We start from the raw sequence: 55568 nt of genomic DNA, 5'->3' as shown, positions 1-55568 counted from the left end.
GCTGACAAGGTGCCAAGTGCCACCAGTGAATTCATGTCAGGCGCCAGGCGCTTCAGGGCTGGCAGGCCCTTGCTCAAGAAACGTCGGCCAGGGAAAAACAGCACCAGCGATGTCAGCACAAACTGGATCATCCAGTTCGCAGTCTGGCCAATATTCTGCATGATCCAGTGATGGAACGATGGAATCAGGTGCGCGCCCATCTCCAGCACAAACACGGGCAGAGTCAGCACCGCGGCAATGATCAGATCGCGCTTCAGCAAGGACATTTCCTGTTGATGCCGCTCGTCGCTCGATGTGTCGGACTGTTCACTTAGCGGCGTGGCTTCATAACCGGAATCAGCCACGATACGAACGACCTGTTCGTCACTCGCGCTACCCAGCAGCGCCTCGACGTGGGCGGACTCGGTAGCCAGATTGACATTGGCGGAGATAACGCCGGGAATCGCCTTCAGGGCTTTCTCCACGCGCCCCACGCAGGATGCGCAACTCATGCCGCTGATGCTGTATTCGCGGGTTTCCATGCGCGCCGGATAACCAGCGGTTTGCAGTGCATCGCTCAGGGTGCTGACCTCCGTGCCGTCGCTTATAGTCACATCAGCGCGCTCATTCGCCAGGTTTACATTGGCGGACTCCACCCCCGGAGTGTTGCGCAATGCCTGTTCAGCACGTCCCACGCAGGACGCACAACTTAAGCCTTCGATGCTGATTTGCAGTTGTTCCGACATACTGTTTCGCTTTCCAGTGACAATAATTTATAGTTTGAGCCAGGACAGGGTGGCAAGGTCAAGCGTTTGCTGTCAATGCAGCCGGCTAGTTGCCATCACTTTATCAGAGATCAGGATCGAGGGTAGACATCATGCGTTATCTGATTGCCATCATACTGCCACCGCTGGCGGTCTTTCTGTGCGGTAAGCCGTTTCAGGGCATTCTGAATATCTTTCTGACCCTGGCTTTCTGGATACCCGGCATGATCCACGCGCTGTTTGTGGTGCACAGCCATCTGGATGACAAGCGTGCCGACCGTATCGTCAAGGCCATCAACAGCCGGGAGAGAGACCGATGAAAGCCCTGAAAGCGCTGTCGCTGCTTTGCCTGATGGCGCTGACGGCCTGCTCATCCGCCTATTACGGCACCATGGAGCGCCTGGGTGTCCCCAAGCGCGATATCCTGGTCAGTCGCATCGGGGAAGCGCAGACCGCTCAGGAAGAGGGGCAACAGCAATTCAAGGACGCACTGGAGCAGTTTCGCAGCGTGGTTGAGTTTGACGGCGGCGAGCTGCAGCAGGTCTACAACCGGCTGGAGACCGAGTTCGAAAACAGCGAACGGGCTGCAACACGGATCCGCGACCGCATTGCAGCGGTTGAAGATGTGGCTGAAGCGCTGTTTGATGAATGGCAGGATGAGCTGGAGTTATACAGCAATCCCGAACTTCGCAGCGACAGTGAGCGACAACTTCAAGCGACCCGCGATCGTTACGGCCGGCTGATGCAGGCCATGAACCGAGCCGAATCCACACTGGATCCGGTACTGGATAACCTGCGCGACAATGTGCTGTACCTGAAGCACAACCTGAACGCCCGCGCCATCTCCTCCCTGCGCGGCGAGCTGGACACCATCAATACCGATGTCGACAACCTGATCAATGCCATGCAGGCGGCCATCGCCGAATCTGACCGCTTTATTGCGGATATGCAGAGCTAGGGATCAGTAAGCCTCGCGGTCGGTTTTAGCCAGCCAGGCATCAAAGGGTGAGGCGGCCTGCGGCAGATCCAGATGGGTCAGCAGGCCCTGTGCCGGTGCCACCGGCCGTGCCTGACCGTAAAGCTGCATGGCGATGTCAGTATCCGCAAAACCCGCACGAATGGCCTGCGCATGCGGGGCCGCAAACACAATTCGCGGAATGTGGGCCCACAATGCAGCCGCCAGACACATGGGGCAGGGCTCACAACTGGCGTACAGCACACAATCCTGCAGATGCGGACGCCCCAGCCGGGCGCCGGCCTGGCGGATAGCCTCAACCTCGGCATGTGCCGACGCATCGTGATTAACGGTGACCCGATTGCTGGCGCGGGCAATCACCTCACCTTCACAGACAATCACCGCCCCAAACGGCCCGCCGGCGCTTTGCACGGAGTCAACCGCCAGGTTAATGGCCTCGGCCAGAAAGCTTGTGTCTTGCGACTTACTCATGACTGGACCATTACGCTGCTACGGAGCAGGTCGCAACAATGGGCGCGCCGCGAGTGACAATATCCACCGGCTCCAGCGCATCCAGCATGGTGTCGCGCACAATCGTCACCACGCGGCCAACACGCAAAATGCCGTCGATGTCCTGCTGGCTGTTAATGGTCATGGTTGATCTCCTCTTGAGGCGGTCAGGATAGCTGCCCATCAGAAAATTTGCCAATATTGCACGTTGGTCGTTATAACACGGGCTATGACCAAGCTCGCGGAGCTCCCTATGGACAAGGACAAATGCTATCCACAAACCTGCCCCTGCGACAGTGGCAAACGCTACGCCGCTTGCTGCGGCCCACTGCACACCGGCAAACACCACGCCCGCACCGCAAAGCAACTGATGCGCTCGCGCTACAGTGCTTTTGCGATTGGTGGCCTGGGTGACTACCTGCTGCAGACCTGGCATCCGGATACCCGGCCCGCCGTCAGTGCGCAGGATATGGGTGCGTCAGATACCGATTGGGTGAAGCTGGAGGTGCTGGATAGCAGTCAATCGGGTGATAGCGCCATGGTGGAGTTCAAGGCATATTGGTGTGACGATGATGGGCAGGTTCAGGTGCATCATGAGCGGTCGCGGTTTATTCGGGTTGGGGGGCGATGGTATTACGTCGATGCAGTCTCGACTTTTGGTGCGTGACAAGACAAACTGGCGATAATTAAACGATAAGAGAAGGACACCGCCGTATGATACACACTGCAAGACTGATGACTGCCGCCATTGCTGCCAGTACTGTTCTGGTGACTGGCTGTAGCGTTAATTCCAGCGTGCAAACTTATACGCCTGGCCTGGCGGTGCAAATGAAGGACATGCAGTACTGGACACATAAGCTGGCGCTTTCCATTGAGGCGGGTAATCTTGAATTGATCGATTTCTACCATCACGAATTGGAGGAAGCGGTTGAGGATCTGATTGACTCTGTTGAGTCCTATGATGGCTTCCCGATTGCCGAATTGACAGAATCAATGCTCGAGCCTGCACTGGAAACGCTGGAAGACAGACTGGATGAAGAAAACTTGCAGGGCATGCGAACTGCATTTGCCGGCGTGGTGCAATCATGCAATAGCTGCCATCAGGTGACCGAGCATGGCTTTATCCGCATCGGTGATGGATTCGGCAACAATCCGTTTAACCAGATCTTTACTCGCTGATCAGCATTTGAATGCTGCCAGATACTGCGGATCGATTGCCTCCGTCTGTCGGCGCGGGGCAATCCAGGCAATACCCTGCATTCTGACCGCTTCGCCATAAGCCCAGCGCGCCACTTCCAGCGAGCTGCCGATGTCGGCGACAAAACCGTGGCTGGCCAATGACTCACCTAATTCATGACCGCAGCGATCGTTTCGCTCCAGCCACCGTTCCAGATGTTTTTTTGCTGCCAGCATGTCGCGTTTGTCATTATTGCAGCCGCGATGCGCCACTACAAAATTATGAGCCGTGTCGCGTGGATATCGCGACCAGGGGATAAAGTGATCCACCTCGACAGCGTCGTGAAGTTTCTTCTGACAATAGAAGCAGCGTCCGTTCTGGCGCAGTGTTAAATCCTCTGCAACTTTTGTGAGTTGTGCCCGTGGCGTGCCAAACATAAAGGCTTCAAGATCATCCTTCTTGCCGAGCAAGGATGCGTTACGACTGTTGCTGCGAATATGCTCAATCCAACCCGCTTTCGCCAGTTGCTGAATCAAGGGACTGAAGCGGCGTAAGTGATGGCTGACGCCGCGTTTCAAAACAAGCGTTTTGTTCAGGCATGGGTAGTCATATAGAAAGCGATCATTCTGGCCGCCGATGATCTGCAAGTGACGAAGTGGCATGTTGTGAACAATGCCACGCACGCTGGTGACCGTTTTTCGCCAATCGCGGTGGCCCGGCGCCCTGGCAGGGTTACCATTCACATCATGGTAAATATCCCGAATACGATTGATGACCGCCGCCTGCTTGCCCAGATTCTGAATCAGTAAGCCGTGTTTATTATCCTCTGTAGCGCGCCCAAATGTGCTCGCCTGACGCCAGTACAGCAGCATGAATCGCTCCGCCACAATATCGAGCGGCAAAGCCAGCTGCGCGTCATCATCCGTGCCGCGCTCGATTGCCAGTTCGGTCAGTGTCAGCATCAAGGCAAACTTGTAGGTGGCAGTGAATTCGCCTTCATCAAACAGACGCTGAATTTTTTCCAGAAAGGCGAGCTGAGCTTTAGCGGATAGCGTGCTCATGGTTTCGACCAGTAGTCGGCTTTGCCGGGGATAATCCAGCGCACGCCGCCACGCGGGTCCGGCATGTCCCCCCGATAGCGGGGGATCAGATGGATATGGCAGTGCCCGATTGTCTGACCTGCTGCGGGCCCATCGTTGATGCCGATGTTATAGCTGTCAGGCGCAAACTGACCGTCAAGCTTCGCCTTCACTTGCTCAATCAGATCAAACAGATCGTCCCGCTCCGTCTTCGACAACTCAAAGAAGGAGCCGACATGTCGCCGGGGGATGATCAGCGCATGGCCGGGCGAAATGGGGTAATTGTCGAAAATAGAAAAACCGCTGGTATTGCTGGCCAGAAGCTCACGTTCGCCCAGGGCGCAGAAGGGACAGGGTTTGCTTGTTGGGAGTGTTGTCATGGCTGAATATTGGGTACTATCGGGGCAGAGGTCAAGACGACGTGCAATGAGACTTAGCGCAGTTCCGATTTGTCGGAGTGACGTCGAGGCGGCAGAGGCTATGCTGCTGACTAGCGCTTGGCTGAGCTAAGTAATCGTAACCCACACCCCGAAAACAGCCAATGGATCTGCGGTGCTTGGGTAATTGAAGGTGTAAAGCAAATCATGTCTCCTGTGACAGCATTCTTATTTCAGAATTGGAGGCGACAACCGCCAAGTACGCTTTTGCCCTAGATATTGCTACATATGCGAACTCACGGCGCGCTATCTCGTCTCCCAACACCAACAATATCACCGCTGGGCGTTCAAGCCCTTTAAATCTTAAAACAGTGTCAACCACAACTGAATCACTTAACAGATTGTCCGCATCAGTGAAGTTTATGCCCGAACCTTCAGTAAGCGCTAAGAATTCGTTCTTTGCATTTTGGGAATTTACAAGAATTGCTATTTCGCTTGGTTTGGCATCTTCATTAATTATTAGACGCCTCAATTCCTTTTTAGCCAGCACAAGCTTGTTCTGATGATTTTCTGCTATGATCCAATTGACATCCAGCCCGTCAGGGCCGTCAGCGGTAATCATTGGCCCAAAGTAATGCAGCATTGCTGCGTTGTGAATGTTCTTGGTGTTTCTTAGATTTCTGGTTAATCGTATAGGGATGGCGCTAAGGTCTTGCAAAGACGAGTCTCCATCCCCGTAAACTTGTTGATTGCTATCCATAAAAACTCGTAGTCTACCGTTCTTGTTGATGCAGGCTTCAATCGCAATCCACCACGTATTTTTAAAATCCTGGCCTTCATCTACAACGATTGAATCCCACTTCAATGAAGGGTTTAAATGTACAGCTTCGTAAAGTGAGTTAGGCAAGGCATCGTTATACAGTGCTTTTTTTTCTTGTACAGAGTTGATTTGAATACCGGCTTGATGGGCTGCAAATCCACACAATTCATGGAAGCTCAAAACGAAAAGGTTGTTAATTTCCGCTGTCTTGGTTTTGACATATCTGGCTAATGATCGTCCATGGCATACGAAGAGGGTTTTATAGCCAAGTTGTGCTGATCCGATGGCCTCTTGGATAGCAAGTACGGTCTTTCCTGTGCCAGCTCCACCTTTAATAAGAGCACGAGGCAAGTCCTGAATCATCTCTAGAATGTGATATTGTGAGGGTTCTAAAGTTGAAAATTCAGCAGCTGCCTCTGATAACGCAGCACCGACTCGGAAGCTGAGTCTAAATGGGTGCGCCAGTGCATTTGTCAAAGCTGCCACGCCGTCGTGCCCTAAGGGTTTGCAGTCCGACGGTGTTTGCCCTTCCCTCAATCGTTGGCGAATCCAAGTCAAGAACCCACGGTTAAATTGTTTTGCGCAACAAAATATTGCGGCAGGCTTGTCTGACCCTAGATTCGTCAAGGGAGACGCAACGCTCGGAAATATTACTCCATGAGCGGCATAGATTTTTCTCTTAGGCCAGTGGCGGGAGCTGTTTAGTCTTGACAGCATTTCATGCTTTGCGCTTCGTGCCTGTGCAACAGGGTCTTTGATCTTATGTATAAATCCATAATGATCTGTGCTGCGCCACAGTCCGTCAGCAGGATCAAAAGAGATTTCTTTTCCACCTTTCACCTCTATAGCTAGTATGCCTAGAAGTGGATGAGCTACGAGAAAGTCACACTCTCCATCCTTCTCATTTCCCAGCCTGTCCGTTCCCAGCCAAGGACTCGAGTAAAAGACATGGAAGCTGTCGTCGAGAACATCGGCTAGGCGGTTGTAAACCCGAACCTCTGCCTTCCGACGTGGGTCATCTAAGATCGACCGGGGTAGCTTTCGTGGCCAAATTACTGCCATCAGCTTCTCCGAAGCATCTCTTCGAAGTAGCCGAGGCCCGAGTTCGTGCCGTCGCCGGTGAGGAGTGCACGGTCGAGGAAGCTGTTGAACGCTTCACACGCTGTCTCCGGGGCAAGACAGCAGGAGTGGCACACCGAATGGGAATAGCTTTTCTCTGCTCCCATCATGTCAGTGATGCAGAGCGGGTCCGAAGAGCACCATTCGATCGCATCGATTGCACGTTGGAGAATGCCTGCAATGCGCCCCGACTTCCCTTGACGTTCAAGCCCTCCAAGCGTTCCATCCGAGTCGGTGGTCGCGGTATAGATGAGAAGTCCCGCCATCTGCTCCTCGCCAGTACCGGCGTAGATCCTCTCTTGGAGAGATGCCGACGAGTATCCGCATTCAAGCGTGAGTTGACGCATGAGAGCATGCGCAAGGGTGTGGCAGAGCATGTAACGCGGGCTGATCGTCTGAGGTGGCTTACCGTCTTCTCCGTACCGTTCCTTCCAGTCGGCTTGGTGCCGCGTCTCGCACTGGGAAACACGCGCCATGACGTCTGGCCGGTTTTCCCAGCTCGACAAGCGGTCCTCGTTCAGGGCGAGAAAAATGCCTTCGCCGCGGACCTCGATGGCTGGCAGCCATTCAAGCGGCTCCTTGGAGAGACGAGCGACCTCTGGTGAGTCCGGATCGCCTGGTGGATTGATACGGGTGAAGCCTTTAATGGCTCGCACCTCTCTTAACCGGACAGCCCTCACGACCCGAGAAATCCATGGGACAATCTCGGTGGCGACGGACTCCCGGCGTGTTTCGAAGTCGATGTCGAGCGTTCTGCTGCGACCGGGTTCCGTGACGAACTGCCGATACTCTGCCGGTCTCAGATCATCAGTCCGCAGCTGTCCGTAAGACGTGAGACGGGCGCGGATCGCCTCCGCCAGCTGACCTGGCGACAGCTCTCGCTCCTTTAGTATACTCTCCAATTTGCTGCGCACGAATGGATTGCTTAGACCATGATGAATGTAGTTCTCCAGTGTTGAAAGATCATCGAGGTCTGTCAGATCGCTCCACAAGTCGCCCAAATCTTCCTGCAGGGTATCCGACCAAGGTGGAATGCTCAGAGCGGACTCCGTAACGGCGAAATACAGGTTCGACGCCCCTCTTTGAACTGCGTATTGCTCCTTGCCACAGCTTTCATCGCCATCGGCCAGCCATGGTCGATAGCCGTGGCATTTGGGGCCGCGTTCCCACGTCTTCTTGGAAAAGACGCCATCCATTGATCGGCGCGCACCACACTTCGGGCAGCTGAGGATAAGACCGGCAAGCCCCGGCCTCTCTGACCTCAGGACAAGTCCCGGGTGGCGATCCGGATTTTCCCGCTTCGCCACTAAACATTCAGGTCTGTGGCCGACCCACCAATCCCACGGAAACTCGTCAACATGCCCATGCTTGCAAGCCATGACGAAGCGGACTGGGATGACAAAGACCTTGCTGTCGCCATGTGTCGTTTCGGTGCACGTCGGGCAGTAACGATAGGCCTTACCCGGGTCATTCTTCCATCGGCGCTCAGGCTTGATCATATCGCAGCTGGGGCATTGCAGCCATTTCGGGAAGCGCACGGCAACAAGCCGTCGGGTATCCGGATCGCCTTCCATTCCCCGTTCGAGCGCAACTGGGGGCGTTCTGAATCCCTTGACGCCAAGCTTCTTCTGGAGGCGCGTCTCGCGGATGAGCTGCGGGTGCGCCAGCCCTGCCGGAGGAAAGGATCGATCCCATTCCTCGAGCCCCGCAGCTATGCCAGAGACGGCTCCGCCACCTGCCCTGAAGTCCACGACGGAACCTGGACCAAAGGTAGAAACGACTGCGCTTCGCCTCAGTTCCTGCAACTCATTCTTCATGCGTATCGTCCTTTGCTCTCAGTATTGGGGCCATCCTGAAGGGGGTTCCGGCCTCGACGGTCCGCATGGAGTTGAGGGTAGGCCATGCGGCGCCAGCATCACGTCCGGATGCTCGACGTGCGGCAGCGCGTTCGGCGCTTTGCAAAAGGGATTTACCCCCCTTGTAGTCACTCCAGTAGACCGTCGGCGATCTTGCTCTCCATGTGTCGAGGCGCCGTTCTAGTTCATCCCGCACAGCTGTCTCTTCGGGATCGATGCGCTTTGCCCGCTCGACAATGAGGTCGATGAGATCCATCGCCGCGTCTTCCGCCTCGTCTTCCATTCGAGGGGAGTCGAGCATGGCCGGAACCAGATGGCGTACTGCCGCTACAAAAGAGGCATGTAGCGCCCTGTCGCGAGCACGCGAAGCGAAAGGTGTGACGCTTGTGGCCTCAACGTCCCTGTACAATGTGCGATGCCAGCTGCAAAACGTCTCGAAATGCGAGCGGTCCCTTGCCTTGGCGTTGTTGAGGACCGAAACTACAAGGCCGCTCACGTCACCACGCCCGACGCGGCTCGTCGACTGGATGTACTCTGCGATCGTCTTTGGTTGCCCGTTGACAAGCATCAGCCCGAGTCGGGAGATGTCGACGCCGACACTAACCATGTTAGTCGCAAGCACTGCATCGACTGCACCAGGAGCCCCAACCTTGATATCGAGAAGGTCGAGCATCTCGCGGATCTCCTCCTGTGTCCGGCGAGAGGTAAGTTCTTCGACGTTGCTAAGAGGGCGCTTCTCTTCTGACCGAACATTCGCGTAGAGCGCTATACTGTCGGTGACGTCATCCTGCATCAGAACAAGGGCGCCGCCGAGCTCCCGAAGAGAGTTGAAGTAGCCGACAAGCGTCCAGTAGGCGTCCCTACGGACATCGTCGCTGAACGCTCCGAAGGCAGTCTGCAGCAGGGAGCCAGCCACTGCCTGAAGGGTGAACTTTGCGGATCGCCCGGCCGTCGTGACCCCGAGATATCTCCGTCCTTTGGCGCTGGGGCGACGGTCGCGCACCGCAAACCCTGAATCGTCATGGTCGATCGCCGGCGGCGGAAACTGGAACGCCCCGCGATCAAAAAGCGCCAGAACCTGTTCCGGCGCCCTGCGGATTGTAGCAGTCGAGCCGATGACCTTGGCGCGATGTCCGCGCGCGGCAAACATCAGGTCGAAAGCGGACTCATAGACGCCAGCAATTGTCCCGAGCGGGCCGGAAATGAGATGAAGCTCGTCCTGGATGATTAGGTCAGGAGGGGACCCTTCCGAGACGGCAAACAGGCTGTTGGTTCGCTTTTCACGAACCACCTGAGCGAACTTGTCTGCCGTTCCAATGATCAGCGTCGGACGATTGTCGTAGACATCCTCGTCCACGGTATGGACAGGGAGCAGCCCGTAGATCGCGCATTCGGGGTTCTCGCATGAAACCTCCACAGGCGATGTCGAGCTTGCTATCGACCAGTTCAGCTTCGATTCGCAGGCAGGGCAACGTGCGAGTTGCTTTGGCGAAGCTACCTCCTGCGAGCGCTGGACGATGGAAGCGTAAGCGGCTTTCCGTTTGTTGGGGGTAGCATCACTGCCAACCCACAGGCCGATCGAAAAAGGCTCTCTGCCCTTAAGGGGAAGTCCCTTGGGAGCGGCCACCCGACCAGAGCGGATGGCCTCAAGGGCCACGATCATTGCGGCGGACCGCGCAAACTGTTGGGTTGTAAGAAGACGAAGCGTATAGCGCATTAGGGCGCAAACGCCGCTGTGGTCGTCCGCATTGTCTGAGAGGCGTCGGTAGACGGCGATGCACGCGATCAGCGCCAGGTAAGCCTCGGTCTTGCCGCCACCCGTCGGGAACCAGAGCAGATCCATGACTCCTCGGTGCTCGTGATCCCGGAGCACCGACGACGGAGCGCTCAGAAGCAGAAAACCCAGCTGGAACGGGCGCCAGCGGAGGGAGCCGTGACGACCCTTCGACTTGTCCCACGAGTGCTGCAGGTGCATGGCGAAGTTTGCCAGCTGGAACGCTCTCCGTAGCCTCGGGTTGGTGTCGAGTTCATCAACTGAGGCTCGCATGCGATCCAGGGCTTTGTCGCACTGGATGAGATGCGCATGGGCAACATGCCTCAGGGTTGGGGCGACGTCCCCGGTATCTTCCAGCCGCTTCTTCTGTGTCTCGATCCACCGAGCATAGGCGTCACAGAAGGTGACAAGTCCGTTCTTAAGGGTTGTCGAGTCAGCGGAGGCCAGCGCCTCGGCCAGAAGAGGGTCGAATGTCCCTTGTTCATTTCCCAGCTCTGCGAAATATGGATGACCATTGGGATCCACTCCCTCGACAATGGTCGATGGCAGCCATGTCGTCGCAACCCACCGAGCATGGGGTTGTGAGCCTGCCGAAGCCTCTGCCTCTTCCCACTCGGCCGAACAGACGTGGCCGACGGCAAACTCCGCGACGTTCCTGTAAAGGAGCGTTCCGCTCTCCTCGTCGCCGACCGCGCAGGTTTCGGTCGGCTCTACCGGAGCTGCGCGTCTTGGAGGCTTTGGGACCAGCAGAGTTCCCTCGCAGGGCTCGATGCGGAGCGAAGTCTGAAAGAGAGAGGCCGCCTCGATCTCGTTTCGGTCCTGCTCTGGAACCACCGAATTGACCAGAGCGAGAGTAGCCAAGACGGTATCCTTAGCCTTGATGCATCTGACGCTGAGAGAAACTACAGGAAGACCATTTCCATGCTCGGCAAGCTGGATCTCGCGCGTCGGACCGGGCGTTAGTTCAACGGCCGCAATTTCCACACTGTGGGGTTGCCGAACCCATACTTCGCCATCGTCGCGTTTCTCTGTCCGATAGGTTCCAAAGCTGCAGACGAAGCGTACCTTCGCGATACCCTCCGCCTTTGTGCTGAAGGATATGCCAGCGACGGAAGGCTTCTGAACTGATCCGGTCCGAACGGCATCGCTTTCGCCATCGCTTTCCTCCGCAGCGCTCGCTCCTGCTGTGCCGAGGCGATCATCATCCTCGCCCGACATGGCGGTGCGCTGAGGCCAGAGGATGCCAGTCAGGTAGACATCAGAAGGCCGAGCTGTGAGTGTTTCGTCTTCGGCCCGGGGGCCGACAAGGTCCTCGGCAAGCCTGAGTGCGACGATGTCTCTGTCCGCTGATTTATCCTGCATGGGAGCTAATTCCGATGAAAAAAGAAGAATGGAGGGAAGGCCGCAATTCTAGGTGCGAGGACGAAGCCTGAGGAGGCATAAGGCTCGTTTAGCGTATTGAGGTCGCTGTCATCGGGAGCCAGCACGATAGTGGCGCTACCCTGACCGCGGACATGGTTCACCTTGCTTGGCGGATTGTGACTGTGCTTCTGGTTCTTGTTCTCAAGTATCTTCCAAAGGTCGAAATTTAGATTGCGTGACATGACGCCGACAAATGGACCATCGTCGCCAACGCGTATTCTGTAGCGCCAATCGAGTGCACGATCCGCTTCCAGCTTGTAGGTCGTGACGACATCTGCATTTTTTGCGAGCAGGGCCTGACCGGCTTTTGCATCGGTCGCACTGAACTCGCTGCGGCCGACGAGTCCACGAGCGGCTATGTCCCCGTCGCGACCGACTTCGACCATCGTGGATTTGCCGTTCCTCACGGACCGATGAACCCGGCCTGATGCGAGGGTCGACGCTCGGAAAGCGTTACTCTCACCGACGATCAGGGATGTGCGAGCACGTGTTGCGCCGACAAAGAGTACTCTCGCTTCCTCGGCCTCGTCCTCGGCGCTCTCGAATTCTGCGCCGTTCGGAAGAAGCAACACGACGTTGCTTGCCTCGCGGCCCTTACTGGCATGAATCGTCCCGACGATCGGTCCTTGAAGACCATACTCGGGGAGGGTCAGTTCCACCGGAGGGCGCGCCTGACCCAACCGTCGTCTCAGCCTCTGCATGTCTACCGAGCCATCCTTTCGCCCTGCAACGCGCACAAGGTGCTGCCATGCTTCGCGTGGTCCGTATTGCGGTGTAGCATTGTTTTCGATACGTGTGGCCCAGAGATCGAGGAAATGCCGCTCGGCCAGATGGGGCTCGACAAAATCCGAGAAGCATATTGCGAGCCATGCCGGGAGCGTCGCTCCGTATCCTGACAGGCGCAGCCGATGGGGGAGGTCACAAAACTGGGAGGCCATCAGCACTTCGCCGCGAGTTCTGAAGAGCAGAAGATCGTCTCTGGTGAAGTCAGCGACCTTCATCTGGGTCCACTTCAAACCCTTTTTGTCCGCATACTCCCGGATCCGCTCTGCAGTCTCGGCGTGGAAGCCGTCGCGATGCCTGTTTTTGTCGAGGACGTCCTTCCGCAGATCCGAGAAGATCTTTTGCAGCCCGGGTGATGACGTGCGATAAATCTCCTTCAGGATTAGTGTGTCGAAGCCCATGGATTTATCTGAGCGAAGCCTGTCGAGCAGAGATTTACCGGTTTTGACTGCTCCGTCTTTCCGATGTCCGATACTATCGTCGGAGAACCCATAAATAGCTTGGGCCTCGTCAGCGAAGACTGTCACCCCGCAGTCTGAAGGCAATTTCTTTACCAGTTCCTCGATCAGGTCTGCCCGCTGTCCTACGAGGTCTTGCGCCTCATCGATGACAATATGCTCAATCTGCGACAATTCATCGGCGACATCCTCATCCGATTTCACGAGACCAATGACCCGGGCGATGTTATCCTCATAGGAGCCGGTCAGTCTCGCATTCGGATCGTGTCCGGAGTGGATGGACCATGCGTGTGAGTCGATCGTCGCTATCCTTATAGCGAAGGAGGCATCGCCGGCGTAGGAATGCAGCCGTGCGCGAATTTCAGCCACAGCAGTTCTCGTGAAGCTAATCAACCAAGTATTGCTTGGCTCCACGTCACATTCGTTGATTAAGTGCGCTAGCCTAGCGCATGCGATTGCAGTTTTTCCCGTTCCAGGTCCTGCTGAAACTATTATTCGTAAGTTGCTTGCTTTGCTAATAATCTCGAGTTGATCTTTGTCCCAAACGTGTGAACTGGTCATTCTGCATGCTTCCTGCAAGTGTCCAATAGATCAGTGGCAACCTCTGTTTCGAAAACCCCTCAGTAACTTACTTACGAAGTAACTATTTGATCTAAGATATAAACAATCAGCTAGCGGGAGTCACTTGTTCGACAGTTGTAAGTCCATTCATCAAGAAAGCTCTCCGGATAATCGGATAAAGTTAGAAATCACTAATATACCAACTTCTTACCACTGTACTTGCAGGTAACGCTTCGATGATCTTTAATAACTCGTCGAGAGTCAAGGTCATATTGTCGCACATCGAAGTTGTACGCTAGGAGCAGGGAATGTTCGAAAATTTGACAGATGTATTTAGCGCCGTCGCCGTAAAGTACCTGACAGCAGTCGACGCTGATCCGGGGACTTCGAACCAGCATGAGATCGGTGGACTTGTGAAGGCTGGGATGGCCGAAGCTATGGGATACCCCACCAATGGAGATAAGTTCGTATTCCCCGCAACCATGGTTTATATCGATGATTATTCTGATGAACCAATTGTGTGTGAAGACATTGTCACTTGGTACGACAGTCGATACAGTCAGCAGCATCGTCGGCCAGAATACAGGCTGTATTACCGATCGAACGATGTTTCCGAAGAGTTTCAGCAGGGTGATTTTTGTCTCATAGCATTTACGAAAGATCGGTCCCTCCTAATGATCTTCTGTCGTCCGGATACGGTAGTGGAGCGCCAGTTACAAGCATTGTTTGGTGCCAGCCAGACTAAAATTGACGACTCTCTTAAGCGTGTACCTATCGAGAGACTTGAGGTTGTTTCCCCAATACGCTTGATGCTGGCCAGGTATGGCTTCGAGTTAACAGTCACCGACAAAGATGATAGTAAGCGCCTTCAGATGATCCGCGATGAGTTTGGAGATACGTTCCCCTCAACGAAAGTATTCTCTGCCTTTGCCAGGGGATTTGTCACAGACGTCGAGTTAGTCAAAGATCCTGATTTGGCATTGGTCAGGTGGATGGAAGAAGAAGAAAAGATGTTTCGTTTGCTGGAGCGCCATATCGTTCAGGAAAGGCTGACTACTGGATTTGGCGAAAATGGCGATGACATCGATGAATTCATCAGGTTCTCCTTGAGCGTACAGAATCGCCGCAAGTCGAGAGTGGGGCATGCTTTCGAGAATCATATAGAAGAGTTATTGAGACACAATGGAATAAGATTTCAGCGTGGAGTTCACACAGAAGGGAGCCAAAAACCGGACTTCCTCTTCCCGGGTAAAAATGAGTATCACAGCCCTTCGTTTCCGGCAGAGCGATTAAGGATGCTTGCAGCCAAGACGACATGCAAAGAGCGTTGGCGCCAAATACTATCAGAGGCGAGCAGAATTCCCCGGAAACATCTGATTACGCTAGAGCCATCAATATCAAATGAACAAACTGCACAAATGATAGAGCATAACGTTCAACTGGTCGTTCCTTGGCCAGTACGCGCGACCTACGCGTCCGGACAGATAGAACACATAAACACATTCAAGGACTTTATTCGTGAGATTCAGGGAATCTATTCATGATGAACGGTCATTTCATCTATAACTCGTGCCAATGTCTGTTCGGGTGCTGACTTTATCTCACACTCCCAAGCGACGATCACATTCCACCCAGCGCATTCTAACTCCCTGGATTTCTGGAGATCTCTCTCAATGGTCTTTTGAAATTTGGGAAGCCAGAATTCAGTTCGGGATTTGGGGATATATGCGAATGGGCAGCCTTCATGTCGGTGCCAGAAACACCCATTTACGAAAATGACGGTGCGGTATTTGGGAAGCACGATATCCGGCTTACCCGGTAAATCGTGCGCATGAAGTCGGAAGCGAAAGCCGGATCGGTGCAGAAGGGTCCTTAACCGGCGCTCGGGGCTGGTGTTTTTGGCCTTGATGCGGCTCATATTCCAGCTTCGCTTTTCAGGCGTAAGGGTATCGATTATTAGCTCCGGAAAGTATTATCATGACTACTGTATAAAAAAACAGTTTTAATGGTTGTGCTTGGTAATCCTTTAGGGCATTATGTCCGCAAAAATACCCAGATAAGGATCCCCTCAATGAACAATCTCGAATCTCTTGAGTTACTCCAAAAAGCCCGTACAGTCTACAGTCAGAGGGAAATTGCGTCACTGTTGGGTGTGGATGCACGGACAGTGCGTCGCTGGGAAGCTAAGGAATGTGAGCCGCCAACCTACATTACGGATGCAATTCGGCAGCGCATTTTGCAATTTCAAAGCAATCGAAAACATTCTGACGGCTCATTTAAGTTTATTGATCTGTTTGCAGGCATAGGTGGTATTCGCCTCGGGTTCGAGAGGCAGGGTGGTCATTGTGTGTTTACCAGCGAATGGAATAACTTCGCTCAGAAAACCTATCTGGCTAACTTCCCCGAGACAGCTGATCACTCGTTTGCAGGGGACATCACTCAGGTCCATGTAGATGATATCCCGGATCATGACGTGCTGCTGGCAGGTTTTCCTTGTCAGCCTTTCAGCATTGCCGGGGTTTCCAAAAAAAATGCGCTGGGAAGACCGCACGGTTTTGAATGTGCAACACAAGGTACGTTGTTCTTTGACGTGGCGCGTATTATCGCCGCTAAACGTCCGAAAGCGTTCTTGCTGGAAAATGTAAAGAATCTGCTCTCTCATGATAAAGGTAATACCTTTCAGGTAATTCTTCAGACTTTACACGATGAGCTTGGCTACGAAGTTCATTACAAAGTAATTGATGGCCAGCATTTTGTTCCTCAGCATCGTGAGCGAATCATAATTGTCGGGTTTAGAGAGGGAACAAACTTTTCGTGGGAGGATCTGCAGCTACCGAAGGCGGATAGCGCTCCCCGGATGAAGAATATTCTGCATCCACAGGACGGAAGTGAATCGCCAGAACTTCCTTACACTGAAGGCACTAAAGCTAAGGTTAACGAAAAATATACGCTTACTCCGAAACTCTGGGACTATCTGCAGGCATACGCTGCAAAGCACAAGGCTGCTGGAAACGGATTTGGATTCGGCCTGGTTACAGGCGATTCGGTCTCTCGGACTTTGTCTGCAAGATATTACAAAGATGGCTCAGAGATTCTGGTTTCTCAAGGTACCAGAAAGCGCCCTCGCAGATTGACTCCAAGGGAGTGCGCGAGACTAATGGGATATCCAGATTCGTTTAAGATAACAGTTAGTGATACTCAAGCATACAAACAGTTTGGTAACAGCGTGATCGTACCTGTCATGGAGGAAGTTGCCAGAATTATGGTTCCGCGAATCCATGCCATAACCAAATCAGAACATGAAGATTCGTTTCAGATTGGACTGGCTATGTAGGAATTGGCGGGGGTGGGGTTAAAGATGTACGACATAAAACTCATCAAAACACCAGAAGATCACGCTCGAGCTCTGGCGTGCCTGAGCGAGTTATGAAGCTGGAGGCGGCCGTGGCTAAAAACATCAGCATTTCCCTTGGCGCTCATTTTGATGAGTTTATTGCTCAGCAAATCCAGAGCGGGCGTTATGGTTCCGCCAGCGAGGTTGTGCGCACCGGGCTCCGGATGCTTGAAGAGGCAGAAATCCGCCGCCAGCATTTGCGTCGGTTGCTGTCGGAAGGGGAAAAGAGCGGATTTGTCGATTACGACTATAATTCTCTTATGGACGAACTGGACAAAGAATCGCATTGATGCACACGGTTAAGCCGACCCAAAAGGCAGGAATGGCCTGATTGGTATTCCCTGCTAAATTTCATTCGTAGTAGCCAACACAAACACCTCATACCCAAACACCCCCTTCGCCCGCTCCGCCAGCGCCACCTCCCGCGCGATATCCCGCAGCGCCGCCGAGTCAGGCATCACATCGCGCAGTTCCGCAACCCTTGCCTTTAGCGGCCGGTAATAATTGTCCCAGCCCGCCTCGCTCAGGGTGAAATGCGCCAGCACCTGATGACCCAGCGTGGCGATTTGTTCCAGCCGGGTCGGCACGCTCTGCATGTCCGGATACTCCCGCTGCCAGTATGCCCTGGCATCATCGCTGGCTTGATCGCTCAGCCACACCATGTCGCTGAAGACCAGCGTGCCCTGGGCGCTGAGCAGGGGCTGCCAGGCTTGCAGGGCGGCTTCTATACCCTTGATGTAAGCCGAACCCTCGGCCCAGATCAGATCAAAACTGCCTGGTTCAAAGGGCAGTGCGTCCATGCTGGCGCAGCAGGCGGTGACACGCTGGCTCAGGCCCAGGTCGACAACAGACGGGCCAGCGCGCCGGCTTCGGTATCAATGGCGGTGATGTGTGCCTGCGTGTGTTGCGCCAGCAGCAGGGTGGCGAGCCCTTTGCCGCAGCCAATGTCGGCGATGCGCTGTGGTTTGCCCGGCACCTGCTGCAGCGCCCGCAGGGTGTCGGCATCGCTGCCGGGGCCCCAGCGTTCCAGGGTTTGGAAGGCCGTCATGAAGTCGGCCATGTAGGTGGTTTGGTCGGTCATGGTGTCTCGGCCCGAAACAGCCGTAAATAGGCATCGAATACATACAGCCGATTGCGATGCTGACCCGTGATTTCAACAAGCACGCCATGGCTGACCAGGTCGGCCACCAGGGCGGCGGCGGTGTTGGTTGAGGTGCCAATGGTCTCGGCGGCCCACTTGATGTCGATAACCGGTTGGCCGTAGAGGTGGCGCATCAGGGTGTGTGCATTGCCCTGGCGGCGGGCACCAAAGTGCGGAAGGACATCTCGCTCTATTCCTTGTTTCAGGTCTATGATGGCGCGGAACACCCTGGCAGCGGCGCGCGCGGTTTCCTGGATGCCGAACAGGAAAAACACCAGCCATTCACGCAGGTGATTACCGTGGCGTACAGCCATCAGATGGTCAACATAGGCGGTTTTGTTGCGCTCGAAGTAGTCCGACAAATACAGCGCCGGTTTGTGCAACAGCCTCTCGGCTGCCAGGTACAAAGCAATCATCAGTCGGCCCAGTCGGCCGTTACCGTCCAGGAACGGGTGGATGGTCTCGAACTGGTAATGAGCGATACCAATGCGCAGCAATGGGTGCAAAAAGAAGTCTTGTGCGTTCAAAAACTTCTCCAAATCCCCCATCAGCTGGGGCACGTGCTCGTGATGTGGTGGCACAAAGGCAGCGTGATTCAGGCTGACGCCAATCCAGTTCTGACTGCTGCGAAACTCTCCCGGCAATGTGTGTTCCCCGCGCACGCCCTGCATCAGAATGGCATGGGTTTGCTTCAGCAGCCTGACGGACAGCGGCAATCTGTCCAGAGATTCGATGGCGAACCTGAGAGCTTGAATGTAATTCTGGACGTCGGTCCAGTCGTCCCGCTCGTCTGGCTTCAGATCATCGGCGTCTTTAAAGGCATCCTCGATGTTGGTCTGAGTGCCTTCAATCCGGCTGGACTGGGTAGCCTCTTTTGCGACATAGGTGCGGATGAAGAAGTCGATGCCGGGAATCAGCTGGCTGAAGGCGTTCAGTTCGCCCAGCGCACGATCGGCTTTCCCCAGCAGATCCATTAGCTCGGGGTCGGCAATCACCCACTCATGGCAGATGTGTTCAGGTAAAAAAGCCTTGTATTCGTAGCGTTGCTCGTAGCGCCCTGCATTGAAATTAGAGATATTCATATGTCAGAAACTCGCGAGTTTTTGATATAGCGCCTCATCCTATTTCAATTTGGCGTGGAATCGCAAGTCTTATGTCAACTTAAGATTAGTTTCTGACATAACGACATTCCGTATGTCAGAAACCGGCAAAGTTTTTATTCGTCCAATTGTAAGTTTTGGGTCATTCTGACAACAAACCACGCACCACATGCCCGGTGTAATAGAGCGGAGCCACGATGTTGTGTTGCTCCAACATCGACGAGCCCTGCGTGCCGGTTAGCTTGATGGTTTTGTGCGGTGCGCACTTGTCGATATAGGACTGCAGCGACTTTGCCCGTGTGCGTTTACCGCTTTTGACCTCTATCGGTACGATGCGTCCGGCATCATCCGCGACGATAAATTCCATCTCGGCGCGGGCGTCAAACCACGCAAAGGTGGGGTCCTGCCCCAGCGCGACCAGCTCCTGCTGCACAAAATTCTCGGCCACAAAACCCTTGTATTCGTAGCCCTGTTGTTTGATGGCTTTGTAGCTCATTCCCAGCATGTGGTTCAGCAGGCCAGTATCAAACAGGTAGAGTTTGAATCGATTGTCTTTTTTGTACGCAGCCAGCGGGTAGCGCGGAGTGCCTTCAACGGGATAGTTCTTCAGCACCAGACGGCATTTCTCCAGCCAGGTGATGGCACTTTCCAGCTCGCCGTAGCGAGATTTACGCTCGTAAATGCCCTTAAAGCGGAAGCGCTGCACGGAGTCGTCCAGTACCGCGGACAGTTGCGCGGGCACGTTGCGAAACACGGCTTCAATCAGGCTGGCGTCAGTTTTGCCTGCGTATTTGCCAAAGTCGCGCAGGTAGCCGGCCACCAGATCGCTGTGGATCTGTGTGACGGTCTGCACCCGCTCCAGGATGCTGGATTCTTTCAGTTGAAACCAGGTATGAACGGCCTCTGGCATGCCGCCCGTGAAGTAGTAATCAGTCAGGGCGTCAAACAGGCGCGTGTGGGCAGCGGCGGAGTTGGCTTGCTGTTCGAAGGCTGTCAGCAGTGGGGCATCACCAGAGGCCATCAGAAATTCGTGGAAGGTGAGAGGGCGCAAATTGTATTGCTCGACCTTGCCAACCGGAAACGCTGTCAGCAGGCCGATGTTGGATCCACTGGCGGCGACAAAGAAATGCGGCGCTTTTTCGGCGAAGTATTTCAGGGCGGTCACGGCGCGCGGGCATTCACCGATCTCATCCAGGATCAGCAGGTCGCTGGCGGGGTCAAACGGCTGGCCACTGAGCAGCTCCAGACTGGTGATTACATCCTGCGGTGTCAGTGAGCCGCTGAATGCCTCAGCCATCTCCGGGGACTCCAGAAAATCGATGTGCAACACGCGCCGGAATGTCTGACCCAGCAGGGAGGTCAACAGGTAGGTTTTACCCGTTTGACGGGCGCCGTCAATCAGCAGCGGTTTGCGGGTCGGCTGTGCTTTCCAGGTCAGCAGTTGCTGGGTCAGTGAGCGCTGCATTGGGCATCCTGATGGGTGTTGGTAGAGGGCCATTACACTTTAATGCGCATAAAAATGCAATATTTAACATTTTTATGCGCATTAAAGTGTGGTGATGCCATCGGCACATCAGAAAGACATGTCGATATTTTGCATAAATTTCGACACGAAAGGATTGGCCAGCCCGCCTTGTTTACTCAATATTCTGGATCTGCTCCCGCATCTGCTCAATCAGCACCTTCAGCTCCACGGCGTTCAGCGTAGTCTCTGCGACAATCGACTTGGACGATAAGGTATTGGCCTCCCGATTCAGCTCCTGCATCAGAAAGTCCAGGCGGCGGCCGATCGGCTCGTTGGTGCCCAGTACACGTTCCACCTCAGCGACATGCGTGGCCAGACGATCCAGCTCTTCATCCACATCGGCCTTCTGGGCCAGCAGTACAATTTCCTGTTCCAGGCGGGTGGGATCGAGTTCTGTCTTCAGCGCATCCAGGCGAGTGCGGATATTGTCCTGCTGGCGCTGCAGGATCTCGGGTAGACGTTCGCGGATATTGCTGACGATGGCGGTAATGGCAGCCAGTCGCTGTCGGATCAGTTGGGCCAGCTCTTCGCCCTCGCGCTGGCGGGCCGTGTTGAAGTCGCGCAGGGTTTCCTGCAACAGTGCCATGGCGTCGCGCTGAATGGGGGTGGCATCCACTTCGTGTTCCTGCAGTACGCCAGGCCAGCGCAGGATCTCGTGTACGCTGAGCGGGCTGGCACCCGGGATCAGCTGGTGTACCTGCTGGCTCATGTCGCTGAGCTGGCCGACTATGCCAAGGTCAAGTTCTTCCTGACGAGTGGTTTCTTCGCGGGTCTGAATGCGCACCTGACAGTCTACCTTGCCGCGGGCGATGGCTTTGCGCAGAGCGTCACGGATCGCCGGTTCCAGGGGACGCAGCAATTCCGGCAGGCGCAGGCCAGGTTCCAGGTAGCGATGGTTGACCGAGCGGATCTCCCAGCTCAGGGTGCCCCAATCGTATTCCTGCTGCTTTCTGGCGAAAGCGGTCATGCTGGCTGCCATGCTGTCCTCCTGTTCTGAATGCCGCAAGTTTATCGCAATCGCCTGCTGAATGCGGGATAATTGCGCTTCAATTCAAAGATATCACACCGAGGTTCCATGTCAGTTTCCACACCTGCCGTCATCACCCGCCCCAGCCAGCGCGCCGCCAATCAACTGCGCGATATTCGCCTCACCCGCCATTACACCAAGCACGCTGAAGGCTCGGTGCTGGTGGAGTTTGGCGACACCAAGGTGATTTGTACTGCCAGTGTTGAAGCCAGTGTGCCGCGATTTTTGAAAGGCACAGGGCAGGGCTGGGTGACGGCGGAGTATGGCATGCTGCCACGCTCGACCGGCAGCCGGATGGATCGTGAGGCGGCGCGTGGCAAGCAGGGCGGCCGTACGCTCGAGATTCAGCGTTTGATTGGTCGCTCTTTGCGGGCGGCACTGGACATGAATCTGCTGGGTGAGAACACCATCAAGCTGGACTGCGATGTAATTCAGGCGGATGGCGGCACACGCACCGCCTCAATCACCGGCGCCTGTGTCGCCTTGTACGATGCGGTGGGCGTGATGCTGGAACGCAAACTGATCAAACAAAATCCAATCAAACAGCTGATCGGGTCGGTATCGGTGGGTGTTTATAAGGGCATGCCGGTGCTGGACCTGGATTATGCAGAAGATTCAACGGCAGAGACCGACATGAATGTAGTAATGAACGACGCCGGACGTTTCATTGAAGTGCAAGGCACGGCAGAAGAGGGTGATTTTGACTTTGGGCAACTGCAGCAAATGATGGAGCTTGCACAGCAGGGCATTGAGCAGTTGATTGCCACGCAAAGGGAGGCGCTGGGTCTGTCATGAGCGGCACACCAGGAGGGCAGGACATGGCACTGCAACCGTATCAGTTGCGGTTTCTGGAGTACGCAATCGAGCATGAGATACTTCGCTTTGGCGAATTTACATTAAAGTCCGGGCGAGTAAGCCCTTACTTTTTTAACGCTGGTCTGTTTAATACCGGTGAGGCGTTGGCTTTTATCGGCAGTAGTTATGCGACGGCGCTCAATGCCAGCGGGCTGAACTATGATCTGTTGTTCGGGCCGGCTTACAAGGGCATTCCGCTGGTATCGGTGACGGCCGCAGCTTTGGCCAGTGAGCATCAGGTCAATAAGCCTTACTGCTTTAACCGTAAGGAAGCCAAGACCCATGGCGAAGGTGGCCAGATGGTGGGCTCACCGTTGCAGGGCCGGGTGCTGATTGTTGATGACGTGATTACGGCAGGTACGGCGATTCGCGAAGTCATGGCCATGATTGCAGAGGCGGGCGCCAAACCGGCGGGCATTCTGGTGGCGCTGGACCGGCAGGAAAAGGGTCAGGGTGAGTTGTCGGCCATTCAGGAGATCGAGAAGGAGTTCCATGTGCCGGTGCTCAGTCTGATCAACCTGAATCAGATCATCAGCTACCTGCAGATGCAGCAGGATGAGGATTTGAAGGCTTTTTTGCCGGCTATCCGTAATTACCGTCAGCGATACGGGGTCTGAGCGACAATGCGGAGGCAGCAACGGGGCTGAGGGTCTGCAGTCGCTGCCTGCACGACAGTAATTGGCGCCCAGATATGACGCCGGGCAAAAATTTCCGGTCAGAAATTATAGGGACTGGGGTCGGCCGCTTCTTCATTAAACGGCTGCAGCAGGTTCTGCGCCAGATAGGCCCACTGTTCCTCCCAGTGCTCGGTGGGTTTGTGCGCAAATTCGCTGCGTACAAACTGCACCAGCCGCCCTTCGGCACTGGCCAGCAGCAGATTGGCCAGCACAGCCGGGGATACTGGTGGTTTCATGCCTTCCCGGATCTGCGCTTCGCGCAGCACCTGCTTCAGCTGGGCTTCCAGTCGATCAAACAACTGACTGATACGAGCGCGCAGGCGATCTGTTTCGCCAGTCAACGCATCGCCCGTCATCAGGCGGGTCATACCGGGATTCTTTTCGGCAAAGGTCACCAACAGGGTGAGGATCTTTTCACAGCGCTGAGAAGTGGTCAGGTCGTCCTGCAGGATCTTGTTGATACGCGTGAACAGGGTATCTTCTATAAACTTGATCAGCCCTTCAAACATGCGGGCTTTGCTGGGGAAATGGCGGTATAGCGCCGCCTCTGAGACACCCACTTCGCGGGCCAGCGCCGCGGTGGTAATGCGGGCGCCGGGGCCGGTTTCCAGCATGTGCGCCAGAGCCTGCAGAATCTGTTCCTTGCGTGAGGTTTTGCGTTCTGCGCGGGCGTGTACGGCTGCGTTCATCAGTGGTCCTCTCCAACTTTACGGATGTTGCTGATCAGCGTGCCAACGCCGGTGTGGGTAAAGATCTCCAGCAGGACGGCGTGTTCAACGCGGCCATCGATGATATGTGCACTTTTTACGCCGTTGTTGACGGCATCCAGTGCGCAGCGAATTTTGGGCAGCATGCCGCCGTAAATGGTGCCGTCCGAGATCAGTTCGTCAACCTGGCCTGTGGTCAGGCCGGTCAGCACCGTTCCCTGTTTGTCCATGACGCCGGAAATGTTGGTCAACAGCATCAGTTTCTCCGCACCCAGCACTTTGGCTATCTCGCCAGCCACGGTGTCGGCGTTGATATTGTAGGTGGCGCCGTTTTCGTCAACGCCAATGGGGGCGATGACCGGGATAAAATCACTGTGCTCAATCATGTTGAGCACTTCTTTATTGATGCCAGCTACCGTGCCGACCTGGCCAAGATCCAGCAATGTGTCGGCCTCGCCATTATCGCCGGTCTTCTTTTTCATCAGCTTGGTGGCTTTGATAAGGTTGCCATCCTTGCCGGTAATACCAATAGCCTTGCCGCCGTTCTTATTCAGCAGTGCCACAATTTCCTGATTCACCAGGCCGCCCAGCACCATCTCCACCACATCCATGGTCTGGCTGTCTGTGACGCGCTGGCCTTCGATGAATTCAGACTGGATATTCAGGCGCTCCAGCAAAGAACCGATCTGTGGGCCTCCGCCATGTACAACCACCGGATTCATGCCCACCAGCTTCATCATCACAATATCGCGGGCAAAGCTGTTTTTCAGGGTTTCGTCGGTCATGGCATTGCCGCCGTACTTAACCACGATGGTGCAACCGGTAAACTGTTGAATATAAGGCAGTGCTTCGGTCAGTACATTGGCGATGTTTTTAGCGGCGGCAAGATCCAGGGGCATAGAGACAGTCCGGTTATGTCAGTGTAATACGTGAGTCAGGCAGTATATAACGACTTACACCGTTTGTTAAAACGGCGCTTGAGCCGTCAGGCGACAAAGTCGAGTCGGGCATCAACCTGCTGCAGCAGTTGGCGGAAGGCTTGTTGTATAGTCTGCAGCGCTTGCGCATTGCAGGCTTCAAAGCGCAGCAGCAGCGCTGGCGTGGTATTGGAGGCGCGGATCAGTCCCCAGCCATCTTTGAAGTCGGCCCGCACGCCGTCCAGGCAGTTGACGCTTGCTTGCGGGAAGCTGGCCAGTTTGCTGATGCGCGCCATCAGTTCAAACTTCTCGGATTCTTCAACCGCTATGCGCAGTTCCGGCGTGGTCAGACTGGGTGGCAGGGTATCCAGCATCTGGTCGGCGGAGATCGGGCTGCGGGCCAGGATTTCCAGAAATCGCGCACCGGTGTAGGGGCCATCATCATACCCGAACCAGCGATCCTTGATAAAAATATGGGCCGAAAACTCGCCGCCCACCACGGCGCCGCTATCGCGCATTTTTTGTTTCATGAATGAGTGGCCGCTGCGACTCATGACCGGCTGGCCACCCAGCCGGGTGATTTCACCGGCCAGCAGGTTGCTGCATTTCACGTCGAACACCACTTTGGGCGCCGGACTGTCATTGGCATATCGTGGCAGAATGTCGCGAACCAGCAACATCAGTAGCCGGTCCGTATCGATAACCCTGCCCTGGTCGGTCACCATGACCACTCGATCGCCGTCGCCGTCCAGTGCCACGCCCAGATCTGCTGAGTGAGTCTTTACTGACTCTATAAGGCTAGCCAAATTGGCATTGATGGTGGGGTCGGGGTGGTGGTTAGGGAAGCGACCGTCAAGCTCACAATACAGCTCAATCACTTCGCAACCCAGTGCGCGATAGAGCTCCGGTGCAACCAGGCCTGGCACAGCATTGCCGCAGTCGACCACCACCTTCAGTGGTCGCTGCAGGCTGACCCGCTCCTTGATGTATTGGATGTAGGCCGGCTTGATGTCCTGCTTTTGCAGCTTGCCGCGAGACTGATCGGGTGGCCTTACTTTATCCGGGCGGCTGGCCAGAAAATGCGCCTGGTCACGTATGCCCAGAATTTCCTCAGGTGTCAGGCAGGTTCCGTGACGTACCATCTTGATGCCGTTGTAATCAGCCGGATTGTGGCTGGCGGTCAGCATGACACCGGAGTCGCAGTGCGTCGTGTGGGTTGCAAAGTACAGCAAAGGCGTAGCAATCACGCCCAGATCGATCACATGGCAGCCGCTATCAAGAATTCCGTTGATCAGAGCCTGCCCCAGAGCCGGGCTGGAAAGACGTCCGTCAGCGCCCAGCAGCAGCTCATCAATACCCTGCTGCAACGCCAGGTATCCGATTGCCTGGCCAATAATGCGGATATTTTCAGTGGTCAGGTCCTGGTGGGCGATGCCGCGGATGTCATAGGCGCGGAACATGACATCCGGTATGCAGACTGCCGTCATTGCGCTGTTTCCGGTTTGTTGGCGTCCAGTCGCTGACGAATCAGCATCAGCATCTGGCGGGCCACCAAATGTTTGTTGGCCGGGCCCAGCTCCTGATGGTCTTCGCTGCTGCCGGCAGGCCAGATGGCGGTGGCGGCGATACTGTCGCTATTGAAGGTGGCGGTGGCATCATTGGCAAACAACAGATCCAGGCCTTTGCGCTTCAGTTTGTCGCGTCCGTACTCGACCACATCCCGGGTTTCGGCCGCAAACCCCACCACAAAGGGGCGCTCCGGCAGCGCGGCCACGGTGCCAATGATGTCGGGATTGCGAACAAGAGTCAGTTGCAGGGTTTCGGCCGTTTTTTTGATTTTGTGGTCGCTGCTTTCGGATACCCGATAGTCAGCCACGGCTGCAACGCCAATAAAGACGTCGGTGTCGGCAACGGCCGTCAGGCTGGCGTCCAGCATCTCCTGGGCGGTTGTGACCTTTACAAGTTCTACTCTGTCGGGGGCAGGCAGATTCACCGGGCCACTGATCAGCGTAACACGGGCGCCCGCCTGAACGGCTTCGGTCGCCAGCGCATAGGCCATTTTGCCGGAGCTGTGATTGCTGATAAAACGCACCGGATCAATGGCTTCGCGTGTGGGGCCGGCGGTTAACGTGATATGCAGACCGTTCAGAAGGCCGGGTTGATAAAGGTCGGCGCACAGCCTGGCCAACTCGGCTGGTTCCAGCATGCGGCCCGGGCCGACATCTCCGCAAGCCTGAGAGCCGGCGGCGGGGCCAAACACATGGGCGCCGCGTGATACCAGCGTCGCCAGGTTGTCCTGGGTGGCCCGATTCAGCCACATGCCCTGATTCATGGCCGGTGCCAATGCTACCGGTGCTTTGCTGGCCAGCAGCAGGGTGGTGAGCAGGTCATCGGCATGGCCGGTGACCATGCGCGCCAGAAAGTCTGCGCTGGCAGGCGCGACCAGAATCAGATCCGGCCAGCGTGCCAGCTCGATGTGCCCCATGCCCGCTTCTGCATCAACATCCAACAGGTCCAGATGCACCCGATGACCAGACAGGGCCTGCATGGTCAGCGGAGTAATGAATTCGGTGGCGGCCCGGGTCATGACCACCCGCACATCGGCACCTGCTTTGCTCAGAAGTCTGGTTAACTCGGCACATTTATAGGCTGCAATGCCGCCGGTCATGCCCAGCAGTATGCGTTTGTTAGCCAGTGTGGCCAGTGAATCTGATTGCATGGGCAAAGTCCGTTGCAGATGTGTATCTCGCATTCTATGCAACAGGAGGCGTTTTCGACAAGGCAGGTTTTTTGGAGAGCTGCTATAACAATGTACATGCAGCTTATGGAGAAGGTTATGGGGATCAAGGATTGGCCGGTGTCGGAGCGGCCCAGGGAAAAGCTATTGGCGGGCGGGCCGTCCAGTCTGTCAGACGCCGAATTGCTGGCGGTGTTTTTGCGCACCGGCACCCGTGGACAGACAGCCATCGATGTTGCCAGGCGCCTGCTGCTGGACTTTGGTGGTCTGTCCAGCATACTGGCGGCCAGCCTGGAGCAGTTCTGCCAGCACCAGGGCCTGGGGCCGGGCAAATATGTACAGTTTCAGGCGGTGCTGGAACTGGCCAGGCGCTATATGGGCGAGCGTCTGGCAGAAGCCGATGCCTTGACCAACTCGGATCTGACACGCGACTATCTGAGGGCAAGATTACGGGACTATCCGCATGAGGTTTTTGCCTGCCTGTACCTCAATAACCAGCATCAGGTGACAGGCATGGAGGAGCTCTTCACGGGCACCATCGACGGAGCGGCAGTGTATCCGCGGGAGGTGGTCAAGCGCTGCCTGCATCACAATGCGGCAGCGGTGATCTTCGCGCATAACCACCCGTCAGGCCTGGCAGAACCCAGCCAGGCCGACATCAGTATTACCCGGCGATTGACCACGGCCCTGAATACCATTGATGTCAGAGTGCTGGACCATGTGGTTGTCGGCAAGGCAGAGGTCGTTTCCTTTGCCGAGCGAGGGCTGCTTTAGTGAGGCAAAAAGGCGAAATAAGTTGCCTTTGGCAGGCTGTTTTGGTATAAATCGCGGCTCAAATTTTTCTGCACGGGTTTGTAACGAGGCAAGACCATGTCTAACGTATGTATGGTAACCGGCAAAAAGCCGATTACAGGCAACAATGTTTCTCACGCGAATAACAGAACGCGTCGTCGTTTTGTGCCGAACATCCAGTCACACCGTTTCTGGGTTGAGTCAGAGAAGCGTTTTGTGAAACTGAAAGTATCCACCAAAGGTATGCGTACCATCGACAAGAAAGGCATTGATGCTGTTCTGGCCGATATCCGTGCCAATGGCGTAAAAGTTTAATCAATAACCGAATCAGGTGGTAAGCAGCAATGCGCGATAAAATCAAACTGGTTTCTTCTGCAGGCACCGGTCACTTCTATACAACGGACAAAAACAAGCGTACTACACCAGACAAGATCGAAATCAAGAAGTTCGATCCGGTGGTACGTAAGCACGTGATCTACAAAGAAGCCAAGATCAAGTAAATCTTTGCCCTTGCAGCCCGTACAAAAACACCCGACAGGCCTTTGGCTTGCCGGGTGTTCCCGTTTGTGGGTCTGAAACAGCCTTGTTATTTCTGCTTGCTGAGTGATTTTGCCAGTTTTTGAGTGGCTGCAGCGAGCTTGGTATCCGTAGCCAGCTCTTTCTTCAGTTTCCCGACCGTTGTCGACACTGTGCCATAACGCTTGAGCTTGAACAGCCTGGCAATGGACTGCAGCGTGGTGGCGGACAGCTCCTGACACAGGTACATGGCGACCCAGCGCGGTACGTTCTTGGAGCCCGGACCACGGGCGGCCTGGTAAATGCTCTCTTCACTGACTTTGAAGTGTTTGGCAACCGCGGAGACAATGTCTTTGCAGCTGGGACGCCATTTGGCGTTAGCACCCCGTGATACACCTCTTGGCTTGCTGGCGCTGCGCTTGCCGGCGGCAAACTTGCGGAATTTCTCATCACCCATGACCGACAGCAGGTTTTTCTTGCCGTAGAAATGGGCCATTTCCTCATCGACGCCCATAGCCACGTAATCTGCATAAATCTTGTATCGACGGTTGGCGGGGCCTTCCAATTGTGCCAGTGCATCATCGCGCACCAGCCAGACCGGCGGTTTAACCTTGTTGGTATAGGCCGGGTAACTGCTCCATTCGTTCTTGTCCAGATCCTGCTTGCGCACACCCAGATGGATGTAGCGGGTCAGCGGCAGCAGGTATTTGTCAGCCTGCACCAGCACCGCTTTATAGCGACCTTTGAACAGAGAACCGTCAGATTTTTTCAGGCGCTGATAATACTGTGTGTACAAGCCGTCAATCTGGCGCATAAAGCGACTGAGATTTCCTTCCGGGGTCTTGATCAGCAAATGATACTGATCTTTCATCAGCACATAGGCATGAACCTGAACATTCAGTCGGCTACAGGTTTCTTCAAGAGCCTGCAGAAAGGCTTCGTAGTAGCGGGTTGAGGGGAAGGCGCGCTGGCCTTCCAGCGCATAGTTTGAGACGTGATAAACTGCATCCGGATACTCGATTCGAAGTGGACGTGCCATGATTTGAGTCCCTTTGTTATGAGCGATGTTTAGTATTATTGTTATGTATCGTTTTTATAAATTACAGTTGACCCCACTGATCAGCAATAATAGTGAACTACATCAAGCGCTAAGGTCAACAGCAAAATTAATTGTCGACTTTAACGAGTGTGAGAAGTAAACGCCTGGATTAATCAGGCAGGCACGTTGGCAATGGTGATGGCACGTTTGGGCGCGGGCAGGCCTTCAATGCTCAGAGCTGGGTTGTCTGGGTGCAGGCCGTCAATCAAGGACTGAAAGGGCATCCATTCTGTGGTGCGCTGCTCGGCCTGGCAAGTGACGTTAACGTCAACTGTGCGGATATTCTCGAAGCCGCAGCGGCGCAGCCAACTCTCTGTTGTGGCCACAGAGGGCAGGAACCACACATTATGCATTCTGCAGTAACGATCTGGTGGTGTCAGCGCATAACCTTCCTCACCATCGACCACCAATGTTTCCAGAATCAGTTCGCCGCCGGGACGCAGGCTCTCGAACAATTGAAACAAATGGTCAAATGGCGAGCGACGATGATAAAGCACGCCCATAGAAAACACGGTGTCAAACCAGGCACTTTTGGAGGGGAACTGATCAAGCGTGACGGGTACCACAAATACGGGCAGTTCGCGTAAGTAGTGCTGAATCAGACGATATTGGAAAAAGTAGGCCGGATGCGGATCCACGCCCAGAACAAAGCGGGCACCTTCCCCATAGGCACGATAACAATGGTAGGCATTGCCACTGCCCACGTCCATCACCCGCCTCCCGGCCAGTGGGCTGATGTGAGGCAGCAGCCGGTCCCACTTCATATCTGAACGCCACTCACTGTCAATCTCCACGCCAAAAAGTGACCACGGCCCCTTGCGCCACGGGATTTGCGTGCGCGCCGCTGCCAGGATGTTCTGGTATTGCTCTTCGCTGACATCGTCGCGGGTGCCAATGCGAACCATGGATTCAAGATCGATGGACGAAGGTGTGACATCAGGCAGGGCATCGTACATGGCCAGCCAGCGGTCGGTCAGGCCGTGCTTGCGTGAGTACAGGTAAGTCTCGCTGGCAAAATAGGTGATGTCTTCAAGCGGGCCGCCGTGCAGGATTTCTGCCAGGCGGACATCAGCGGTTGTGTCTCGCATCAGCGCACAGCCACCATGGATGTGAAGTTGAAGCATTGAAACCACACATCACAGGAGCGGAATCCAACCTGGGACAGCCTGTTCTTGTGCGCCTCGATGGTCTCTGGTATCAGCACGTTTTCCAGGGCAGTGCGTTTTTGTGCCACTTCCATTTCTGAATACCCCTGGGCGCGTTTGAACTGATGGTATAGATCAATAAACAGCTCATTCAGGTCATCAGCGGGGAAACGTATTTTCTCCGACAGAATCAGAATGCCGCCGGGGCGCATGCCATCGGCGATCTTCTGCACCAGGGCCTGGCGTTTGGCTGGAGCAATGAACTGCAGGGTGAAGTTAAGGACGACCACAGAGGCGTTGCTGATCTGTGACTCGCAAATATCCTGGCACACTACTTCAATGGGCAGCCCGGCAGAGTCAGGTTCTTGCAGGCGCTTTTGCAGGCGAGTTGTCATGGCCGGCGAATTATCGATGGCCAGCAGCCGATAGTCGCTGTGCTCTATCTGGTGTGCCATGGCCAGGCTGGCGCCGCCCAGTGAGCAGCCCAGATCATAAATGTGGCTGCCGGGGGTGCAGTAACGCGCGGCCAGCACACCAATCATGGACAGGATGGTGCCGTAGCCGGGCACGGAGCGGTTGATCATGTCGGTAAAAACAGCCGCTACCTTTTCATCGAACACGAAGTCGCTGCGCGACTGCGGGTCGGCAAAGATATTGTCTTTAAGCGGTGGTGTATCAGGGGATCGGGTCATTGTCAGTCTGCAGTTCTCAGTCGGCAGGCACGGAGGTCAGGCCCTGCTCTTGCAGTGCTGCCCGGATTTTATCAGCCGTCAGTTTCTGTGCATCATCAGCGCGGTCCTTGGCTTTAGAGAAATCCAGGTCACTGATGGCGTTGATGGGGAACAGGTGAAGGTGGGCATGCCGGACCTCCAGTCCCGCGATCATCAGTCCGGTTTTTTCGCAGGGAAACAGCTTGCGAAGCGTTTTCGACAGGGTGCTGGCAACCTGAAAAATGTGTGCAGTCAATTCCGGCGACATATCATCCCAGTGATCGACCTCTTCGTGAGGGATAAGCTGCAGATGGCCTTCATTGATCGGTTTAATGGTCAGGATGGCAAAACAGCGGCCATCATCCCACAGCAGATGACCGGGAAGCTGTCCCAGGCGGATTTGTGTAAACAGGCTGCTCATTAGCGGATCATCCGGGTAGCGGCTATGGAAGGCGCTATTATGAGGCAATTCGTGGTACAGTCCAACCGACGAAAGAGCAGGCAGCGGCGGGACTTCGCGGATGTTAACGCGCAGATTGCAGACAGGCATGGAATCCAGGCAGATTGAACATCTGGCTGTTGCCGATTTGCCGCTGGATTGTCGCCTGGTGCGCAGCCGTCGCAAAAGTTTGGCGGTGCATGTGCGCCATGATCTGATTGAGGTCCGGGCGCCGGCCTTTGTGGGCCGGGGTGATATCCTGAAGTTCCTGGACAAGCACCGCGGCTGGGTGCTGCGCAAGGTCCAGGAAAAGCAGCAACGTCATTCGGAACGATTGAGCCTGTCTGATGGTGGGCAGATCCTGTACAAGGCCCGGCTGTTAAACATCGAATTGTGCGACAGCGCCCGCTCCGGCGTCATTCTTGCTCCGCTGGACTCCCCTCACACAATGCGCATCTGTGGTCCCGGTGTAAAGGGGGGGCGTGTTGACCAGCAGTCTGCGGCTGCGCAGGTACTGAAGCGTTGGCTGCAGCAGCAGGCTAAAGATTATTTACCGGCCAGGACGCGCGCATTGGCTGAATATCTGGGTGTGGGGCACAAGCTTAAAGAAGTGGTGCTCCGCAAAACGCGTAGCAAATGGGGCCACTGCACGTCGGGCGGGCGGATACAGTACAACTGGCTGATCATGCTGGCGCCGGATGGCGTGATTGACTACATGATTGCTCATGAAGTCTGCCATTTGTTGCACATGAATCACTCAGCCGTTTACTGGCAGGCGGTGGCAAAAGTCTGCCCCGACTACCAGCGTTATGTCGGCTGGTTAAAGGATAACGAGCACCGCTTGTGGTTCTAGGCCGGGCTGTTGTCAGACAGCCTGGCTCTGCGCTGATTTTCGCTGGGCAATGGCGATGGTCATGCCGGCTATAAGCAAAACGATGCTCACGCCCAGTAGCATGGCCTGATTCAGCCCCAGCATACCGCCTGATGGTGCCGCCAGCGCCAGACCCGATACGCAGACGAAGCCCCGCCCAATCAGCCCCAGTCGACCTTCACCCAGGCGTCCAAATCCCAGCAGATAACCCTGCAGACCGGCAGAGAGCAAAGCGACACCCAGCAGAGCTGTGCTGATCAGCAAGGCCGCTTCCCCGAATGAGCCTTGCAGCAGCAATGCCGGGTTGAAGACAAAGAAGAAGGGGATGAAGTAGATAATGGCACCCAGGCGCATGGCCTCCCAGCCAGCCCGCATGGGCGACACCTGCGCTACAGATGCCGCAGCGAAGGCCGCCAGTGCCACAGGCGGGGTGATAAAGCTGAGCATGCCCCAGTACATGATGAACATGTGCGAAGCCAGCGGATCGAGTCCCGCGTTGATCAGCGCCGGCGCCAGCACGATGGCCAGGAATATATAGGCGGCAGTGACCGTCATGCCAATACCCAGCACAAAGCTGGTAATGGCGCCCATGATCAACAGCACCAGAATATTATCGCCGGCCAGATAGACCAGATCATTGGCCAGCGTACCGGCCATGCCAGTCACTGCCAGCGCACCCACGATCAGGCCGATGGCCGCCAGAATGCCTGCCAGTTCAGCCATCAGGCGGCCGGTGGCGGCCACCATGAGCATGAACTTCTTCAGATCCATGCGATGTGACGTGAACTGATTGATAATCAACAGTGCGGCTGTGGCGATAAACGGCGCGGTGGCTTCACGCTGCATGTACACCAGCATCACCGTCAGAATTACAAACACCGCGATAAAGTACCAACCCTCTTTGAAGACCTGCCCCAGCCGTGGCAACTCCTCTTTGGGCAAGCCCTTCAATTCATTACGGGCTGAATACGCATCGATCTGCATGAACAGGCCAAAGAAGTACAGCACGGAGGGCACGATGGCCGCCACCGCGATGGTGACGTAACTCACGCCAAGGAAGCTGGCCATGACAAAGGCGGTGGCACCCATGATCGGCGGCATCAACACGCCGCCAGTGGAGGCGCAGGCCTCAACGCCCGAGGCGTATCCTCTGGAGAAGCCAACCCGGCGCATGGCCGGAATGGACAACGGCCCGGTGGTCAGTACGTTAGTGATCGGGCCGCCACTCATGGAGCCCATCAGACCACTGGAGAAGATAGCCACCTTGGCCGGACCGCCGCGCATGTGACCGAGCAGGGCAAAGGCCAGGTTGATGAAGAAGGGGCCGCCGCCGGTGTATTGCAGCGACACGCCAAACAGGATGAAACCAAACACCAGCATGGCAAAGGAGTTAAGCGCCACACCAAAGACACTCTCTTCACCCAGCACGTGGAAGATCGCGACATCGTGTACAGGCATACCGATACCGGCAATGACGGCCGGCATCTTGTCGGCATACGTGGGATACAGCGATAGCGTCAGCACGATAAAAAAGATCGGCCAGCCGCCTGCCCGCCTGCCAGCTTCCAGAATAATCACCCAGGTTACCAGGGCCAGCACGATGCCCTGCACGGGAGCCGCGTATTCCCAGGCATCCAGAATAATTCGCTCGGCGTTAAAGGCGAAATAGGAAAATATGACGGCGATCAGCCCGATAATGACCTTGTCATACCAGGGCACAAAGTTCAGGTTGCTCTTGTGCGAAGGGAAGGTGATAAACACCATGATCAGCATCAGTCCGGTGATCAGGTACAGATAACGCCCGTCCAGCATGGTGTAATCGATGAAAAAGCCCAGCGCAAAAATCTGGTTGGTGGCCAGCAAGGTGGCCAGAGCCGTCAGCACGGCCATGACGGCGCGCCATTTTGTGGCCAGCTCACGGTAGCGGCCAATGGCAGGCAGTTCTCCCTCGTCTTTTTCGTCGTCTTTGGGTTTGATCGGCGGAACAATGCTGTTTGTCATGAGAGATTTCTTATTGTAAACGGTTAAAAATTAAGGCTCAGGGCGATGCTTATTGGGTTTCGGCCAGTGTGATCAGCCCGCGGGCTTCCAGCGCCTGCTCACGATGTGCCAGCCAGCCTGCTTCAAAGGCCGCACGGTCTTCCGGCGCACCGGGCAGATACTCCTGCCAGGCTTCCATCAGTACCTGCTGGCGAAACAGGTTGTCCTGTTGCTTGCTTTCGGCTTCGGGTGACCAGATGCCAATTTCCTTGAAGTAACGAATGGCGCCCTCGTGATAGGGGATGAAGGCATTTTCCAGTTGCTGGCCGTTGATGCGCCAGCCATTGGCACCCGGGGCGGAGTTTTTGTACTCATCGTAATGCACCGCGATGACTTTGGTCATGCCATACACCATGTCCTGGTCCAGATCATCCATGGCGACCAGCAGTGGGTAAGCCGAGGTGAACACCTCGATGCCGGTATTGACGTCGATAGCTGGCCCTTCTGTGGCGACATGCGGCACATACCACGGTAGACGGCTGCGCACGCGCTCAACAGCCTCGGCGTCATCTGGGGGGAACTCCACCCAGAACAGCCCGCGAGGCGAGGAGTCCAGGCGCATAAAGGGCGGTGAGTTGCAGGCGCCGCCAGCCACATCGGCGCGGTTGTTGATCACCGCATCAATGGAGGCGTTATAACCACCGACATCGATACGTTCCACATCATCCCAGGTCAAATTGGCGTAGGCCAGTAATGCAGTGGTGGCATTGTTGAGTGATGGCGCACCCTGTACAAAGGTCACCCGCTTGCCTTTGATGTCGTCCACTGTGCGGATGTCCGCATCTGCCGCAGTGGCCAGGCTGAAGGAGCAACTGGTGGAAAAATTGGAGAGCAGGGCGCGGATGGGTTGGGGGCCCCAGATGCGGGCGGCGAAGTTGAGAATGCCTTCCTGCGCATAAACTGCCTCCGAGCCACCGGCTGACATATTGACTCGACCAGCGTTCAGCGTGGCCAGACGGGAAACGTCATTACGCCCTGGCACCACACGCAGATTCACGCCGTATTGACGCTGCAGAATATTGCCAATGGCGACTGCCTGGCTGTATCCACCGGTGCCGGTTGGATAGGCAGACCAGGCCACCGTCTGGGGCATGTTCAGTTGTCCGGCAGGAGGGTTTTCCGGAAGCTCCTCAACACCGCAGGCTGACAGGGCGAAAAGACCTGCTGTCAGAAAGCTGAAGCGCAAAGTGCGGCGGATCAGGGGGGAAACCAGCGTGACCATCTGTGTGCGTTCTCCTGCGATAGGAACCGTAAACCAGTGCCGAAGAATAACGCAGCTAATGCCGCAAAGCCAGACAGTGCGGCGTGCTGATCAGATCAATCAGGGTTGGGGCGGGTTGAATGTATAAACCAGATCCCAGACGCCGTGTCCCAGCCGGTGACCCCGGCGCTCGAACTTGGTTTCCGGCCGGCCGGTGTGGCTGGCCCATGTGTCAGCGCCGGCGGTATTGTGCAGTGCAGGGTTGGCCTGCATGACTTCCAGCATGTGTTCGGCGTAGTGCTGCCAGTCAGTGGCCAGGTGGATAAATCCGCCTGGCTGTAGTTTGGCGGTCAGCTTTTCGACAAAGGCCGGCTGAATCAGGCGGCGCTTGTGGTGCTTCTTTTTGTGCCAGGGGTCGGGGAAAAAAATCTGCACACCTGCCAGTGAGTGGTCGGCGATACAGTCGCGTAGAATTTCTACAGCATCGTGGCAATAGATACGCAGGTTCGTGATCTCGTTCACGGCGATGGTATTTAACAGCTTGCCGACGCCAGGCCGGTGTACCTCGATGCCGATATAATCCTTGTCGGGGTTGGCCATGGCCATCTCGGCCAGGGAGTCGCCCATGCCGAAGCCAATTTCGACAACCAGCGGCGCTTTACGGCCAAACACCTGTTCGGGATCAAGCAATTGCTTGGTCTGCTCAATGACATAGTCAACCCAGTATTTATCCAAAGCTTCTTTCTGGGATGTGGTCAGCCGGCCGGCGCGGATAACAAAGCTGCGTAAAGGTCGGTGATGAGCCGTGTTGGTGAGTAGTTGCTTCGTCTCTGACGACTGATCTTCTTCGCTTAATGTATGCTGGTCGATTGAAATAGGTGAGTCGCTCATATCAGAAAAATGTGCCATCAATCGGTGAAGAAGCACTGGCATAAAGCTTGCGCGGCATCCGACCGGCCAGCCAGGCTTCCCGACCACTGTCCACGGCCTTGCGCATAGCGGAGGCCATCAATACAGGGTCGCCGGCCTCTGCAATGGCCGTGTTCATCAACACGCCGTCACAGCCCAGCTCCATGGCAATGGTCGCATCAGATGCGGTACCCACGCCGGCATCCACGATAATCGGTACCGTGGCGTTCTCCAGAATCATGCGGATATTGTAGGGATTGCGTATGCCCAGACCTGAGCCAATGGGCGCACCCAGCGGCATCACGGCGATGCAGCCGATCTCCTCCAGTCGCTTGGCAATCAGCGGGTCATCACTGGTATAAACCATTACGTCAAAACCGTCGGCCACCAGCTGCTCGGCGGCAACCAGGGTTTCGGTGACATTGGGATAAAGAGTTTTCTGGTCGCCCAGCACTTCCAGCTTGACCAGCTTGTGCCCGTCCAGCAGCTCACGGGCCATGCGGCAGGTACGCACGGCATCAGCCGCGGTATAGCAGCCAGCGGTATTGGGCAGGATGGTATATTTGTCTGGCGAAATGACGTCCAGCAGATTGGGTTCGCCTTTGTTCTGGCCCAGATTGACGCGGCGGATGGCTACGGTGATCATTTCTGCACCGCTGGCCTGCAGGGCCGCCAGGTTCTGGTCAAAATCCTGGTATTTGCCGCTGCCAATGATCAGGCGTGACTGGTAGGTCTTGCCAGCCAGAATCAGGGGCTTGTCGTTGCGGGAGTTAACATTTGTCATGATAGTTGTGGTCCTTGTTCAGGCAGTTACAGGCTGAATGCATCAGCCGCCGCCAATGGCGTGCACGATTTCGACGACATCACCTTCCTTTAGCGGCTGTTCGGCGTGCTGACTGCGGGGAATAATCTGCTGATTCAGTTCGACGGCCACCCGGCCACCTGTCATGTGCAGATGCTCAAGCAGTTGAGTGATGGAGCTGGCGGCCGGCAGTTCAACCGCATCGCCATTAACCGTGATCTTCATGCCGTCTTACCGCCCAGCACGGCTGCTGACAGCAACAGCCAGCCAGTCAGGAAGGCTACACCGCCGATCGGCGTAATGGCACCCAGCCAGCGGACGCCACTTAGACTGAGGATATAAAGGCTGCCGGAAAAAATGATGATGCCGACCAGAAAGGCCCAGCCGCTGGCCTTGAGCAGGGCGGACTCCTGATAGTGCAGACACAGTAGCCCAACACCAAACAGCGCCAGGGCATGATACATCTGGTATTGCACGCCGGTCTGGAAAATGGCCAGCAGGTCTTCTGGCAGACGGGCTCGCAGGCCATGTGCGGCAAAGGCGCCAAGGCCCACAGCAAGGAAGCCGTTGATGGCAGCAATGGCGATAAAAACAGCAGACATTCAGGTGTTCTCCGAATAAAAAAGCCGCTGAACAGGCAGCGGCTTTTGATCAATGCCGACAGTGCGTCAGGCGGTCAGTACGCCACGCACCTTGTTCATGGCATTCTGCTCCAGCTGGCGTATCCGTTCAGCTGATACATTGTACTTGGCAGCCAGTTCATGCAGCGTGGCTTTCTGATCGGTCAGCCAGCGGCTGGTGATGATATCGCGACTGCGCTCATCCAGTTCGCTCATGGCCTTGTGCAGGTTGCTGGTCTGCTGCTCTTCCCACTCGGCGTCTTCAATTTCCCGGGCCATATCGGAGGAACTGTCTTCCAGGTAGTAGGCCGGTGATTGATAGGCTTCGTCATCGTCCGCTTCGGTGGGTGCATCGAAGGCCTTGTCATAGGCGCTCATGCGTCCTTCCATCTGGCGGACAACGGTTGCATCCACACCAAGATCTTCGGCGACCGCCTGTGCTTCGTCGTTACTCAGCCAGCCCAGGCTCTTTTTGGCACTGCGCAGGTTGAAGAACAGCTTGCGCTGCGCTTTGGTGGTGGCGATTTTTACGATACGCCAGTTGCGCAGGATAAACTCGTGCATTTCTGCCTTGATCCAGTGCACGGCAAAAGACACCAGACGCACGCCCATCTCCGGATTGAAGCGCTTGACGGCCTTCATCAGACCGACGTTACCTTCCTGAATCAGGTCTGCCTGCGACAGACCGTAACCCGAGTAGCTGCGGGCCAGGTGCACAACAAAGCGCAGGTGCGCCATAACCAGCTGGCGCGCCGCTTCAAGATTATTTTCGTAATAGTATTGGTTGGCCAGCTCGCGCTCTTCCTCTGCGCTGAGTACCGGAATGCTGTTGACCGAGGCGATATACGCCGTCAGATCACGACCCGGTACGGCCGGGCCGACCAGTTGTAAACTTCGTCCTGTCGTCATATTCTCTGGGCCCATATACGTTTCAGTTGATCCTCAGTATTGGCTGAATCAGAATTTTATTGACTCTTATTGACCTTCAACAGACCTTATTCTAGCACTATTTATTACATGAGTGATGAGCTATGTCCAGTTTCAGATTAATCCGGTCCATCCGCCTGGCAACGGTCGCTGGCGCTTTTTTGGTAACAGCTGCCTGTTCACAGGAGGCAACTGATCAAAGCCAAAATGCAGATACCCAACAGGCCGCCTCAACGTCAAACAGCCAGGTGTTGGGTCTAGGTGTTGATCTGCGGAATATGGATACCTCAGTTCGCCCTCAGGACGATTTCTATCGCTACGTTAATGGAGGTTGGGACGACCGCACGGAAATTCCAGAGGACCGTTCGCGCTGGGGCAGCTTTGATGAACTGCGCGAAAACGCTGAACAGCGTGTGCTGGACATCATCAATGATTTTTCCCGTCCTGGTGCCGCGCAGACTGCTGAGCAGCAGAAGATTGCTGATGTCTATCAGTCCTTTATGGATGAGTCGGCGATCGCCAGTCTGGGCCTGCAGCCCTTGCAGGCAGACCTGCAGGCCATCGCCGCATTGAGCGACCATGATGCATTGCTGGAATTCTGGGCCCAGGCGCCGGGACGCGGTCTGGCCGCGCCGCTGGGGTTTGGCGTCAGTCAGGACCAGCGCCAGTCAGACAGCTACATCACTACCCTGGCGCAGTCAGGGCTGGGCATGCCGGATCGCGATTACTACCTGAGTGATAATGCCCGCTTTGCCGAGATCCGGGAGCTGTACAGGTTGCATATCGCTGAGTTACTGCAATTGGCCGGGCATGAAGATGCTGAAGGGGCTGCGCAGCGTATTATCGATGCAGAGACGCGGCTGGCTGAAGCTCAGTGGACCCGGGTACAGAATCGTGACCGCAACGCCACCTACAACCGCATGACGCCGCGGGAACTGGCTGAGCAGGTGCCGGGCATCGACTGGCTGCGTTATCTGAACAGCACAGAGCTGCCGTCAATTGATGCTCTGGTGGTCCGTCAGCCGACTTATTTGCAGGCCCTGGCAGACATGCACCGCGACATCAGCATGCAGGCCTGGCGCGACTATCATCACTATCACCTGATCCGCTCGGCGGCGCCGTATTTGACGGAAGACTTTGTGCAGGCGCATCACGACTTTTTTGGTCGGGAGTTGAGCGGCCTGCAGGCCCAGAGACCGCGAGACCGCCGTGCTGTCGACATGGTAGACCGCCTGTTGGGTTTTGCCGTCGGTCGTATTTATGTCGAGCGTCACTTTCAGCAGGAAGCCAAAGATCGGATGGATGACCTGGTACAGAATCTGCTGGCGCAGTTCGAGGTGGCGATCGACAATCTGGAATGGATGAGTGCCGATACCAAGGTCGAGGCACAGGCCAAGCTGGCTCGTCTCAATACCAAAATTGCCTATCCGGATGTCTGGAGAGACTACGAGTGCCTGCAGACCGCCCCTGATCAGTTGCTGCAGAACATCATGAATGCTGGTCGCTGTGAATTTCAGCGCAGCATCGCCCGTCTGGGTCAGCCCGTTGATCGTGAAGAGTGGTTCATGACACCACAGACAGTAAATGCTTACTACTCTCCAACAATGAATGAAATCGTCTTCCCGGCTGGTATCCTGCAGCCGCCATTTTTTAATGTCGAGGCCGATGAGGCGGTCAACTATGGCGCCATTGGTGCGGTTATCGGCCACGAGATTACCCACGGATTTGACGATCAGGGACGCCGTTCCGATGGTGAGGGCAATCTTCGCGACTGGTGGGCTGAGCAGGATGAGGTCCAGTTCCGCGAGCGTGCGCAGCGAATGATTGACCAGTTTGATGCCTATGAGCCGATTGAAGGCATGAATATTCAGGGCGCCTTGGCCCTGGGAGAGAATATTGCTGATCTGGGCGGCCTGACGGTGGCCTTCCAGGCCTGGCAGCGCAGTCTGCAGGGAGAACCGGCGCCAGTGATCGGCGGGTTCAGCGGAGAACAGCGATTCTTTCTGGGATATGGGCAGATCTGGCGCACCCTGTATCGTGAGGAGGCCATGCGCAGGCAGCTCACGACTGGCCCGCACTCACCGGGTATGTACCGGGTGCGGGGCACACTATCCAATATGCCGGAATTTTATGAGGCCTTTGACGTGCGCGAAGGCGATGGCATGTATCGGGCTGAGGATGTGCGCGTTAAAATCTGGTAAGCGGACCGTTGCGCGCCGCCAGGGCGCACAGCTTCTACTGATACTGACGCAGATGGCGCGAGACCGACAGTTTTGCGCCCAGCCAGCCAAGCATCGCGCTGCCGACAATCAGCAGTGCGGTAGCGACGGCATCCATACCCCGAAATTGATAGTTCTCGCCATAAAAGGCCAGCAGCTCATTGGCGGGCTGACTGATAAATGCCAGCAATGCCTGCAGTAACAGCCATGCCAGCAATCCGCCCAGCAGTCCATACCACATGCCCAGATATAGAAATGGCCTGATTATGTAGGAGCGGGTGGCGCCGATCAGGTTCATGACGCGGATTTCAGCCTCGCTGCTGGCGATAATGCTGCGAATACTGTTGCCGGTGATAAACAGTACGGCCAGCGCCAGCACGGTAATCAGGGCCCAGGTCAGACGCTGTCCCAGGCTGACGAAACGGTCCAGGCGGCTGGCCCAGGATTGGTCCATTTGTATGCGTTCCACGCCGGGCATATTGCGCACGATGGACACCAGTGCTTCGGCGGTTTCCAGCCGTGTATCGTTCGGTGTGATGATCACCGTGCCCGGTAGTGGGTTAGTCTCCATCGCCCGGACGATGTCACCCAGCCCGGACCATTGCGCGAATTCGATGGCAGCCTCATCGGGAGACAGGTAGACGATGCTTCTGACTTGCGGGTTGGATGCAAATCTTGCCTCGATGGCCTCGACATCATTGTCGGTTGCATTGTCTGCCAGATAAAGCGAGATCTGATTGGTATTGGCCAGGCTGTCACTGAATTGCACCAGGTTTTTGCCACTCACATACAGCAGCGCTGGCAGCAACAGAGCGATGCCTATGACTGCCAGCGTCATCAGTGTCGCAACAGGCTGCTCACGCAGTCGTTGCAAGGATTGACCGGCGCAATGTCGATGATTATCCAGCCAGGCCGCCAGTTTCTGTTTTTCGCTGCGCTCGCGGCGTGCGCCTTTTGGTAAATCCGTTTTAGCCATGCGCGTCTCCATGGCGACTGGGGTGCTGCTCATCGTTGATCAGTCGCCCCTGGTCCAGGGTCAGAATACGGTGTTTCAGGCGCGTGATCAGTGACAGGTCATGACTGGCAATCAGCATACTGACGCCAATCTGATTGAACTGTTCAAACAGGTGCATGATTTCAGCAGCCAGCTCCGGATCAAGGTTGCCGGTGGGTTCGTCCGCCAGCAGGATGGTTGGACGGTTAACCACGGCGCGAGCGATGCCGACCCGCTGCTGCTCTCCCCCGGACAGGGCGATGGGATTCATTTTTTCCTTGTCGAGCAGGCCGACTTTGTCCAGCGCGGCGCGCACTCTGCGTGCTGCCTCGCGACGCTCAAAACCATCGATCTGCAGGGGTAGCACCACATTGTCAAAGACGCTGCGGTCATACAGCAGTTGGTGATCCTGAAAAACTACACCAATGCGGCGGCGGTAAAAGGGTATCTGATTGGCAGACAGTCTGTTGATATTGCGCCCGCCCACCAGAATCTGACCCTGACTCAGCGGTTCCGAGCGCATCAGCAGTTTGAGCAATGTAGATTTGCCGGCACCGGAGCGTCCGGTCAGAAAGACCATGTCGCCGCGGGCCATCTCAAAGGAGACCTGCTTCAGGGCCTCGTGTCCGCCCGGATAGCGCTTGCTGACGTCGTCAAACCTGATCATCGTCATCCCGGTTGCTGAACAGGGCCGCCACAAAATCATCGGCATCAAAAGGTCGCAGATCTTCGGCCTGCTCGCCCACGCCAATGAAGCGAATAGGCAATTGCAGGGCTTTGGCGATGGCAAACACCATGCCGCCCTTGGCCGTGCCATCCAGTTTGGTCAGGCACAGGCCGGTCACCGAAACTGAATCGTTAAAGGCTTTGGCCTGACTCAGCGCGTTCTGGCCGGTGGTTGAGTCCAGCACCAGCAGCACTTCGTGTGGCAGTGATTCATCCTGCTTTTTGAGCACGCGGACGATTTTCTCAAGCTCCTGCATCAGATTGGACTTGTTGTGCAGTCGGCCAGCGGTGTCGGCAATCAGCACGTCGATGCCACGTGCTTTGGCTGACTGGTAAGCATCAAAGATGACGGATGCGCTGTCGGAGCCGGTGGCCTGCGCGACCACAGGTACTTGATTGCGCTCACCCCAGGCCTGCAGTTGCTCAACGGCGGCTGCCCGAAAAGTGTCACCAGCGGCCAGCATGACCTTGCGGTCTTCCTGCTGAAAGCGGCGCGCCAGTTTACCGATGGTAGTGGTTTTGCCAACGCCGTTTACGCCGACGACCAGAATGACATAAGGCTTCTTGCTGTCGTCGATAATCAGGGGTTGGCTACAGGGGGTGAGCAGACTTTGCAGCTCGCCGCGCAATTGCGACATTAGCTCGTCAGCATCGTTAAGCTGCTTGCGCTTCAGCCTGGCAGTGAGCGCTGAAATCACCTGGTCAGTGGCCTCGATGCCCACGTCTGCGGTCAGCAGTTGCATCTCAATCTCTTCCAGCAGTTCGGCGTCGATGGTCTTGCGACCGCTGACCAGGCTGACCAGGCCTTCTGCCAGATTGCTGCGGGTGCGGCTAAGACCCTGTTTCAGTCGCCCGAAAAAACCCGTCGACGTGTCCGTTGATTCGGAAGTCTGTGGAGTGTCGCTGGTTTTTTTGCCGAAGCCGAACATACGCAAGCCCTGAATCTGTGTTTGAAAATCGGCGCTAGTTTAGCATTACTGTGCACATCTGTGGTTGACCCAGTACAATGAGGCGGTTTGCAAGGGTCCATCGCATTATGATTCCAAACCACAAATTCCGGGCGCGGTCCGCCAACGGCTCCAACAGTCTGCGCATCATCGCAGGCTTGTGGCGTGGGCGACGGGTGAGCTTTCCTGACGTGCAGGGTTTGCGGCCGACACCGGACCGGGTGCGCGAGACGGTGTTTAACTGGCTGCAAACGCTGGTGATCAGCGAAGATTGCCTTGATCTTTATGCCGGCAGTGGTGCCTGCGGGTTTGAAGCGCTGTCGCGCGGGGCGCGCTCGGTGACTTTTGTTGATGCGTCATCCACGGCCTGCCAGCATATTCGGGATAATCTGCAGATATTGCAGCGTGCGCCCGGTTACCACGGTTCCGCACAGGTGGTTCAGAGCCGCGCCGAAAACTGGCTGTCAGGCGGGCATAGCGCCAGACAATTTGGCCTGGTATTCCTTGATCCACCTTTTGCCGATGGCGTATTAATCGAGTGCTGCCGACAGTTGCAGGAGAGCGGTGCGCTTAAATCCGGCGCTCACATTTATGTGGAGTCTGGCGACGCCTTGCCCATTGCGGGCCAGACGGCAGGTTTTCCGCCGCATTGGCAACTGCTGAAAAACAAGCGCGCCGGCAAGGTATTTTATGGTCTGTACCGGAGCGAGCCGTGAACCGTGCCGAAGTGCTGGGTGCACCCTACCAGTCGCCGTGGTGGCTGCCTGATGGTCACACACAAACCGTCTGGCGCAAATTTAGCCGACAACCGACTCTGCAGCGCAGGCGGCAGCGAATTGAGCTGGCGGATGGTGACTTTATTGATGTTGATCTGGCAGAGCCTTTGCAGCTGGCTGGTGATACCGGTCGCCCTTGGGTGCTGTTGGTTCACGGACTGGCCGGCTGCTCGTCTTCGCCGTATGTACTGGCAATGCAGGCTTACCTCCAGCAGCAGGGTTTGCCCAGTGCGGCGATGAATCTGCGCGGTTGCAGTGGCGAGCCCAATCGACTGGCGCTGGCCTATCATTCCGGGTGCTCAGATGATGTGGAGCAAGTGGTTGCTACGCTCATGACCCTCGAAATGTCGGACCGGCCCCTTATAGTGATTGGTTATTCGCTGGGCGCTAATGTGCTGCTCAAATGGGCCAGTCATACGAGGTATCAGCAAAGTCTGCAGGCCGTGATCAGTGTGTCGAACCCCTTCTCACTGGCGCTTTGCAGCCAACAGATGAGTGCGGGTGTAACGGCCTGGTATGGTCGCTACTTTCTGCGTCGCCTGCGCAATGATCTGTTGGCCAAGCGAGAGTATCTTGTCAAGCTCGGACATGAGCGGGAAGTGTCGCAGATCGACGCGCTGGGGCCTTTGCAGTCACTGCGCACTCTGTGGGAGTTTGACGACAGGGTCACCGCGCCTCTGCATGGATTTTCGAATGCGGCCGATTATTATCAGCGTTGCAGCAGTCGGCAGTTCATTAACAAAATCAATGTGCCTGTGCTGATGGTGCATGGGTTGAATGATCCCATTATCCCGCCCTCGGCTTTGCCAATGCCTGACGAGCTTCCTGCGACCGTTATTCGTGATGTTCACAGGACCGGCGGCCATGTCGGTTTTGCCCGTCCCGGCGAACCCCGATGGCTGGAACAACGCATTTGGCGATTTATCGAGCTGACACAGAGCAGGCACTGGTGTAGTGTAGGCGGCAATTGATATCACAGGATCTCACGCAGCATGAAAACAGCGGTTTACCCGGGTACCTTTAACCCTATCACCAACGGCCATACCGATCTGGTTGAGAGGGCCTCCAAGCTATTCGACAAGGTCATCGTGGCCATTGGCGTCAACCGTCAGAAAACAACCTCGCTGTCGACGGAGCGCCGCGTGGAGCTGGCAAGGAAGGTGCTGGGACATCTTGATAACGTGGAAGTCTGTGCCTTTGAGACGCTGCTGATTGATTTTGTACGCGAGCGGGGCGCTGATGTGATCCTGCGCGGGTTGCGGACGGTGGCAGATTTTGAATACGAATTTCAGCTCGTTGGCATGAACAGGGCGCTGGATCCGGGCATCGAGACTATTTTTATGGCGCCGGATGAACACCTGTCCTATATCTCTTCAACGCTGGTTCGAGAGATTGCTTCTTACGGCGGTGACATATCGCGATTTGTGCATCCTCTGGTCAACGAGGCCATGATCGCCCACCTGAATGAGCAGAAGTCAGCTTCCTAGCGCTGACATCGCCGGCAGAAAACCGTGCTTCGTTGGCCCAGGCGAATTTCCTGCAGCACAGATCCGCACTGTGTACAGGGTTCTCCTGCGCGCCCGTAGACGTGCAGAGATTGCTTGAAATAGCCGGGTTTGCCGTCGCTGCCCACGAAATCACGCAAGGTTGTGCCCCCCACCGCAATTGCTTTTGCGATGACATGTCTGACCTGTGTGACCAGGCGCTCACAACGAGCGCGCGATAGCCGTCCGGCAGGTGTATCAGGACGTATGCCGGCCAGAAACAGTGCTTCATTGGCGTAAATATTGCCGACACCCACTACCACTCGACTATCCATAATCAGGTTTTTTATTGGAACCTTTCGCCCGCGACTGCGTCTGAATAAACAGGCGGTGTCGAATTCATCTGACAGTGGTTCCGGTCCCAGATTGCGTAATAAATCATGGGTCAACGGGTCACTGTCTTCAGACCAGAGCATGGCGCCGAACCGTCGTGGGTCGTGATAGCGCAGTACATGGCCGCTGTCCAATATGAGGTCGATGTGATCGTGCGCACGCACAGGTGCGTTTTTATCGACTATCCTGAGACTTCCGGACATGCCCAGATGAATGATCAGCGTGCCGTGACCCGTGTGCAGCAACATATATTTGCCGCGACGGCTGGTGTGGGTGATGGTCTGGCCGGGTAGCACAGAGGTGATCTGCTGTGCAACTGGCCAGCGTAGACTTGATTGTCTGACCAGACTGGAAACGACGGTGTGGCCGGATACATACGGATCAATGCCGCGGCGGCTGGTCTCGACTTCGGGTAGTTCGGGCATTGGTCTCACGCTTGCAAATGCAACATAGGCTGTACATTATAAAGTCAGGATTGCGGTCTTCCATAGAGCGGACTACAAAGATCTGAATAATAAGACGACGATTCTGAAGATTGGAGAGCGTTATGGTTTTCCGACAGTGGTTCACAGAGCGTGACAGTTCACCTCGATCGGCGAGGCGCTATATTCGCATGCTGACTGGCACGGCTCTTTTGATGTTGCCGGTGCCGTTAATGGCACAGGTCGATGAGACCGTTGAGATCGAAGTGGATGCCGAGGCCGTGCAAAGGGTTCAACAGCTTCGGGCAAGCCTGCTGGAAATGGAAAGCCCGGGCGATACCTGGCGGGCAGAGCTAGGCGAAACGCTTCTGGATCTGGGACGCGCATTGCAACATGCCAATGATCACGAAGGTGCACTGGAACAGTTCGAGCGCGCGGTTCACATCAGCCGTATCAATCATGGCCTGTTCAGTCTGCAGCAGTTACCGGCCATCATGCTGCAGGTGCAAAGCCATCTGGCTCTGAACCAGTGGGATAGCGCCGATGGTCTGCGACAGTACGCGTTTTATGTGCAGAGCAGGACTTATCAAGACAGTGATCCGGGATTGATTCCGGGTCTTGTCGATTACGCACAGTGGAATATGGACGCCTTTGCAGACCGGCGCGGGGAAATTCCGTCGACCCGTCTTCTGGATGCTTATCAACTTTACAGCGTCGCCGTGGCTTTGATGGACAAACACGGCAAGCAACTGGAGTTTCCCAAGGAAGAATATCTTCGGCAACAGGCATTTATCGCCTGGCTGATGCATCGCACCAACGTGCTGGGCAGGTCGGAAGCGGTATACAGTGCCGAGCGCCGGATCGACGATGCCTGGGCTGATGGACTGACCGGCGAACTGACGCGCGGACGCAACAATGCTTTCGTGCGCGGCGAAGAGGCGCTGCAGAAAATAATTGATATACGTGCCGAGCACGTTGCGCAGGCCGACCCGGGCTCAGCCGTGCATGATGAGTTGATCCGGCAGCAGGCGGAGGCTGTTCTGGACCTTGCCGATTGGCACCTGTTGTTTGACAGGCGGCAGGCCGCCCGCAGCACTTATCGGGATGCCTGGGATCTGATTGCAGAGCATGAGGTAGCGACGGACGATGTATTTGATCGGGTTGTGTTGCTGCCGAGCTTTGAGCCGCGACTGGGACCTTCGGCTGTGCAGAATGCCTCGGTACCGCAACATGCCAGCTCCCTGCAGCCCCGACGGCCAGCAGCGACGAAGCAGCAGGGTCAGTACGATTATCTGACCATTGCTTTTGACATCAATCGTTTTGGGCGTGCAACCAACGTCAATGTTGTTGATGGTGGTGTGGACGACGATGACAGAGTTCGGCGCCGTATGCTTGGAGCTTTGCGCGACAGTCTCTTGCGACCGCGAATCGAAAACGGTGAGCCCGTCGATATGACCGGGCTGGTTTATCGTTTCCCCTACGAGATTGAAGGCGTCTCGCAGGTCACGCAATAATGCCGGCCTCAGCCGGTCTTATTAAGTTACTGAAAACACGACATTCCGGGGTTCAGGAAAATGAGTAGATCGATGCGAAAAACGGTGTTGGGTCTGGGCGCGGCAGCGCTGATTCTCAGTGCCTGTGAAAGCACCCAGCAGACTCAGTCCAGTATGCCGCAAATGCCGCAGATGCCGTCGTCTTCGTCATCCTCGTCTTCGTCTTCGTCGTCATCTGGCGGCAGCAGCTCATCGATGCCATCATCAGGGCCGTCCATGCCATCTTCCGGATCGTCCATGCCGTCGAGTTCCTCTATGCCCTCTGGTTCAGCAGGATCCACCGCCTCATCGCGCCTGCCGGACTTCTCCAGCGGGCGGCGATCATCCAGCCAGGGTGGCGGCTCTCAGCAGAGTGCCAGCAGCTCTCAGCAATCGGGCTCAAGTTCGCAGCAGTCCGGCACTGGTCAGCAATCCGGGGGAGCGCAGGCAGCAAGCGCAGGCGGCAGCTCAATGCCGCAAGGCAGCTCTGGTCAGAGCGGATCCAGGACCACCAGTGGCGGTACTCAGCAGACAGGTACGGGTGCGCAATCAGCGGCAGGTGGGGCCACTATGCAGACCGGTGGCAGCGCGGGTACTGGCGGAATTGCTGGTGCTGTCGGTGGCGCCATGCCATCAGGCTCAGCAGGATCGGGTAGCGGCGGCACAACCGCTGCAGGCGGTTTGCCGGGAGGCATACCAGGCTCCCAGACAAGAACTGGAAATAGGAGTGGCAGTGCTGCGGGTGCGGGAAGTGTGTCAGGTGTTCCCGCTGGTGCAGGGTCAGGTAGTGGTACCGGCAGTGGTGTGATGACCGCTGCTGAGCGCGTGGCCGTGCTAGATGGCGCGCTGGGTCGTGGCTACGAAGATTTTGATGGTCTCATATTGGCTGAGCGCAGCCGTGCCCAACGACAGAGCAATGAAGTGGGTGCTGATCCTGCCGGACTTTATGATGAGCAGGGTCAGGGTGGCTCTGGTGGCATGGCTAATCAGCCCGGTGGTGGAGGTGAGCCTGGTGGCTTGCCGGGTGTTACAGCCGCAGGCCGGGGCAGCATAGAAGGTACTGGCGAAGGTCAGGGCGGCGTGATAGCGTCGAACGGCGGCGGACAGGGTCCTCAGGCCGGTGGCTCCGGCGGGTCGGTCGGCGGCCTGCAGGGCGGCCCGTCTGGCGAGCAGGGGGAATATCCGATACCGGATGATATTCCGCCATCGGGTCGGGACGATGATGTTGTTGCCCGCCAGATCAGAGAGGCCGCCATGCGCGAGCCGGATCCTGAGCTGCGTGAAGCGCTTTGGGATGAATATCGCCGTTACACTGGCATCAGCAATTGATCAGACGGGTCAAGAGGACGGAAGTATGCAGGCACTGAAACCGATATTCGCGCTAACAGCGATGCTTTTGTTGGGCTTGAGTGGTTGTGCGACCACATCGGTTAAATCGACCGAGTTTGTGCCCGTGGTGCAGGGCACCTTGCCGATGGATGAAGATCTGATTCTGGACGTAGGGGTCAAGGTATTTGATCCCGGTATTGATGAGGTTGAGCGCCGCGATCTTGAGCGCACCAACTTTGAAATTCGCCGCGCCGAGTCTCGCTATGCGCCTTATCTGATGGCGGACACGTTGCAGCGTTCGGGAAACTGGGGCGTTGTGCGCGTCATTCCTACCGAGCGCAGCGTGATGGATGTCTACGTCCATGGTCAGATTCTGCTGTCCAATGGTGAGGGCATGATTCTCGACATCACCGTGACCGACGCCACCGGCCGACAGTGGTTCAGCAAGGAATATGAAGAGCATATCAGCCAGTATAACTATGACCCGTCGCAGCGACAGTCACACGATCCCTTTCAGGTCATCTACAATACTATTGCCAACGATATGCTTGCATACCGTCAGCAGAATATCAGCAACGATGACATGCGCAATATCCGCACCGTGGCAGAGCTGAAATTCGCTGCGGAGTTTGCGCCGGAAATTTATGCTGATTATCTGCAGACTGACAATCGTGGCATTACCAGTGCCGTGCGCCTGCCGGCCGACAACGATCCGACCATGGCGCGCATTCGGGATATCCGCGAACGTGACTACCTGTTCGTCGATACCATTCAGGACTATTACGCGACATACGTCCGGGAAATGCGCGGGCCTTACGATGCCTGGCGCGAAGTCAGTTTCCGGGAGACCCTGCAACTTGAGGAGGCTGAGCGCTCCGCACGTCGACGTTTTGTGGCAGGTGCTGCAGCCATCGCTGGCGGCATTGCGGCTGTCGGACAGAATAATGCCGCTGCGCAGACGGCCGGTATTGTTGGCGTAGGTGCCGGTGCTTATTTGGTGCGCAGCGGTTTTGACCGCTCCGCAGAAGCCAGTATGCATATTGCGGCGCTACAGGAAATCGGTGAGTCCTTGCAGGCGGAAGTGGCTCCCAAGGTCATCGAACTGGAAGACCGCACCATCATGCTCAGCGGCACCGTGGAAGAGCAGTATGAGCAGTGGCAGGACATCCTCATGGAGATTTATCTGACGGAGACCGGTGGACTTTAATGGCAGCAGCAGGAAAGTCAGGTATTTCGCCCTGGGTCTGGGTTGGTCTGGCCGCGCTCAGTTTGCTGGCGCTGGCCGTCATATTTGTATTGCCGCAAGTAGTTGAGCGATACGAGTTGCCATTGGTCAAGCGTGTTGAGCAGCCCCCAGCTGCGATTGTGCCGTCACCGGATGCTCCCCAACCCCCCGCCATTTCTCCTTTTGAAGAAGCCCAGCTGGCCCGTCAGAGGCGCGAAGCTCAGGACGCTCTGGCTGATCTGCTGAATAAGCAGTCAGAACTCGAAATGATGGGCGTCGAGCAGTGGGCAGCTGAACAATTCAGTCAGGGTCTGGAGGCTGCTCGCCGTGGTGACGAGTTCTATCGCACCGGCGCATTCAGTGATGCGGCAGCGGCTTATCAGGAAGGAGACCAGCGTCTCGGTGCATTGCTGGATCAGACAGACACAGTGCTGGCGCGCATAATGGAAGAAGGTCAGGCTGCGCTGCAAGCTGCAGACGCAACAACTGCACTGGCCCGGTTCGAGCTGGCTGCCCGCCTTGATCCGACCAGTGAAGATGTTGCTGTCGGCCGAGAGCGAGCCGAGACACTGGACCAGGTGGAGGCATTGCTCAGCGATGCCGGTGAACTACAGGAAAGCGGCGAACTTGCGCAGGCACAGGCACTCTACGATCAGGCTGTGTTACTTGACCCCTTGCATGATCGTGCGACAGCACTGCGTCAGGACAATGAGCAGCGAATGATCGACGCAGAGTTCACTCGCATCATGTCAGAAGGGTTTGCATTACTGGATCGAGGAGAAGCTGAATCGGCAATCACTGCCTTCCAGCGCGCCTTGCAGGTGCGGCCCGGTTCACAGCAGGCCAACGAAGCAATTACCCAGACCCGTGAGCAGTTAACCCTGGTGCGCATTGAACAATACCGCCTCCAGGCCGAGCGCCATGAGCAACAGGAGCAATGGCAACAGGCCATCGATACCTACGCCGCGGCACTGGATCTGGACGCCAATCTGGTTTTCGCCCAGGAAGGTAAAGATTACTCTGAGCGTCGTCTACAGCTCGATACCCTGCTGCAGACTAATCTGGACGATCCCTTGCGTCTGTCTGATGCTGCCGCTTATCAGGAAGCACTGGACGTGTTCAGGGTGGCAAGTGATCTGGCACAGGATCTGATGGCTCAAAACTAGGATGCACTGGGAACCAGACTGAAATCGCAGATCCAGCAAACCGAAGAACTACTTCAGCAGATGACACAGCCGAGAGAAATCCGATTGATGTCCGACAATGCCACACAGGTAACAATATACCGGGTCGGTGAGCTAGGTGCCTTTTCCCAGACGACACTGATGTTGACACCCGGTCGCTATGTGGCTGTGGGCACGCGACCGGGATATCGCGATGTGCGTGAGGAGTTTGTTGTAGGTATCGACGATCAGCCAGAGGCTGTTGTGGTTCAATGCAGTGAGCAGCTTGCAGCTCTGGACAGGCGTTAAACTGATGCAGGATAAACATGTTGAACCCGGACACGATGATGCCGTTGAAATCATCACCCCGGTTGATTTCTCCCCGCCACCAAAAGGTGGTCGGCAGATAAAGTGGCGACCGCGCTGGTATCACGCACTTGTATTGCTTGCCTTATCACTTGCAGTCGCCGCCGGCTGGTTTGTATTAACCGCCAGATCCGTTTTTATTGATACCGACCCGCCATTGGCTGACATTCAGATTACCGATGGTTTCGCCGTTCGGATAGGTCCGCGTTATTTGATGCGACCTGGTACGTATCAGGTTGACTTGAGCGCCTATGGCTATTTTGACAGCAGCTCAGAGTTACAGATTTCAGAAGAACAGGCTCAGACACGTGCCATTGCCATGCAGCCGCGTCCGGGCTATGCAGATATTCGTGTTTTGGATGCGCAATATCAGCCGCTGACCGGTGCACGTCTGCTTCTTGATGGTGTCGATATCGGGGCTGCTCCGGTGCAGGCGCTGGAATTGCCACCTGGCGACTACACGCTGCAGGCAGAGATGAGTCGCTATTTGAACGCCTCGCAAACTATCTCTATAGAGGGACGTCTGGCCGAGCAGGAATTTGATATTACACTTGACCCGGCATGGGCGCACGTCGAATTCCGCAGTGACCCGCCCGGTGCGGACATCATTGCCAATGGTGAATTGTTGGGTGTGACACCTGCTCGTCTGGAAATGCTTCAGGGTGCCTACGAAGTCACGATAAAGCGGGCTGGCTTCAAGGCATGGCAAGATGATCTACAGATAATAGCCGGGCAGGATCAGCAATTGCCTGAGGTTAGTCTGGAACAGGCCGACGGCCTGGTTTTCATACGTTCCGAGCCAGGCAATGCCAATGTAACCATCAATGGTGAGTTCCGTGGACAGACGCCGTTGGAGGTGTCTCTGCCACCCGGACAGCAGCACGAACTGCGCTTGTTCCGAACGGGTTTCGAGACGGCCGTGCAGCGAATTACTACATCGGCAGAGCAAGAGAGCGACATTACGGTTGCACTGACGCCAGTGACCAATCTGGTGCGGGTAATTGCAGACCCGCCCGATGCGGAACTGTTTGTTGACGGGCGTGCAATGGGTGCGGCCAATCAGACTGTCGAATTGCTGGCGGCCAATCAGCGCATCGAAATCCGCAAAGAGGGCTACGTGGCCTACACAACAAATTTCACCTCGCGGCCGGGTCTGGACCAGGAAATTCGCGTTCAGTTAAAAACTGAAGAGCAGGCTCGCCTGGAATCTATTGAGCCGGTGATTACCAGTGCCGGTGGCCAGACCCTGACGTTGATGTATCCTGGCGCCTATACCATGGGTTCATCCAGGCGCGAGCCGGGCCGCCGCGCCAACGAGACGCTTCGCGATGTCATCCTGGAGCGACCTTTTTATCTGTCACTTAATCTGGTGACCAACGAACAGTTTAAGCGCTTTCGGCCGGATCATGCATCTGGCGTATTGCAGGGCCAGTCACTGGATTTGCCGCAGCAGCCCGTTGTGCAGGTCTCCTGGCTGGATGCTGTGATGTATGCCAATTGGCTGAGTGAACAGGAAGGACTGCAGCCGTTTTATATCATTGAAGACGGTCAGGTGAGCGGATTCGATGCCAGCTCAACAGGCTACAGGCTTCCGACAGAGGCGGAGTGGGAGTGGGCTGCACGGACCGACGATGCCGGTAACAGTTATCGTTTCCCATGGGGGGATACCTGGCCCCCTGAAGCCGGCCTGGGGAACTTTGCTGATGAGTCAACCAGTGCTTTTCTGGGGCAGTATTTGCGTGGCTACGATGACCGTTATGCAGGTACTGCCAATGTTGGCTCGTTCCCGCCCAATGCCCGCGGTTTCTTTGATATGGGTGGCAATGTGTCTGAGTGGATGCATGATGTCTACGGAGCGGTCAGTGGTCTGAGCTCAGTGACCGAAACAGATCCACTGGGGCCGGAAGAGGGACGCTACCGCACCATCAAAGGGTCGGCCTGGTCACATGGCTCCATCGTGGAACTGCGTGCGTCCTATCGTGACTTCGGAGAAGAGCCGCGCAATGATCTGGGTTTTCGCGTCGCGAGGTACCTTGAATGACACACAAGCGCATTGTCTGGCTGTTTGCTGCCTGCCTGCTTATGACACTCACACCGTTGCAGGCGCAGGAAACCTCTTCAGACGATCAAACCGATCAGACCGAACAATCTTCTGAGAGCAATCAGGAGAGTGCTGCAGATAATGATGCGGACAGGCCTGACATTGA

General features: G+C 55.9%; 59 protein-coding genes and 1 pseudogene (2 of these 60 only partly in view). 25 read left to right on the top strand and 35 right to left on the bottom strand.

Annotated elements, in window-relative coordinates:
* Positions 1–725, bottom strand: the 5' portion of a protein-coding gene (locus PS2015_RS15070; protein ID WP_058023001.1) for a heavy metal translocating P-type ATPase. It extends 1735 nt beyond the left edge of the window; only the first 725 of its 2460 coding nucleotides appear in the window; its start codon is at positions 723–725; its stop codon lies beyond the left edge, outside the window.
* Positions 726–856: 131 nt separating this feature from the next.
* Here PS2015_RS15070 and PS2015_RS15065 point away from each other — a divergent pair, with 131 nt between their 5' ends.
* A complete protein-coding gene (locus tag PS2015_RS15065) occupies positions 857–1063 on the top strand; it encodes a YqaE/Pmp3 family membrane protein (protein WP_058023000.1) in 207 nt (68 codons plus the stop codon).
* Entirely contained in the window at positions 1060–1701 is a 642-nt protein-coding gene (locus PS2015_RS15060; RefSeq protein ID WP_058022999.1) for a DUF2959 domain-containing protein, read from the top strand. Before PS2015_RS15065 ends, PS2015_RS15060 begins: the two co-directional genes overlap by 4 nt.
* A 3-nt stretch (positions 1702–1704) precedes the next feature.
* Here PS2015_RS15060 and PS2015_RS15055 read toward each other — a convergent pair whose 3' ends face one another.
* The gene (locus PS2015_RS15055; RefSeq protein ID WP_058022998.1) at positions 1705–2190 is read right to left on the bottom strand and encodes a nucleoside deaminase; all 486 of its coding nucleotides are present in this window, start codon (positions 2188–2190) and stop codon (positions 1705–1707) included.
* A 10-nt stretch (positions 2191–2200) separates the two neighbouring features.
* The gene (locus PS2015_RS15740) at positions 2201–2353 is read right to left on the bottom strand and encodes a hypothetical protein (RefSeq protein WP_211271212.1); all 153 of its coding nucleotides are present in this window, start codon (positions 2351–2353) and stop codon (positions 2201–2203) included.
* 108 nt (positions 2354–2461) lie between these two features.
* On the opposite strand from PS2015_RS15740, the gene PS2015_RS15050 reads away from it, so the two are divergent.
* On the top strand, positions 2462–2875 hold the full coding sequence (locus PS2015_RS15050; protein WP_058022997.1) for a YchJ family protein: 414 nt from the start codon (positions 2462–2464) through the stop codon (positions 2873–2875).
* Between the two features lie 47 nt (positions 2876–2922).
* Entirely contained in the window at positions 2923–3387 is a 465-nt protein-coding gene (locus PS2015_RS15045) for a hypothetical protein (RefSeq protein WP_058022996.1), read from the top strand.
* On the opposite strand, the gene PS2015_RS15870 is transcribed toward PS2015_RS15045, so the two are convergent.
* From PS2015_RS15870 to PS2015_RS15015, 6 genes are all read right to left on the bottom strand, one after another.
* The gene (locus PS2015_RS15870; protein ID WP_058022995.1) at positions 3388–4446 is read right to left on the bottom strand and encodes an HNH endonuclease; all 1059 of its coding nucleotides are present in this window, start codon (positions 4444–4446) and stop codon (positions 3388–3390) included.
* Positions 4443–4844: an HIT family protein gene (locus PS2015_RS15035; protein ID WP_058022994.1), complete on the bottom strand. Its 402-nt coding sequence runs from the start codon at positions 4842–4844 to the stop codon at positions 4443–4445. The genes PS2015_RS15870 and PS2015_RS15035 overlap by 4 nt, the downstream gene beginning before the upstream one ends.
* Positions 4845–5046: 202 nt before the next feature.
* Positions 5047–6723 carry a nuclease-related domain-containing DEAD/DEAH box helicase gene (locus PS2015_RS15030; RefSeq protein WP_058022993.1) on the bottom strand — a complete coding sequence of 559 codons (1677 nt, stop codon included), beginning with the start codon at positions 6721–6723 and terminating at the stop codon, positions 5047–5049.
* Positions 6723–8597: a DUF1998 domain-containing protein gene (gene drmB, locus PS2015_RS15025; RefSeq protein ID WP_058022992.1), complete on the bottom strand. Its 1875-nt coding sequence runs from the start codon at positions 8595–8597 to the stop codon at positions 6723–6725. The genes PS2015_RS15030 and drmB overlap by 1 nt, the downstream gene beginning before the upstream one ends.
* Positions 8587–11772: a helicase-related protein gene (locus PS2015_RS15020; RefSeq protein ID WP_058022991.1), complete on the bottom strand. Its 3186-nt coding sequence runs from the start codon at positions 11770–11772 to the stop codon at positions 8587–8589. Before PS2015_RS15020 ends, drmB begins: the two co-directional genes overlap by 11 nt.
* Positions 11773–11777: 5 nt before the next feature.
* Positions 11778–13634: a UvrD-helicase domain-containing protein gene (locus PS2015_RS15015; protein ID WP_058022990.1), complete on the bottom strand. Its 1857-nt coding sequence runs from the start codon at positions 13632–13634 to the stop codon at positions 11778–11780.
* A gap of 308 nt (positions 13635–13942) precedes the next feature.
* On the opposite strand from PS2015_RS15015, the gene PS2015_RS15010 reads away from it, so the two are divergent.
* Positions 13943–15178, top strand: a complete 1236-nt coding sequence (locus PS2015_RS15010; RefSeq protein WP_058022989.1) for a type II restriction endonuclease — start codon at positions 13943–13945, stop codon at positions 15176–15178.
* Here PS2015_RS15010 and PS2015_RS15005 read toward each other — a convergent pair.
* Positions 15169–15588, bottom strand: coding sequence for a very short patch repair endonuclease (locus tag PS2015_RS15005; protein ID WP_335338279.1), 420 nt, complete (start codon positions 15586–15588; stop codon positions 15169–15171). The two genes, PS2015_RS15010 and PS2015_RS15005, sit on opposite strands and share 10 nt — an antisense overlap.
* A gap of 117 nt (positions 15589–15705) precedes the next feature.
* On the opposite strand from PS2015_RS15005, the gene dcm reads away from it, so the two are divergent.
* Both dcm and PS2015_RS14995 read left to right on the top strand, forming a co-directional pair.
* Positions 15706–16968, top strand: coding sequence for a DNA (cytosine-5-)-methyltransferase (dcm, locus tag PS2015_RS15000; RefSeq protein WP_058022987.1), 1263 nt, complete (start codon positions 15706–15708; stop codon positions 16966–16968).
* 92 nt (positions 16969–17060) lie between these two features.
* A complete protein-coding gene (locus PS2015_RS14995) occupies positions 17061–17318 on the top strand; it encodes a type II toxin-antitoxin system ParD family antitoxin (protein ID WP_418054912.1) in 258 nt (85 codons plus the stop codon).
* Between the two features lie 54 nt (positions 17319–17372).
* Here the strand turns inward: PS2015_RS14995 and PS2015_RS15865 are convergent, their stop codons facing one another.
* The 5 genes from PS2015_RS15865 to PS2015_RS14970 all read right to left on the bottom strand — a co-directional run bounded on the left by PS2015_RS15865 (position 17373) and on the right by PS2015_RS14970 (position 21773).
* Entirely contained in the window at positions 17373–17828 is a 456-nt protein-coding gene (locus PS2015_RS15865; RefSeq protein ID WP_058022986.1) for a class I SAM-dependent methyltransferase, read from the bottom strand.
* A gap of 29 nt (positions 17829–17857) precedes the next feature.
* On the bottom strand, positions 17858–18109 hold the full coding sequence (locus tag PS2015_RS15860; protein WP_058022985.1) for a methyltransferase: 252 nt from the start codon (positions 18107–18109) through the stop codon (positions 17858–17860).
* Positions 18106–19251 (bottom strand): Fic family protein, encoded by a 1146-nt coding sequence (locus PS2015_RS14980; protein WP_058022984.1) that lies wholly within the window; start codon positions 19249–19251, stop codon positions 18106–18108. Before PS2015_RS14980 ends, PS2015_RS15860 begins: the two co-directional genes overlap by 4 nt.
* Before the next feature lie 160 nt (positions 19252–19411).
* Positions 19412–20734 (bottom strand): ATP-binding protein, encoded by a 1323-nt coding sequence (locus tag PS2015_RS14975; protein WP_058022983.1) that lies wholly within the window; start codon positions 20732–20734, stop codon positions 19412–19414.
* 172 nt (positions 20735–20906) lie between these two features.
* A complete protein-coding gene (locus PS2015_RS14970) occupies positions 20907–21773 on the bottom strand; it encodes a YicC/YloC family endoribonuclease (RefSeq protein ID WP_058022982.1) in 867 nt (288 codons plus the stop codon).
* A gap of 120 nt (positions 21774–21893) precedes the next feature.
* Between PS2015_RS14970 and rph the strand changes: the two genes are divergently transcribed.
* A complete protein-coding gene (gene rph / locus PS2015_RS14965) occupies positions 21894–22616 on the top strand; it encodes a ribonuclease PH (RefSeq protein WP_058023432.1) in 723 nt (240 codons plus the stop codon).
* 29 nt (positions 22617–22645) lie between these two features.
* On the top strand, positions 22646–23293 hold the full coding sequence (gene pyrE / locus PS2015_RS14960) for an orotate phosphoribosyltransferase (protein WP_058023430.1): 648 nt from the start codon (positions 22646–22648) through the stop codon (positions 23291–23293).
* A gap of 98 nt (positions 23294–23391) precedes the next feature.
* On the opposite strand, the gene slmA is transcribed toward pyrE, so the two are convergent.
* The 4 genes from slmA to coaBC all read right to left on the bottom strand — a co-directional run bounded on the left by slmA (position 23392) and on the right by coaBC (position 27681).
* Positions 23392–24042, bottom strand: coding sequence for a nucleoid occlusion factor SlmA (gene slmA, locus PS2015_RS14955; protein ID WP_058022981.1), 651 nt, complete (start codon positions 24040–24042; stop codon positions 23392–23394).
* Positions 24042–24959: an acetylglutamate kinase gene (argB, locus tag PS2015_RS14950; protein WP_058022980.1), complete on the bottom strand. Its 918-nt coding sequence runs from the start codon at positions 24957–24959 to the stop codon at positions 24042–24044. The genes slmA and argB overlap by 1 nt, the downstream gene beginning before the upstream one ends.
* An 86-nt stretch (positions 24960–25045) precedes the next feature.
* Positions 25046–26464, bottom strand: coding sequence for a phosphomannomutase/phosphoglucomutase (locus tag PS2015_RS14945; protein WP_058022979.1), 1419 nt, complete (start codon positions 26462–26464; stop codon positions 25046–25048).
* Positions 26461–27681 (bottom strand): bifunctional phosphopantothenoylcysteine decarboxylase/phosphopantothenate--cysteine ligase CoaBC, encoded by a 1221-nt coding sequence (gene coaBC / locus PS2015_RS14940; protein ID WP_156412803.1) that lies wholly within the window; start codon positions 27679–27681, stop codon positions 26461–26463. Before coaBC ends, PS2015_RS14945 begins: the two co-directional genes overlap by 4 nt.
* Positions 27682–27813: 132 nt before the next feature.
* Here coaBC and radC point away from each other — a divergent pair, with 132 nt between their 5' ends.
* The 3 genes from radC to rpmG all read left to right on the top strand — a co-directional run bounded on the left by radC (position 27814) and on the right by rpmG (position 29006).
* Positions 27814–28488, top strand: a complete 675-nt coding sequence (radC, locus tag PS2015_RS14935) for a RadC family protein (RefSeq protein ID WP_058023428.1) — start codon at positions 27814–27816, stop codon at positions 28486–28488.
* 96 nt (positions 28489–28584) lie between these two features.
* Positions 28585–28821, top strand: a complete 237-nt coding sequence (rpmB, locus tag PS2015_RS14930; RefSeq protein ID WP_058022977.1) for a 50S ribosomal protein L28 — start codon at positions 28585–28587, stop codon at positions 28819–28821.
* Positions 28822–28850: 29 nt separating this feature from the next.
* Positions 28851–29006: a 50S ribosomal protein L33 gene (gene rpmG / locus PS2015_RS14925; RefSeq protein ID WP_058022976.1), complete on the top strand. Its 156-nt coding sequence runs from the start codon at positions 28851–28853 to the stop codon at positions 29004–29006.
* Positions 29007–29092: 86 nt separating this feature from the next.
* On the opposite strand, the gene PS2015_RS14920 is transcribed toward rpmG, so the two are convergent.
* From PS2015_RS14920 to PS2015_RS14905, 4 genes are all read right to left on the bottom strand, one after another.
* Positions 29093–30061, bottom strand: a complete 969-nt coding sequence (locus PS2015_RS14920; protein WP_058022975.1) for a helix-turn-helix domain-containing protein — start codon at positions 30059–30061, stop codon at positions 29093–29095.
* A 173-nt stretch (positions 30062–30234) separates the two neighbouring features.
* Positions 30235–31209 carry a tRNA 5-methoxyuridine(34)/uridine 5-oxyacetic acid(34) synthase CmoB gene (cmoB, locus tag PS2015_RS14915; protein WP_058022974.1) on the bottom strand — a complete coding sequence of 325 codons (975 nt, stop codon included), beginning with the start codon at positions 31207–31209 and terminating at the stop codon, positions 30235–30237.
* Positions 31209–31958 carry a carboxy-S-adenosyl-L-methionine synthase CmoA gene (cmoA, locus tag PS2015_RS14910; protein WP_058022973.1) on the bottom strand — a complete coding sequence of 250 codons (750 nt, stop codon included), beginning with the start codon at positions 31956–31958 and terminating at the stop codon, positions 31209–31211. The genes cmoB and cmoA overlap by 1 nt, the downstream gene beginning before the upstream one ends.
* Before the next feature lie 16 nt (positions 31959–31974).
* Positions 31975–32397 (bottom strand): HIT family protein, encoded by a 423-nt coding sequence (locus PS2015_RS14905; RefSeq protein WP_058022972.1) that lies wholly within the window; start codon positions 32395–32397, stop codon positions 31975–31977.
* 100 nt (positions 32398–32497) lie between these two features.
* On the opposite strand from PS2015_RS14905, the gene PS2015_RS14900 reads away from it, so the two are divergent.
* A complete protein-coding gene (locus PS2015_RS14900) occupies positions 32498–33268 on the top strand; it encodes a M48 family metallopeptidase (protein ID WP_058022971.1) in 771 nt (256 codons plus the stop codon).
* Positions 33269–33280: 12 nt separating this feature from the next.
* On the opposite strand, the gene PS2015_RS14895 is transcribed toward PS2015_RS14900, so the two are convergent.
* The 7 genes from PS2015_RS14895 to rpoH form a co-directional block, all read right to left on the bottom strand.
* Positions 33281–35287 carry a TRAP transporter permease gene (locus PS2015_RS14895; protein WP_058022970.1) on the bottom strand — a complete coding sequence of 669 codons (2007 nt, stop codon included), beginning with the start codon at positions 35285–35287 and terminating at the stop codon, positions 33281–33283.
* Positions 35288–35336: 49 nt separating this feature from the next.
* Entirely contained in the window at positions 35337–36548 is a 1212-nt protein-coding gene (locus tag PS2015_RS14890; protein ID WP_058022969.1) for a TAXI family TRAP transporter solute-binding subunit, read from the bottom strand.
* A 99-nt stretch (positions 36549–36647) separates the two neighbouring features.
* Positions 36648–37418, bottom strand: a complete 771-nt coding sequence (gene trmB / locus PS2015_RS14885; protein ID WP_058022968.1) for a tRNA (guanosine(46)-N7)-methyltransferase TrmB — start codon at positions 37416–37418, stop codon at positions 36648–36650.
* A gap of 1 nt (position 37419) precedes the next feature.
* Entirely contained in the window at positions 37420–38220 is an 801-nt protein-coding gene (locus tag PS2015_RS14880) for a thiazole synthase (protein ID WP_058022967.1), read from the bottom strand.
* A 42-nt stretch (positions 38221–38262) separates the two neighbouring features.
* Positions 38263–38463, bottom strand: a complete 201-nt coding sequence (gene thiS, locus PS2015_RS14875; protein WP_058022966.1) for a sulfur carrier protein ThiS — start codon at positions 38461–38463, stop codon at positions 38263–38265.
* Positions 38460–38840: a DUF423 domain-containing protein gene (locus tag PS2015_RS14870; RefSeq protein WP_058022965.1), complete on the bottom strand. Its 381-nt coding sequence runs from the start codon at positions 38838–38840 to the stop codon at positions 38460–38462. Before PS2015_RS14870 ends, thiS begins: the two co-directional genes overlap by 4 nt.
* A 66-nt stretch (positions 38841–38906) precedes the next feature.
* Positions 38907–39767, bottom strand: a complete 861-nt coding sequence (rpoH, locus tag PS2015_RS14865; RefSeq protein ID WP_058023426.1) for an RNA polymerase sigma factor RpoH — start codon at positions 39765–39767, stop codon at positions 38907–38909.
* A 122-nt stretch (positions 39768–39889) separates the two neighbouring features.
* Here rpoH and PS2015_RS14860 point away from each other — a divergent pair, with 122 nt between their 5' ends.
* Positions 39890–41986, top strand: a complete 2097-nt coding sequence (locus PS2015_RS14860) for a M13 family metallopeptidase (RefSeq protein ID WP_082628173.1) — start codon at positions 39890–39892, stop codon at positions 41984–41986.
* A 34-nt stretch (positions 41987–42020) separates the two neighbouring features.
* Here the strand turns inward: PS2015_RS14860 and ftsX are convergent, their stop codons facing one another.
* From ftsX to ftsY, 3 genes and pseudogenes are all read right to left on the bottom strand, one after another.
* Positions 42021–43013: a permease-like cell division protein FtsX gene (gene ftsX / locus PS2015_RS14855; protein WP_156412765.1), complete on the bottom strand. Its 993-nt coding sequence runs from the start codon at positions 43011–43013 to the stop codon at positions 42021–42023.
* The gene (ftsE, locus tag PS2015_RS14850; RefSeq protein WP_058022963.1) at positions 42973–43665 is read right to left on the bottom strand and encodes a cell division ATP-binding protein FtsE; all 693 of its coding nucleotides are present in this window, start codon (positions 43663–43665) and stop codon (positions 42973–42975) included. The genes ftsX and ftsE overlap by 41 nt, the downstream gene beginning before the upstream one ends.
* Positions 43652–44599 (bottom strand): annotated as a pseudogene (gene ftsY / locus PS2015_RS14845) (signal recognition particle-docking protein FtsY); the annotation flags it as partial. The gene ftsE and the pseudogene ftsY, both read right to left, overlap by 14 nt.
* 161 nt (positions 44600–44760) lie before the next feature.
* Between ftsY and rsmD the strand changes: the two are divergent.
* Genes rsmD through coaD form a run of 3 tightly spaced genes read left to right on the top strand, consistent with a single transcriptional unit; the run spans position 44761 to position 46934 of the window.
* Positions 44761–45387, top strand: a complete 627-nt coding sequence (gene rsmD / locus PS2015_RS14840; RefSeq protein ID WP_058022961.1) for a 16S rRNA (guanine(966)-N(2))-methyltransferase RsmD — start codon at positions 44761–44763, stop codon at positions 45385–45387.
* Entirely contained in the window at positions 45384–46418 is a 1035-nt protein-coding gene (locus PS2015_RS14835) for a YheT family hydrolase (RefSeq protein WP_058022960.1), read from the top strand. The genes rsmD and PS2015_RS14835 overlap by 4 nt, the downstream gene beginning before the upstream one ends.
* 21 nt (positions 46419–46439) lie before the next feature.
* On the top strand, positions 46440–46934 hold the full coding sequence (coaD, locus tag PS2015_RS14830; RefSeq protein WP_058022959.1) for a pantetheine-phosphate adenylyltransferase: 495 nt from the start codon (positions 46440–46442) through the stop codon (positions 46932–46934).
* Here the strand turns inward: coaD and mutM are convergent.
* A complete protein-coding gene (mutM, locus tag PS2015_RS14825; RefSeq protein WP_058022958.1) occupies positions 46931–47749 on the bottom strand; it encodes a bifunctional DNA-formamidopyrimidine glycosylase/DNA-(apurinic or apyrimidinic site) lyase in 819 nt (272 codons plus the stop codon). The genes coaD and mutM overlap by 4 nt on opposite strands.
* Before the next feature lie 122 nt (positions 47750–47871).
* Between mutM and PS2015_RS14820 the strand changes: the two genes are divergently transcribed.
* On the top strand, positions 47872–49260 hold the full coding sequence (locus PS2015_RS14820; protein ID WP_156412764.1) for a hypothetical protein: 1389 nt from the start codon (positions 47872–47874) through the stop codon (positions 49258–49260).
* A gap of 143 nt (positions 49261–49403) precedes the next feature.
* Here PS2015_RS14820 and PS2015_RS15670 read toward each other — a convergent pair whose 3' ends face one another.
* Entirely contained in the window at positions 49404–49580 is a 177-nt protein-coding gene (locus PS2015_RS15670; RefSeq protein WP_156412763.1) for a hypothetical protein, read from the bottom strand.
* Positions 49581–49651: 71 nt separating this feature from the next.
* Between PS2015_RS15670 and PS2015_RS14815 the strand changes: the two genes are divergently transcribed.
* The 7 genes in view from PS2015_RS14815 to PS2015_RS14785 are tightly spaced (at most 60 nt apart) and all read left to right on the top strand, a layout consistent with a single transcriptional unit that may run on beyond the window.
* On the top strand, positions 49652–50086 hold the full coding sequence (locus PS2015_RS14815) for a hypothetical protein (RefSeq protein ID WP_058022956.1): 435 nt from the start codon (positions 49652–49654) through the stop codon (positions 50084–50086).
* Positions 50086–50607, top strand: coding sequence for a hypothetical protein (locus PS2015_RS14810; protein WP_058022955.1), 522 nt, complete (start codon positions 50086–50088; stop codon positions 50605–50607). The genes PS2015_RS14815 and PS2015_RS14810 overlap by 1 nt, the downstream gene beginning before the upstream one ends.
* Before the next feature lie 25 nt (positions 50608–50632).
* Entirely contained in the window at positions 50633–51814 is a 1182-nt protein-coding gene (locus tag PS2015_RS14805; protein WP_058023422.1) for a hypothetical protein, read from the top strand.
* Positions 51814–52998, top strand: a complete 1185-nt coding sequence (locus PS2015_RS14800; protein ID WP_058022954.1) for a tetratricopeptide repeat protein — start codon at positions 51814–51816, stop codon at positions 52996–52998. The genes PS2015_RS14805 and PS2015_RS14800 overlap by 1 nt, the downstream gene beginning before the upstream one ends.
* A 60-nt stretch (positions 52999–53058) precedes the next feature.
* Positions 53059–53304 carry a hypothetical protein gene (locus PS2015_RS14795; RefSeq protein ID WP_156412761.1) on the top strand — a complete coding sequence of 82 codons (246 nt, stop codon included), beginning with the start codon at positions 53059–53061 and terminating at the stop codon, positions 53302–53304.
* A gap of 4 nt (positions 53305–53308) precedes the next feature.
* The gene (locus PS2015_RS14790) at positions 53309–55402 is read left to right on the top strand and encodes a PEGA domain-containing protein (RefSeq protein ID WP_058022952.1); all 2094 of its coding nucleotides are present in this window, start codon (positions 53309–53311) and stop codon (positions 55400–55402) included.
* Positions 55399–55568 carry the 5' portion of a hypothetical protein gene (locus tag PS2015_RS14785; RefSeq protein WP_058022951.1) on the top strand. 103 nt of this gene lie beyond the right edge of the window, so only the first 170 of its 273 coding nucleotides appear in the window; it begins with the start codon at positions 55399–55401; its stop codon lies off the right edge, out of view. The genes PS2015_RS14790 and PS2015_RS14785 overlap by 4 nt, the downstream gene beginning before the upstream one ends.

It is taken from the genome of Pseudohongiella spirulinae, assembly GCF_001444425.1.
In the GTDB taxonomy this organism is placed as follows: Bacteria; Pseudomonadota; Gammaproteobacteria; order Pseudomonadales; family Pseudohongiellaceae; genus Pseudohongiella; species Pseudohongiella spirulinae.
This window is presented reverse-complemented; position numbering and strand designations above follow the sequence as displayed.

Excerpts from the sequence above, each read along its gene's own strand:
- cmoB (WP_058022974.1), bottom strand. The coding sequence starts at position 31,209 with ATGCGAGACACAACCGCTGATGTCCGCCTGGCAGAAATCCTGCACGGC.
- ftsE (WP_058022963.1), bottom strand. The coding sequence starts at position 43,665 with ATGATCAGGTTTGACGACGTCAGCAAGCGCTATCCGGGCGGACACGAG.
- PS2015_RS15045 (WP_058022996.1), top strand. The coding sequence starts at position 2,923 with ATGATACACACTGCAAGACTGATGACTGCCGCCATTGCTGCCAGTACT.
- argB (WP_058022980.1), bottom strand. The coding sequence starts at position 24,959 with ATGCCCCTGGATCTTGCCGCCGCTAAAAACATCGCCAATGTACTGACC.
- dcm (WP_058022987.1), top strand. The coding sequence starts at position 15,706 with ATGAACAATCTCGAATCTCTTGAGTTACTCCAAAAAGCCCGTACAGTC.
- PS2015_RS14890 (WP_058022969.1), bottom strand. The coding sequence starts at position 36,548 with ATGGTCACGCTGGTTTCCCCCCTGATCCGCCGCACTTTGCGCTTCAGC.
- PS2015_RS15870 (WP_058022995.1), bottom strand. The coding sequence starts at position 4,446 with ATGAGCACGCTATCCGCTAAAGCTCAGCTCGCCTTTCTGGAAAAAATT.
- PS2015_RS15865 (WP_058022986.1), bottom strand. The coding sequence starts at position 17,828 with ATGGACGCACTGCCCTTTGAACCAGGCAGTTTTGATCTGATCTGGGCC.
- PS2015_RS14805 (WP_058023422.1), top strand. The coding sequence starts at position 50,633 with ATGCAGGCACTGAAACCGATATTCGCGCTAACAGCGATGCTTTTGTTG.
- PS2015_RS14905 (WP_058022972.1), bottom strand. The coding sequence starts at position 32,397 with ATGAGCAGCCTGTTTACACAAATCCGCCTGGGACAGCTTCCCGGTCAT.
- PS2015_RS14945 (WP_058022979.1), bottom strand. The coding sequence starts at position 26,464 with ATGACGGCAGTCTGCATACCGGATGTCATGTTCCGCGCCTATGACATC.
- PS2015_RS14790 (WP_058022952.1), top strand. The coding sequence starts at position 53,309 with ATGCAGGATAAACATGTTGAACCCGGACACGATGATGCCGTTGAAATC.
- slmA (WP_058022981.1), bottom strand. The coding sequence starts at position 24,042 with ATGAACGCAGCCGTACACGCCCGCGCAGAACGCAAAACCTCACGCAAG.
- PS2015_RS14860 (WP_082628173.1), top strand. The coding sequence starts at position 39,890 with ATGTCCAGTTTCAGATTAATCCGGTCCATCCGCCTGGCAACGGTCGCT.
- PS2015_RS14800 (WP_058022954.1), top strand. The coding sequence starts at position 51,814 with ATGGCAGCAGCAGGAAAGTCAGGTATTTCGCCCTGGGTCTGGGTTGGT.
- trmB (WP_058022968.1), bottom strand. The coding sequence starts at position 37,418 with ATGAGCGACTCACCTATTTCAATCGACCAGCATACATTAAGCGAAGAA.
- rpmB (WP_058022977.1), top strand. The coding sequence starts at position 28,585 with ATGTCTAACGTATGTATGGTAACCGGCAAAAAGCCGATTACAGGCAAC.
- PS2015_RS14795 (WP_156412761.1), top strand. The coding sequence starts at position 53,059 with ATGACACAGCCGAGAGAAATCCGATTGATGTCCGACAATGCCACACAG.
- ftsX (WP_156412765.1), bottom strand. The coding sequence starts at position 43,013 with ATGAGCAGCACCCCAGTCGCCATGGAGACGCGCATGGCTAAAACGGAT.
- PS2015_RS14900 (WP_058022971.1), top strand. The coding sequence starts at position 32,498 with ATGTTAACGCGCAGATTGCAGACAGGCATGGAATCCAGGCAGATTGAA.
- PS2015_RS15010 (WP_058022989.1), top strand. The coding sequence starts at position 13,943 with ATGTTCGAAAATTTGACAGATGTATTTAGCGCCGTCGCCGTAAAGTAC.
- PS2015_RS15055 (WP_058022998.1), bottom strand. The coding sequence starts at position 2,190 with ATGAGTAAGTCGCAAGACACAAGCTTTCTGGCCGAGGCCATTAACCTG.
- PS2015_RS14820 (WP_156412764.1), top strand. The coding sequence starts at position 47,872 with ATGGTTTTCCGACAGTGGTTCACAGAGCGTGACAGTTCACCTCGATCG.
- PS2015_RS14980 (WP_058022984.1), bottom strand. The coding sequence starts at position 19,251 with ATGAATATCTCTAATTTCAATGCAGGGCGCTACGAGCAACGCTACGAA.
- PS2015_RS14975 (WP_058022983.1), bottom strand. The coding sequence starts at position 20,734 with ATGCAGCGCTCACTGACCCAGCAACTGCTGACCTGGAAAGCACAGCCG.
- PS2015_RS15015 (WP_058022990.1), bottom strand. The coding sequence starts at position 13,634 with ATGACCAGTTCACACGTTTGGGACAAAGATCAACTCGAGATTATTAGC.
- drmB (WP_058022992.1), bottom strand. The coding sequence starts at position 8,597 with ATGAAGAATGAGTTGCAGGAACTGAGGCGAAGCGCAGTCGTTTCTACC.
- PS2015_RS14920 (WP_058022975.1), bottom strand. The coding sequence starts at position 30,061 with ATGGCACGTCCACTTCGAATCGAGTATCCGGATGCAGTTTATCACGTC.
- PS2015_RS15035 (WP_058022994.1), bottom strand. The coding sequence starts at position 4,844 with ATGACAACACTCCCAACAAGCAAACCCTGTCCCTTCTGCGCCCTGGGC.
- PS2015_RS14995 (WP_418054912.1), top strand. The coding sequence starts at position 17,061 with ATGAAGCTGGAGGCGGCCGTGGCTAAAAACATCAGCATTTCCCTTGGC.
- PS2015_RS15065 (WP_058023000.1), top strand. The coding sequence starts at position 857 with ATGCGTTATCTGATTGCCATCATACTGCCACCGCTGGCGGTCTTTCTG.
- PS2015_RS15740 (WP_211271212.1), bottom strand. The coding sequence starts at position 2,353 with ATGACCATTAACAGCCAGCAGGACATCGACGGCATTTTGCGTGTTGGC.
- PS2015_RS14970 (WP_058022982.1), bottom strand. The coding sequence starts at position 21,773 with ATGGCAGCCAGCATGACCGCTTTCGCCAGAAAGCAGCAGGAATACGAT.
- coaD (WP_058022959.1), top strand. The coding sequence starts at position 46,440 with ATGAAAACAGCGGTTTACCCGGGTACCTTTAACCCTATCACCAACGGC.
- PS2015_RS14880 (WP_058022967.1), bottom strand. The coding sequence starts at position 38,220 with ATGACAAATGTTAACTCCCGCAACGACAAGCCCCTGATTCTGGCTGGC.
- mutM (WP_058022958.1), bottom strand. The coding sequence starts at position 47,749 with ATGCCCGAACTACCCGAAGTCGAGACCAGCCGCCGCGGCATTGATCCG.
- rpoH (WP_058023426.1), bottom strand. The coding sequence starts at position 39,767 with ATGACGACAGGACGAAGTTTACAACTGGTCGGCCCGGCCGTACCGGGT.
- PS2015_RS14870 (WP_058022965.1), bottom strand. The coding sequence starts at position 38,840 with ATGTCTGCTGTTTTTATCGCCATTGCTGCCATCAACGGCTTCCTTGCT.
- PS2015_RS14895 (WP_058022970.1), bottom strand. The coding sequence starts at position 35,287 with ATGACAAACAGCATTGTTCCGCCGATCAAACCCAAAGACGACGAAAAA.
- rsmD (WP_058022961.1), top strand. The coding sequence starts at position 44,761 with ATGATTCCAAACCACAAATTCCGGGCGCGGTCCGCCAACGGCTCCAAC.
- PS2015_RS15020 (WP_058022991.1), bottom strand. The coding sequence starts at position 11,772 with ATGCAGGATAAATCAGCGGACAGAGACATCGTCGCACTCAGGCTTGCC.
- PS2015_RS15860 (WP_058022985.1), bottom strand. The coding sequence starts at position 18,109 with ATGACCGACCAAACCACCTACATGGCCGACTTCATGACGGCCTTCCAA.
- thiS (WP_058022966.1), bottom strand. The coding sequence starts at position 38,463 with ATGAAGATCACGGTTAATGGCGATGCGGTTGAACTGCCGGCCGCCAGC.
- PS2015_RS14810 (WP_058022955.1), top strand. The coding sequence starts at position 50,086 with ATGACCGCTGCTGAGCGCGTGGCCGTGCTAGATGGCGCGCTGGGTCGT.
- radC (WP_058023428.1), top strand. The coding sequence starts at position 27,814 with ATGGGGATCAAGGATTGGCCGGTGTCGGAGCGGCCCAGGGAAAAGCTA.
- PS2015_RS15060 (WP_058022999.1), top strand. The coding sequence starts at position 1,060 with ATGAAAGCCCTGAAAGCGCTGTCGCTGCTTTGCCTGATGGCGCTGACG.
- cmoA (WP_058022973.1), bottom strand. The coding sequence starts at position 31,958 with ATGACCCGATCCCCTGATACACCACCGCTTAAAGACAATATCTTTGCC.
- PS2015_RS15030 (WP_058022993.1), bottom strand. The coding sequence starts at position 6,723 with ATGGCAGTAATTTGGCCACGAAAGCTACCCCGGTCGATCTTAGATGAC.
- PS2015_RS15050 (WP_058022997.1), top strand. The coding sequence starts at position 2,462 with ATGGACAAGGACAAATGCTATCCACAAACCTGCCCCTGCGACAGTGGC.
- rpmG (WP_058022976.1), top strand. The coding sequence starts at position 28,851 with ATGCGCGATAAAATCAAACTGGTTTCTTCTGCAGGCACCGGTCACTTC.